Here is a 55,910-nt window from a genome sequence, read left to right on the forward strand (position 1 = left end):
CAACAACCGCCGCTACTATCGGGCCGAAGTGCACTTGAGTGAGGGCAGCCAGGACTATGACCTGGTGGGCTACACCAAGGAGCAGATCATCAATGACATCCTCGACCAGTACGAGCGCCATCTGCAGTTCTTGCACATGGTGCGCTGATAGCGTTCCTCTCAAGTAGGTCTTTGCTGTAAAAGGAAGAGGCAGACTTAAGCGATTCAGCTGCTTAAAAGGCCCGGGAATATGCCTATTCCCGGGCCTTATTTGCCCTAGATCAAGAGAGGATTCGATGACGTACATTGCTGCCGAAAACCGCTATGAATCTATTCCTTATCGCCGCGTAGGCCGCAGTGGATTGGTGCTACCAGCCCTGTCCCTGGGGTTGTGGCACAACTTTGGTGACAGCACCCCGATCGACACCCAGCGCGCATTGCTGCGCACGGCGTTCGACCTGGGTATCAACCACTTCGACCTGGCCAACAACTACGGCCCGCCTTACGGCAGCGCCGAGATCAACTTCGGCCGGTTGCTGCGTGAAGACTTCAAGCACTACCGCGACGAATTGATCATTTCCAGCAAAGCCGGTTGGGACATGTGGCCCGGTCCTTACGGCCAGGGTGGCGGTTCGCGTAAATACGTATTGGCGAGCCTGGACCAGAGCCTGCAACGCCTTGGCGTCGATTATGTGGATATTTTCTACTCGCACCGTTTCGACCCCGACACGCCCCTGGAAGAGACCGCCAGCGCCCTGGCCACCGCCGTGCAGCAAGGCAAGGCGTTGTACATCGGTATCTCGTCTTACTCCGGGGTTAAAACCCGCGAAATCGCAGCGTTGCTCAACGAGTGGAAAGTGCCGTTGTTGATCCACCAGCCGGCCTACAACCTGCTCAACCGTTGGGTGGAAAAAGACCTGCTGGACACCACTGAAGAACTCGGCGCCGGGGTGATCGCCTTCACGCCGCTGGCCCAGGGTTTGTTGACCGATAAATACCTCAACGGGGTACCGGCCGATGCGCGGGTCAATCGTCCGGGTGGTGGCTCGTTGCAGGCCCAGCACCTGTCCGAAGCCAACATCGCCCATGTACGCGGCCTGAACGAAATCGCCAAGCGCCGTGGCCAGAGCCTGGCCCAGTTGGCGCTGGCGTGGACGTTACGTGATCCACGGGTAACCAGTGCGCTGATCGGCGCAAGCCGGCCGGAGCAGATTATCGAGAACGTCGGGGCGTTGAAGAACTTGAGCTTCAGTGCAGAAGAACTGGCGGAGATTGATCGGTTTGCGCAGGAAGGTGGGATCAACCTGTGGGAAAAGCCATCCACCGCTGAATAACCTTATACCACTGGGTGATCGTTCCCACGCTCTGCGTGGGAATGCTGCCCCGGACGCTCGGCGTCCGCTTTAAAGTCGTGACGCAGAGCGTCACAGGAGGCGTTCCCACGCAGAGCGTGGGAACGATCTGTCGCCAAGCGTCAGAACGGCACATCCCCAAGAATCGTCGCCCGGTGCATCACCCGCCGCTGCGGCCGGTAGTCATCCACAGCGTAATGCTGGGTGACGCGGTTATCCCAGAACGCCACATCATTTTCCTGCCAGCGCCAGCGGATGGTGAATTCCGGGCGGGTGGCGTGGGCGAACAGCAGCTTGAGAATGGCCTCGCTTTCGGCCGGTTCCAGTTCATTTATTCGGGTGGTGAAGCCGTCGCTGACGAACAGCGATTTACGTCCACTCACCGGATGCGTGCGCACGACTGGGTGCGATAGCGGCGGGTTTTTCTTGCGGGTTGCCTCCCAGCGCACCAGGTCCTCGGCGGTGTTGCCAAAGCGCTCCAGCGGGAACGACTTGGTGAAGTCGTGTGTGGCGGTGAGGCCATCGAGCAAGCGCTTTAGCGGTTCAGACAGTGCTTCATAAGCCGCAATCCCACTGGCCCACAAGGTATCGCCGCCGAACGCGGGCAACAGCTTGGCGCTGAGCACTGCGCCCAGAGCAGGCGTGGGCAGGAACGTCACGTCGGTATGCCACACCGCGTTATCACGCACATCCGTGACGGCGGTGTCGAGGATCAGCACTTCGGGCTGTTCCGGCACGTTGGGGTAGATCGGGTGGATGTGCAGGTCGCCAAAGTTTGCCGCGAACCGTGCCTGTTGCGCAGGGGTGATCGGCTGGTCACGGAAGAACAGCACCGAATAGTCGAGCAACGCCTGTTCAATGGCGTCGCGCTGTTCGGGATTCAGCGGCTGGGTGATATCGACGCCGCCGATCTGGGCGCCCAGGGCGGAGCTTAATGGGGTAACGGTCAGGCTGCTCATTGTGGGTTCTTCACTCAGTGTGCCTGGCCATGCCAGGGCACTAATTTACGCTGCAGGGCGCGCAGGCCCATTTCCATGGCGAAGGCGATCAGGGCGATGACCAGGATGCCCAGCACCACCACATCAGTGACCAGAAACTGCGCCGCCGACTGCACCATGAACCCCAGGCCGCTGGTGGCGGCAATCAACTCGGCCGCCACCAAGGTCGACCAGCCCACGCCCAGGCCGATGCGCACACCGGTGAGGATATCGGGCAGGGCGCTGGGCAGGATCACATGGCGAATCAGTTGCGCGCGGGTGGCGCCCAATGACTGCGCCGCGCGCAATTTGGCCGGGTCGACGGTGCGCACCCCAGTGGCGGTGGCGATGGCAATCGGGGCGAAGATAGCGAGGTAGATCAGCAGCACCTTGGACAGCTCGCCAATGCCGCACCAGATCACGATCAACGGCAGGTAGGCCAGGGGCGGAATCGGCCGGTAGAACTCGATCAGCGGATCGAGAATGCCACGGGCGATACGGTTGGCACCGATGGCGATCCCCACCGGCACGGCGGTCAGTACTGCAAAGCCCAGGCCCAGGCCGATGCGACTGAGGCTCGCGCCCAGGTGCTGCCACAAAGTGGAATCCATGTAGCCGGTGGTTGCCAGCAGCCAGCCTTTTTGCAACACGGCGGACGGTGGCGGCAGGAACAAAGGTTCGATCAAACCGGTGGCGGTCACCGCCCACCACAGGGCCAGCAAGGCCGCCAGGGTCAGCAGGCTGATCCAGCGCGTGCTCAGGCGACGGCGCAGCGGGATCACGGGATGTGTCGCAGGCTCGGTGGCCGTGGCGGGAAGTTCGTAGCTGCTCATGCGTACACCTGCCGTTGGGAGAACACTTTGCCCAGCACATGTTCACGGGTTTCGATAAAGCGCGGGTCGGACTTGATTGCGCGGGCTGATTCGCCGGCGGCGTAACGTTGGCCGAAATCCAGCTGCAAGCGTTCGACGATCTGGCCGGGGTTGGGCGCCAGCAAGATCAAGTCGGTGGCCAGAAACACCGCTTCTTCGATGTCGTGGGTAATCAGGAATACCGGCTTGGCCGTGCGCCGCCACACTTGCAGCAGCAACTCCTGCATCTGTTCACGGGTGAAGGCATCCAGGGCGCCGAAGGGTTCGTCCATCAGCAGTACACGCGGGTCGGCCGCCAGCGCACGCGCCAGGCCGACGCGTTGCTTCTGGCCACCGGAGAGTTGCCAGATGCGGCGGTTGTCGAAACCGGCCAGGTCCACCAGCGCGAGCATTTCACGCGCCCGCACGTCGCGCTGCGCCTTGGGCACGCCGGCCAGTTCCAGGCCGAAAGCCACATTGGCCAGCACGTCCTGCCAGGGCAGCAGGGCATCGTCCTGGAACACCACGCCGCGCTCGGCGCTGGGGCCTTTGACCGGCACGCCATCGAGGGTGATACGCCCGGCAGACGGTTCGACGAAGCCGGCAATCAGGTTCAACAACGAGGTCTTGCCGCTGCCGGACGGGCCCAGGGCGACCAGCAATTGCTGGGGCCCAAGCTCCAGTGAAATATCGGACAGTACCGGTTCCGGGGCGCCTGGGTACTGTGCGCTGATGCGCTCCAGTTGTAGCAAGGCCATCGCAGTGAACTCCTGGGTCAGTTGGTAATGAACTTGGCGCTGACATAAGGGGCGTAGTCGGGCAGCACGGCCTCGACCTTGCCTTGCTCCTTGAGGAACGCAGCGGTGTCGGTGACGGCCTTGGTGGTCGGTGCGCCCAGCAGGGTGACTTGGTCGGCGGCCAACGGGTAGACGTTGCCTTGCAGCAGCAAGGGGATGTCGCTGGCCTTGGCGCCGGAGAGTTTCACCAGTTTGTCGACGTTGCCGGAATCGGCGAGCCAGGCTTGTGGGTCTTTGCGGTAGGCGGCGTAGGCATCCAGAGTGACCTTGGCGAAGGCGGTGACGATCTCTGGGTGCTTCTCGGCGAAGTCCTTGCGCACGATCCAGGCATCGAACGTCGGCGCGCCGAACTTGGCCAGCTCCCCGGAGGTGATCAGCACCTTGCCGGTTTCCTTGGCCACGCCCAGGGCTGGGTCCCAGACATAGGTGGCGTCGATATCACCGCGCTTCCAGGCGGCAATGATGGCCGGCGGGGCGAGGTTGAGAATGGTGACTTTGGCCGGGTCGATGTTCCAGTGTTTAAGGGCGGCGAGCAGGCTGTAGTGGCCGGTGGAAACGAAGGGCACGGCGATTTTTTTGCCGACCAGGTCCTGAGGGCTGTTGATCCCCGAACCGTTACGCGCCACCAGGGCTTCGGCGCCGCCGATCTGGGTGGCGACGAGGAAGGTTTGCACCGGGACTTTACGGGTTATCGCGGCGGTGAGCGGGCTGGAACCGAGGTAGCCGATCTGCACGTCGCCGGACGCGATGGCGGCGATGATGTCGGCGCCATTGTCGAATTTGCGCCAGTCGATCTTGGCGTTGGTGGCTTTTTCATAGGCGCCGTCGGCTTGGGCGACTTTGGCCGGGTCCACGGTGGTCTGATACGCAATGGTCACGTCCGCCGCCTGGGCAAACAGGCTGGCACCGGCCAGGGACAATGCGGCCAACAGGCGCAGAGGGGTCAGCAGTTTCAAAGGGAAGCTCCTCAATCAGGCGGCCGAGGGTCGGCGTGAGAGGAGACTAAATGATCTAAGAATTCGAAAATAAATAACTTTTTCGAATTAGCTTATGAGAGTAAATGGCGAAGCCTGTTTTCAGGCTGGCAGAATAATGTGGGAGCTGGCTTGCCTGCGATAGCGGTGTATCAGTCAACAGGTGGGTTGCTGACCCACCGCTATCGCAGGCAAGCCAGCTCCCACAGGGGGAGCGAGCCTTAGGTTAGTTGCTGATGGCGAGGATGCTTGCCTGGTACGAACCGACAAACACATCGAAATCGCCTACTTCGTTCTGCTCCAGCTCTGCCTGTTGCGCCAGCGACGCACGGGCCAGTTCTTCAAAGTGCGCTTGTTCCTCAGGCGCCAAAGGTTCTTTGCGGAAGTATTCGGCATGGACTTCGCTTTGATGCAGGGAGAACTGCGCAAAGCTTTCCTTGCGCTCAGCCATGGCTGCCAATACCTGAGCCGACGGCGTCAGGGATGGGTCCTTGACCTTGGCCAACTGGGCGTCCAATGCCTCGCTGTGCTCGGTGATGTCATGGCTCTGATCGAGCAGGGCGGCCAGCGGGGCAATCTTCTCCAGCAACTCGGCCGCCCACTCCTTCATGTCCACCGGCTGGCCGTCACGCTGCAATTGCAGGCCCGGACGGCGGCCTTCCTTGACCACGCTGAGGAAGTTGGAGGTGGCGTTGCCGCACTCGTTGTTGGCGAACAGTGGGCTGTCGTTCAGCGCGCAGTACAGCAGGAATGCGTCGAGGAACCGCGACTCTGGCAGGTCGATACCCATCGGCAGGAACGGGTTGATGTCCAGGCAGCGTACTTCGATGTACTGGATGCCGCGCGCCATCAACGCCTGGATCGGCCGCTCGCCGGTGTAGGTCACGCGCTTGGGACGGATGTTGGAGTAGTACTCGTTTTCGATTTGCAGGATGTTGGTATTGAGCTGCACCCACTCGCCATCCTTGTGCGTGCCGACTTCTACATAGGGCGCGTAGGGTGTTGCCACCGCTTCGCGCAGGCTGTCGGTGTAGCTGGCCAAATCGTTGTAGCACGGCGTCAGGCCGGCCTGGGCGTTGCTCTGGTACCCCAGGTCGCTCATGCGCAGGCTGGTGGCGTAGGGCAGGTACAGCGTGTCGGCGTCGAGGACTTCAAGCTGATGCGAGCGTCCGCGCAGGAAGCCGGCATCCAGGGCTGGCGAGGCACCGAACAGGTACATCAACAGCCAGCTGTAACGACGGAAATTACGGATCAGCGCGATGTAGGCCGTGGATTGATAGTCACGGTCGGTGCCGACAAACCCTTCTGTTTCCTTGAGCAACGGCCACAACGCTTCCGGCAGGGAAAAATTGTAGTGGATGCCGGCGATGCACTGCATGGTCTTGCCGTAACGCAGGGCCAGGCCCTTGCGGTACACGTACTTGAGCTGGCCGATGTTGGAGGTGCCGTAGTAGGCAATCGGAATATCTTCCTCGGCCGGCAACGGGCACGGCATCGAGGGGCTCCACAGGTATTCGCTGCCCAGCTTGGTGTAGGCAAAGCGATGGATCTTGTCCAGGCTGCTCAGAGTATCGGCCGGGTTCGGCAGGGCAGGGGTGATGAACTCCAGCAGCGATTCCGAGTAGTCGGTGGTGATCTGTTCATTGGTCAGCGCGGCGCCCAGGGCTTCGGGGTGCGGCGTTTGCGCCAGTCGACCTTCGTTGGTGACGCGCAGGCATTCGCGCTCGATGCCGTGCAAGCATTGCTCTAGCAGGGAGAGGTGTTCGCGCTTGCCGAGCAGGGCCAGGCGGCGGTTGAGAAGTTCGCTCAAGTTGGATTCCTTCACGCGTCAGTCGCCCCAATATGGGGGTGGGCAGGACGGTCTACAAGGGTGAAGTTGAAACTGGCGTGATCGCCTGGTTTTGAGTCGATTTGACCCGCTCTGAATCTGCCGACTTCACTCCATGAATTGGGCTACAGCGCAGCGAGAAAATTCCGACGCTGTTATCGCAGCGCCGAAATTAACTCAAATCGGGGGTGGGGAGCTATAGGACAGCGAACGTGCCCTGTGCTTTTGCGACAAGTCTTTCGCTCTGATACACGTCGGCCTCGACCACCAGGGTGCGGCGACCGGCGTGGATCACCCGGCTGGTGCACAGCACCTCACCGTCTTCCACAGCGCGAATATAGTTGATCTTGCATTCGATGGTGGCGCTCTGCTGGTCGAAACCATGGGCGCTGGAACAGGCCAGGCCCATGGTTATATCCACCAGGCTGAAAATCGCCCCGCCATGGAGCTTGCCCGCGCGGTTGCGCAGGTGCGGCTCCAGGGTCAGGGCCACCTCGGCAACGCCCTCTTCCAGGCGTTGCAGGCGGCAGCCGATCAGTTCGCTGAATGCGCTCTGGGTCAAACCGGCCGGAATTTCCATCAGCGCTTCTTCAACTGTTTAGCGTTGGCAAACAGCGACGCCATGGCGTTGTTGCTTGGCGCGGCGGTGGTGGTTTCCTTGCGCGGGGCGTTGTTCTGCGACTGGCGCGGCGCCGAACCGGGGCGAGCGCCACGGGCACCATCGATTTTCTCGCCGGGGGTATCGCTCATGCGCATCGACAGGCCGACGCGTTTGCGTGGGATGTCGACTTCCATGACCTTGACCTTGACCACGTCACCGGCTTTCACCGCTTCACGTGGGTCCTTGATGAACTTCTCCGAAAGCGCGGAGATATGCACCAAACCGTCCTGATGCACGCCGATGTCCACGAACGCGCCGAAGTTGGTCACGTTGGTCACCACGCCTTCTAGGATCATGCCCGGTTGCAGGTCCTTGAGGTCTTCGACACCGTCCTGGAACTCGGCGGTCTTGAACTCCGGGCGCGGGTCGCGACCCGGTTTCTCCAGTTCTTGCAGGATATCGGTGATGGTCGGCACACCGAAGGTTTCGTCGGTGTACTTCTTCGGGTCCAGGCGCTTGAGGAACGCGGCATCACCAATCAACGAACGGATATCGCGGTCGGTTTCGGCGGCAATGCGTTGCACCAGCGGGTAGGCCTCCGGGTGAACTGCCGAGGCGTCCAGGGGGTTATCGCCGTTCATGACGCGCAGGAAGCCGGCCGCTTGTTCAAAGGTTTTTTCACCCAGGCGTGCGACTTTTTTCAGCGCAGCACGGGTTTTGAACGCGCCATTTTCGTCGCGATGGCTGACGATGTTCTGCGCCAGGGTCGCGTTAAGGCCCGAGATTCGCGCCAGCAGTGCCACCGAAGCGGTGTTCACGTCTACGCCCACGGCGTTTACGCAGTCTTCCACCACCGCATCCAGGCCGCGTGCCAGCTTCAGTTGCGACACGTCGTGCTGGTACTGGCCGACGCCGATGGATTTAGGGTCGATCTTCACCAGTTCGGCCAGCGGGTCTTGCAGGCGACGAGCGATGGACACTGCGCCACGGATCGACACGTCGAGGTCCGGGAATTCCTTGGAGGCCAGCTCCGACGCCGAGTACACCGAAGCGCCTGCTTCGGAGACCATGACCTTGGTCATCTTCATGGCTGGGTATTTTTTGATCAGCTCGGCGGCCAGCTTGTCGGTTTCGCGGCTGGCGGTGCCGTTGCCGATGGCGATCAGGTCCACCGCGTGCTTGGCGCACAAGGCGGCCAGGATCGCCAGGGTCTGGTCCCACTTGTTGTGCGGTACGTGTGGGTACACGGTAGCGTGGTCCAGCAACTTGCCGGTGGCGTCGACCACCGCGACCTTGCAACCGGTGCGCAGGCCCGGGTCGAGGCCCAGGGTGGCACGCGGGCCAGCCGGTGCGGCCAACAGCAGGTCGTGCAGGTTATGGGCGAACACGTTGATCGCTTCGGTTTCGGCGCCGTCGCGCAATTCGCCCAGCAGGTCGGTTTCCAGGTGGGTGTAGAGCTTGACCTTCCAGGTCCAGCGCACCACTTCGCCCAGCCACTTGTCTGCGGGGCGGTTCTGGTTCTGGATGCCGAATTGTTGACCGATCATGCCTTCGCACGGGTGCATGGTGCCCGGCAGCTCGTCACCGACTTTCAGCGCGGAGCTGAGAATGCCTTCGTTACGGCCGCGGAAAATCGCCAGGGCGCGGTGGGACGGCATGCTTTTGAGCGGCTCGTCGTGTTCGAAGTAGTCGCGGAACTTGGCGCCTTCTTCCTCTTTGCCGGCGATGACGCGGGCGCTGAGGATGGCTTCCTGCTTGAGGTAGGTACGCAGTTTTTCCAGGAGGCTGGCGTTTTCGGCGAAGCGCTCCATCAGGATGTACTTGGCGCCTTCGAGGGCGGCCTTGACGTCGGCGACGCCTTTTTCCGCGTCGATGAAGCGCGCGGCTTCGGTTTCCGGGGTCAACGATGGGTCGTTGAACAAGCCATCGGCCAAATCACCCAGGCCGGCTTCCAGGGCGATCTGGCCCTTTGTACGACGTTTCTGTTTGTACGGCAGGTAAAGGTCTTCGAGGCGGGTCTTGGTGTCCGCGAGTTTGATGTCGCGTTCCAGTTGCGGGGTCAACTTGCCCTGTTCCTCGATGCTGGCGAGGATGCTGATACGCCGTTCGTCGAGTTCTCGCAGGTAGCGCAGGCGCTCTTCCAGGTGCCGCAGCTGGGTGTCGTCGAGGCTGCCGGTTACTTCTTTTCGGTAACGGGCGATGAAGGGCACCGTGGAGCCTTCATCCAGTAGAGCGACGGCCGCTTCGACCTGTTGTGGGCGTACGCCGAGTTCCTCGGCGATGCGGCTGTTGATGCTGTCCATAAAACCACCTGAAATTCTTAAAATCAGCGCGCCGGCCCGTAAAAACAAGGCTCGGCGAGGCTGGTTGAGCGGCCCGACTGGCGCCGCTGCCTGGGTCAAGAGGCTGGCTATTGACCCTCGAAATCGAAAAAGTCACGACAAGCGGGTAAAAAAAGCCCGGCAGCAAACGGTAACGATCTGACGTTGCCCTGCACGGAGGCGCCGCATTATAACCAGCGTTCCGCCCTTGGGGGCTACTGCGCCGCAGCTTGTAGGGCGCGGGTTCGCTGGCAGTAGATGAAAAATCTGCTAACAATGCACACGGTGCGTATAACGGCAGCTACGCCATAATGCGCGCCGAGATAAGAGGAGCATCCAATGAGCAGCACCGCACAAACTGCTGAAGGCGAAAAAATTCTCATCGTTGATGACGATCCGGGGCTGAGCAGCCTGCTGGAGCGTTTTTTCAACTCCAAGGGCTATCGTGCCCGCGCGGTGCCGAACACCGAACAGATGGATCGTCTGTTAGGGCGTGAAGTTTTCAACCTGGTCGTACTCGACCTGATGTTGCCCGGTGAAGACGGCCTCACCGCCTGCAAGCGCCTGCGCGGTGCGAACAATCAGATCCCGATCATCATGCTCACCGCCAAGGGCGATGAACTGAGCCGCATCAAGGGGCTGGAGCTGGGCGCTGATGACTATCTGGCCAAGCCGTTCAACCCCGATGAGCTGATGGCGCGGGTCAAGGCCGTGTTGCGTCGCCAGGCACCGGCGGTACCGGGTGCACCGGGCAGCGAAGACGAAAGCGTCACCTTTGGCGATTACGAATTGTCGCTGGCCACCCGTGAGCTCAAGCGCGGTGAAGAAGTGCACATGCTCACCACCGGCGAATTCGCAGTGCTCAAGGCCCTGGTGATGAACGCTCGCCAGCCGCTGACCCGTGACAAGCTGATGAACCTGGCCCGTGGCCGGGAATGGGACGCCCTCGAGCGCTCCATCGACGTGCAGATTTCCCGATTGCGCCGGATGATCGAGCCAGACCCGTCCAAGCCGCGGTATATCCAGACGGTGTGGGGTGTGGGTTATGTGTTTGTGCCGGATGGCACCGCAACCAAGTGACCGATGATTTGCAGGGGCGGGTATCCTGGCGTTTGACTCCATGAGGGTCGACGGGATGCCCGGCGTCTGCAATTCTGCGAGCGCCGCTCGTTCCTGCAAGGTGTGCAGCTTTCATCTATGAAAACCCCGCTGTGGTTCCCACAAAGTTTCTTCTCCCGCACCCTCTGGCTGGTGCTTATTGTCGTTCTGTTTTCCAAGGCGCTCACGCTGGTTTATCTGTTGATGAACGAAGACGTGCTGGTGGACCGGCAGTACAGCCATGGTGTCGCCCTGACGTTGCGTGGTTATTGGGCGGTAGACCCTGAGAACCGCGAAAAAGTAGCCAAGGCGTCGACGCTGACGCGGGTTGACGGCGCAGGTGTGCCTGAAGGCGAGCAGCATTGGCCTTACAGCGAGATCTACCAGCGCCAGATGCAGGCCGAGTTGGGTGCCGACACCGAGGTGCGGCTGCGTATGCATGTTTCGCCTGCGCTGTGGGTGCGAGCGCCAAGCCTGGGGGATGCCTGGATCAAGGTTCCGCTTTATCCGCACCCGCTGAGGGGGCAAAAAATCTGGAACGTGTTGGGCTGGTTCCTGGCCATTGGCTTGCTTTCAACGGCGTCCGCGTGGATTTTCGTCCGCCAGCTCAACCAACCCCTCAAGCGCCTGGTGTTTGCCGCTCGCCAACTGGGCCAGGGGCGCAGTGTGCGCTTGCCGGTCAGCGACACGCCCAGTGAGATGACCGAGGTGTACGGCGCCTTCAACCAGATGGCAGAAGATGTCGAACAGGCCGGGCGCGAACGCGAGTTGATGCTGGCGGGGGTGTCCCATGACTTGCGCACGCCACTGACGCGATTACGGTTGTCCCTGGAGTTGATGGGGGACCATACCGACCTCACCGATGACATGGTGCGCGACATCGAGGACATGGACGCTATTCTGGACCAGTTCCTGGCGTTCATCCGTGACGGGCGGGATGAAGTGGTCGAGGAGGTCGACCTCACCGACCTCGTGCGTGAGGTGGTTGCGCCCTATAACCAGAATGGTGAGCAGGTGCGCACGCGCCTGGAGCCGATCCAGCCGTTCGCATTACGCCGGGTGTCGATGAAGCGCCTGCTGAACAACTTGATTGGCAACGCCTTGCACCATGCCGGTTCCGATGTGGAAGTGGCGGCGTACGTTTCTGGCGACAGTGCCGCGCCTTACGTGGTGCTGAGCGTGATGGACCGTGGCACAGGAATCGACCCGGCTGAGCTGGAGGGTATCTTCAACCCCTTCACCCGTGGTGACCGCGCCCGAGGAGGCAAGGGCACCGGGTTGGGGTTGGCGATTGTGCGGCGGATTGCGTCGATGCATGGCGGCAATGTCGAGTTGCGCAACCGTGAAGGCGGCGGGTTGGAAGCGCGGGTGCGGCTGCCGCTGGGGTTGATGCTGCCTCGAGACGCTGTCTAACAAGCAATATGAATGCAAATGTGGGAGCTGGCTTGCCTGCGATAGCGGTAGTTCATTCAACGACGATGTTGAATGTACCGGCGTCATCGTAGGCAAGCCAGCTCCCACAGTGGTTTGCGGCGTGTGGCAGGTGTGGGTATTCAGCCCTTTCCCTTGGTCCGAGTCATATTCGGCCCGCCATTCTTTTCCAGATGCTGAATGATGATCCCCGCCACATCCTTACCGGTGGTGGTTTCGATCCCTTCCAGGCCAGGCGATGAGTTTACTTCCATCACCAGGGGGCCATGGTTGGAGCGCAGGATGTCCACACCCGCCACGCTCAGCCCCATCACCTTGGCCGCCCGTAGCGCGGTCATGCGCTCTTCCGGGGTGATCTTGATCAGGCTGGCGCTGCCGCCACGGTGCAGGTTGGAGCGGAACTCACCGGGCTTGGCCTGGCGCTTCATGGCTGCGATCACCTTGTCGCCCACCACGAAGCAGCGAATGTCCGCGCCGCCCGCTTCCTTGATGTACTCCTGCACCATGATGTTCTGCTTGAGGCCCATGAACGCCTCAATCACCGACTCCGCCGCCGTTGCTGTTTCACACAGCACCACCCCGATGCCCTGGGTGCCTTCCAGTACCTTGATCACCAGCGGTGCGCCATTGACCATCTCGATCAGGTCGGGAATGTCGTCCGGAGAGTGGGCAAAACCGGTGACCGGCAAACCGATACCCCGGCGCGACAGCAGTTGCAGGGAGCGCAGCTTGTCCCGCGAGCGCGCAATGGCCACGGATTCATTCAGCGGAAACACCCCCATCATTTCAAACTGGCGCAATACCGCGCAGCCATAGAACGTCACCGAAGCGCCGATACGCGGGATTACCGCATCAAAGCCTTCCAGGGGTTTGCCCCGGTAGTGGATCTGCGGCTTGTGGCTGGCAATGTTCATGTAGGCACGCAACGTGTCGATCACCACCATTTCATGGCCACGTTCAGTGCCGGCCTCGACCAGGCGACGGGTGGAATACAGACGCGGGTTTCGCGACAGCACAGCAATCTTCATGCAGCACCTGGGGCAGAAATAGTGGAGACCGGGAACACCGGCTTGTCTTGAACGTACTTGAGGCCTGGATTGACCACCAACTGGCCGTCAATCAGCGCCTTGGAGCCCAGCAGCAGGCGGTAACGCATGGCTTTGCGACAGGCGAGGGTGAACTCCACCCGCCATACCCGATCACCCAGGGCCAGGGTAGTGCTGATCACGTAGCGCACCTGTGCATGGCCGTTGGAGCTCTTGATGGTTTTCATCGTCACCAGGGGCGCTTCACAGCGGCGGTGACGTAGTTGCACCACGCTGCCCAGGTGCGCGGTAAAACGCACCCACTTTTCACCGTCGCGCTCAAAGGGCTCGATATCGGTGGCGTGCAGGCTTGAGGTACTGGCACCGGTGTCGATCTTCGCCCGCAGGCCCGCCACTCCCAAGTCGGGAAGTGCCACCCACTCACGCAGACCCACAACGGTCAAATGGTCAAATGTCTTCAATATGGTTAACCGGTCAATTCGCCCAGGCTTGAGGAGATACCTCAGCCAACGCTTTGAATGCAGGCTTGGCGAACCAGAAGCCCTGCATCAGAAATATTCCGCAGTCGGACAGGAAGTCGCGCTCGCCGGCACTTTCGATGCCCTCGGCGATGACAGTAACCCCCAACTGCTCACAGATTGTGACAATCCCCCGGACGATCACCTGACGGACACGATCCTGGTCGACATCGCGAATCAGCGCCATGTCGAGCTTGATCAAGTCAGGTTGGAAATCGGCCAGCAGGTTCAGCCCCGAATAGCCCGCGCCGAAATCGTCGATGGCGGTCTTGAAGCCGAATTCGCGGTATTCACGCAGAATATTCGTCAAATGGCGATAGTTATCTACGTGCTCGCTTTCCAGGGTCTCGAAAATCAGCCGGTCCAGCGGGAAATTGTGCGCCCGGGCGGCCTCCAGAGTGCTGCGGATACACAGTTCCGGACGATATACAGCATTGGGCATGAAGTTGATGGAAAGGTGAGTCTGCATGCCCAGGGCTGCGGCACCGGCGATGGCCTTGGTCCGGCAGCGCTGGTCGAAGCGGTAGCGATTGGTTTCGTTGACCTGAGCCAGCACCGACAGCGCGCCTTCTCCCTGGGGACCGCGCACCAAGGCTTCGTTGGCGAAGATCGAATGGTCACGCAGGTCTACGATAGGCTGGTAGGCGAACGCGAAATCGAACCCCAGAGGCTCGCTTTGCTGGCAACCCACGCACCGCTGGTTGGGCGAGGTGAGTGAGAGGGGAAAGTCGGTCACGGCGTATCCTCGCGAAAACAGGGTGCTACCTGGCGTATCTTAGGTGAGCCTTGGGGTTTATGCGTCGAAGGGTTTCAACGGTAAAGTTGCGACATTTTTCAGAGCGAGGAATTCAAGTGGCTCAAAAGCAGGAAGAGGAAGAGAAGGTCCGGCTGGACAAGTGGTTGTGGGCAGCGCGGTTCTACAAGACCCGCGCTCTGGCCAAGGCCGCTATCGAGAGCGGCAAGGTGCATCATCGCGGCGAGCGCTGCAAGCCGGGAAAGGAGCCGCGCGTCGGCGACGAGTTTCAGATTCGTACAGGCTTTGATGAAAAAACCATCGTAGTACAGGCGCTTTCCATCGTCCGCCGGGGCGCGCCTGAAGCGCAGGCACTGTATGCCGAGACCGAAGCCAGCATCGCCAAGCGCGAAAACGCTGCGGCCATGCGCAAGGCAGGGGCTTCAGGCCTGACCACTGACGGCAAGCCGAGCAAGAAGCAGCGCCGCGATCTGTTCAAGTTTCGCGGCAGCGGCAATGACGATTGATTGCACGAGTCGCCCATGCAAACTCGATCAAATGTGGAAGCGGGCTTGCCCGCGAATACGGTGGGTCAGGCACAGATGCATTGATTGACACCCCGCGTTCGCGAGCAAGCCCGCTCCCACTTTTAGCCCTGGGGGGTTACGGAGTTGTGCGCATGACACTCAACCGCCCAATAACGGGCAACTTGCTCAGTAGCCCGAAAAGCGGCGCCGTCATTCGCAACAAAGCGCCCGACACCTTCGCCGCAAACGGCGTGTAATACCCCCACCCCAGCGCCAACAGCGCCAGCAGTACGCCACCGATATAATCGTCCTGGCCCCAGTGCGCGCCGGCTACCAGCCGCGGCATCATGAACAGCAGCGCCAGGCCCCAGATCACCAGCACCTGGCCGATGCGCCGGGCGAACACGCTCATGAACATCGCCCAGATCAATAGCACCGAAGCATGGTCGCCGGGGAAGCTCTGGCTCGAGCGGTCCTTCAATTCCCAGGTTTTCTCCAGCCCTGGGAAAAAGTCGCTCATTTGAATCGCGCCGCTGATGACCATCGACGGGCTACTGTGCTGCCAGCCCATGTGCGCCGCGAGTTTGGAGAACAGCATGCGGATAAAAAGCAATAGCAGCAGAATGCCGAGGAAGCCAAAAAACGCCTGGCGCACCTGTACGGCCTTGAACACCCAGTCGCCGCGGATCAACAGCGCCAGCAAAATCACGCCGACCACTGCATCAAACGGCCGCAGGCTGGCCACGGCCCACACATGTAGCCAGGTCGAGTTCGTGGCCAATGGGCCATTGAGCAGATGAAACAGCCACTCGTCGAAAATCACACAGAGCATCTGGCCCGTGGGCCACAGCCAAAAACACAGCAGTCCGATAGCGAGTAGATTGCAAAGAGCCCATCGCCGGAGGTTCCAGTTGGCTTGGAACAAACCCGGATTGTTCATAAACTGTCCCTCATCGCTCTATTCAGCTCCTTGAATTCAGGAGAAGTCGCACCAAGATGGTGCTAAAGCGTTTAATTTTATAAACCTTGTAATCATTTTGTCATCACTTCAGATACCCAGACCTATGACTGATCTACCGGATACCGACTTCACCCAACGCTTCATCTTCGATGAGAGCGATGCCCGCGGCGAGATGGTTTCGTTGGAGCTCAGCTATGCCGAAGTCCTTGCCAAACATGCCTATCCGGAGCCGGTCGCGCAATTGCTCGGCGAGTTGATGGCCGCCGCGGCGCTGCTGGTGGGCACCATGAAGTTCGACGGTTTGCTGATCTTGCAGGCTCGTTCCGAAGGGCCAGTGCCCATGTTGATGATCGAGTGCTCGAGCGAGCGCGAGATCCGTGGCCTGGCCCGTTACGAGGCTGACCAGATTGCCGCAGATGCCACCTTGGCCGACCTGATGCCCAACGGCGTCCTGGCACTGACTGTCGACCCGACTGAAGGCCAGCGGTACCAGGGTATTGTCGACCTCGACGGCCAGACCCTGTCGGAATGCTTCACCAACTACTTCGTTATGTCCCAGCAAGTGGGCACCAAGTTCTGGCTTAACGCCGACGGCAAGCGCGCCCGTGGTTTGCTGGTGCAACAACTGCCGGCCGATCGCATCAAGGATGAGGATGATCGTGCCGAAAGCTGGCGGCATATCATCGCCTTGGCCGACACCTTGAAGGCCGAAGAACTGCTGGGCCTGGACAACGAAACCATCCTGCACCGCCTCTACCACGAAGAGGCCGTGCGCCTGTTCGACGCACAGGGCCTGCATTTTCACTGCAGTTGCTCGCGCGAGCGTTCCGGTAACGCGCTGGTCAGCCTGGGCCTGGAAGATGCGCAAAATCTGGTGGTGGAACATGGCGGCCATATCGAGATCGACTGCCAGTTCTGCAACCAGCGCTACCTGTTCGACGCGGCTGATGTAGCGCAATTGTTCGCCGGCGCAGGCAGCGACACCCCTTCCGACACCCGCCACTAAAACGTTTAAGCACAGGTAAATCACCTGACAAACGCCGGATTAGAGGTGTTCTGACGGGAGGGCCCTACTCTTTTTGGGCTTTTCTGGCATAATCCGGCCCACTTTTTTCGCGGTAGTAGTGCGCAACTTTCTACTACAAAACGTTTGGAGCACTCGGCCATAGGCCGACGGGGAACCTCATGACGCAAGCCAATAACGCCGTATACACCGATCTGAGTGTTGACGATCTGGTCAAAGAAGCCCTGCAGCGCGGTGAAGGCGTGCTTGCCGATACTGGCGCGCTGGTCGTAGAAACCGGTCACCGCACCGGTCGTTCGCCGGTTGACCGTTTCATCGTTGAAGAGCCTTCCACCCAGGACGCCATCGCCTGGGGCCCGATCAACCGCAAGTTCCCGGCCGACAAGTTCGATGCCCTGTGGGCTCGCGTCGAGGCGTTCAATAACGCGCAAGAGCATTTCGTTTCCCATGTTCACGTAGGGGCTGCAGAAGACCACTACCTGGCCGTGAAAATGACCACCCAGACTGCCTGGCAGAACCTGTTCGGTCGTTGCCTGTTCATCAACCCGGCCCAGTACAACCCGGCCGGTCGTGAAGAGTGGCAAGTGCTCAACGTGGCCAACTTCGAGTGCGTACCAGAGCGTGACGGTACCAACTCCGACGGTTGCGTGATCCTCAACTTCGCTCAGAAAAAAGTACTGATTGCCGGCATGCGTTACGCCGGTGAAATGAAAAAAGCCATGTTCTCGGTGCAGAACTTCCTGCTGCCGGCTGCCGACGTGCTGCCGATGCACTGCGCCGCCAACATTGGCGAAGCAGGCGATGTGACCCTGTTCTTCGGCCTGTCCGGCACTGGCAAGACCACCCTGTCCGCCGACGAAAGCCGTTACCTGATCGGTGACGACGAGCACGGCTGGGGCGAAGGCGTGGTGTTCAATATCGAAGGCGGTTGCTATGCCAAGTGCATCGACCTGTCCGAGAAGAACGAGCCGGTTATCTGGAAAGCTATCAAGCACGGCGCTGTGCTGGAAAACGTCGTGATCGACGAGGCCAAGCACGCCGACTACGCCGACGTCAGCCTGACCCAGAACAGCCGTGCCGCCTACCCGCTGGAGCACGTTGCCAAGCGTTCCGAGAAGAACCTGGGCGGCGAGCCAAACGCGGTGATCTTCCTGACCTGCGACCTGACCGGCGTACTGCCGCCTGTGTCGATCCTCAGCGAAGAACAAGCGGCCTACCACTTCCTGTCCGGCTACACCGCTCTGGTGGGCTCGACCGAAATGGGTTCGGGCAGCGGCATCAAGTCGACCTTCTCCACCTGCTTCGGCGCGCCGTTCTTCCCACGCCCGGCTGGCGAATACGCAGAGCTTCTGATCAAGCGTATCCGTGGTTTCGGCTCAAAGGTCTACCTGGTCAACACCGGCTGGACCGGCGGCGGCTACGGCGTCGGCAAACGCTTCAACATCCCGACCACTCGCGGCGTGATTGCAGCGATCCAGAGCGGTGCGTTGATCGGTGCGCAAACCGAACACCTGGACACCATCAACCTCGACGTGCCATTGGCCGTACCGGGCGTTGAAACCGGCCTGTTGAACCCACGCAACACCTGGGCTGACAAGGCTGCCTACGACGAAGCAGCGAAAGCTCTGGCTGGCCTGTTCATCGAAAACTTCAAGAAGTTTGAAGTCAGCGATGCGATCAAGGCGGCGGGTCCTAAGTTGTAAGATTCGCCGTTGTAAAAAAGCCGCCTCTTAGGCGGCTTTTTTATGGGCGAACGATTAGTCGGCGATGTGCAGTACCACTGCACCGACCAGCACCAGTACAACGCCTGCCACCTGCACCGCTGACAAGCGCTCTTTGAAAAATACGAACCCCAGGATCGCCGCGATCCCTCCAGAGAGCGTACTGATCACCGTCACCACCGACACCGAGCCGGCCATTGCGCCCCACGAAAACGCCGAAAAACCGCCGAGGTTCATCAAGCTCGCACCGGTCAAAGTCGCGCAGTTTTTCAGTGGCGGGATCTTCAAGCCATCCTTGATCTTCAGCACCATCACCACCAGCACGCACAAGCCCACCAGGTAACCCAGCCACAACATGGTGATTGGCCCCAGCGCTGGCAGTGTGTAGCGACCTTGCAGCCAGAAACTGGTGCCATACAAGGTTGCGGCGAACATGGCGTAGGCAATGGACAGGCGCGGGTTGTTGTGAAGCGTGCCGTTGTCCTTGTGAATGCTGGACAGCAAAACGCCGATCACGCACAGGGCGATGCAGCCCAGTTGTATCAGGCTGATGTGTTCACCGCTGGCCCAGGACAGCAGGGTGGTCACCACGCCATAGGACGTCACCAGCGGCGCGACGATGGCTGCTTTGCCCATGGCAAAGGCTTTGGATAGCGCAAGGGCGCCGGACACCGTCAGCAGAGCGGCGGCGACGCCCAGGAGCCAAACGCTTAAAGTTGCATCAAGGGCTTTGAAAAGGAAGGCTGGGAAAATGACCAGCAGGAGGGTCATGATCAAAAAACCGAGGGCTTGGCCGAAATACACCGCGCGTTTTACGCCAACGGCTCGGGCGTTGAAGCCCACCAGAAAGTCCGTGCCGCCCCAGAGCAGGGCGGCCAGCAGGCCCATTGTTACGTCCATGTAAGGTCCTTGTTATTTATACGGCTCGCCAGATTAGCGCAGATCCAGTGTGGGAGCAGGCTTGCCCTAATACTGTAGGAGCGAGCTTGCTCGCGAAAAACGTCAACGATAACGCGTGCTTGCTGAATGAACGCGGCGCCTGTGAGTTTTTCGCGAGCAAGCTCGCTCCTACAAAAAATCCTTCATTGGATTCAGCTCAGGTTTTCCAGCGTCTGCGTGTCCCAGCGGTGGGTCTTGATCGCCAGGTAGAGCATGCCGATGGTCAGCGGAATCTTGTCACCACGGCCTTTGGCGCGACGCTTCAGGAACACGTCGAACACCGGCGGCTGGAAGTAACGATAAGCGTCGTAGTCGCTCAGGTCGACACCAAAATCCTGCTCCAGCGCCTCCATGAATTGCTTGGCCTCAGCACCATCGCACCCGAGGTCGAAGTTCAGTGAGGTGTGCAAGCCAATGGTCTTGTGTGTTGGCAAGCCGATTTCTTCATGCAGCAATTGCACAAGTTGCTGCATGGCAGGGTCTTCTGGGAAGTTGGGGGCCAGGTTCATGGTGGGGGCACGCAGGCGTGGGTGAGGGGGCCTGTCACGTTGCAGGCGGTATTTGTTTCGCGTGGCGAAGAGAGCCAAGCCTATCAAGAACAAGGCCAGGGGAAGAAGTTGAATGTTCAGGACAATGGCGATGTAGGGTAGCCAGAACAACAGAAGCAGTCCCGTTACGATGAAGGTAACGGCGAAACGCGTTCTTAACGTGCCGTCAGTGATTTTGTAATACAGCAGCAGATGGAGAGCGAACAATAGCGCTGTTTGTAGGTAAAGCCATTGACTAAAGTTCATCTGGAGTGCACATGCATTGAGACACTTGAGCGCTGCGGGCCTATGCCACCGCTGACCTGAGCATCCAGGCCAATGACGATGTCTGCGCTGTGAAAGTTACGGATCCTGCGAGAAATCAAATCGCTGGTAGCGTTCTCGACTATCGATTCTGCTTTGCTGGATATGATCCCGACAGGGGCTGTAACTGCGCCAGAAATGATTTCTTTTATGAGGTTGTTCCGATTGTTCAAGCTATCTGCCTGCTTCCTGGTCAGTGGCTTTGAGACGCCCACTGTCATGACGCAGGATAGATCTCGGGCGAGCATCCTTTCGTACAACTTCTGAAGCCGCAAGCGGACCTCTATCACTGAAGCTTTTGCTTCCAGCAAGCAAAGTGTGGCTAGCTCTTGTCGATTGTTTGGCATCACGGTGAGTCGAACTACCGTGAAAGTGATGCCATAGTGGCCGATATATTGAGTCCTTTCGATGTTCACGGTTTTTTCCGAGACAGTTGATAGGAGGTTATGTTCAGTCGGCTACGCGTAACTGGTATAGAGGGTTGAACGGGTATTTGAAGCAGTTTGGGAAACGGATGGCGTGACGTTTGGCGGTGTCTTACAAAAGCCTCCGGCATTTATGGCTTGCAACGATGTAATGGGTAAAGCTGATCAGTTGTAGGAGCGAGCTTGCTCGCGAAAAACTCAAGGGCGCCGCGTTTTTTCTGATTTACCGCGTCATCGTTGGCGATTTTCGCGAGCAAGTTCGCTCCTACACAGGTGTTGCTTAGACTTGCGCTTGTTCAGGTTGCAGCTGAACGTGTTGCGCGGCTTCCAACAAATCACGGCCGTCCTGAACGAGCAGGTACAGCGCATTAATGATGTGGGTAATGTCTTTGAGGTCAGCGTGTTCGAAGGTCAGGCAAGAGAAAGTTTCCAATCAGTCGCTGGCGGCGCGGATACGCTGGTGGGCGGCGGATTGGATGTCTATGGCTGATGCTTGAGTGTCGATGAGAAGCGGGTAACAGGCGATCAAGGTCGTAGGGCGACGGAAAGAGTGGAAGGTTGCCTACGGCGATTTCGGATAATTCCCGCTCGGCCTGGTGCAGGCGTGCCTCATCGAGCAAATGGAGGCGGTTGCGCAGAGTGCTGCTACCGGGGTAGCAGTATGGGGCCTGGCCCACCCCGTATTTGTCGAGCATCAGCTAGAGGTGTTGCGGTACTTGGCAAGGACGGCTTCGCGTGTCGGCAGGGGTTTGTCGACGTCGGTCGGTTGGGTATCGAACCCTTCCAGGCGCAGGCTGGCCAAGTAATTGGAACGCCGGATCTTGTGATAGTGATCCTGTTTTTGCTCAAACGTCAGTTCGCTCATTGCTGCGTCCTCTTGGAAAGCAAGGCTTGAATGTAGCGCAATGCGTAGCTCGGTAGGCGGGATAAAACGCCCGTCACAACTTGTATAAAAATCTGCCAGCGAGCTCATTTCAGCGTATGTTTCACCGCAAAATCTTGTAGGGCGATTCCGCCCACTACTTAAAGGGAGTTAAGCATGGGTTTGCTTCGTGTCGCCTCGGCGATGTCTTTGTGTGCGGTGGCGTTTTCTGCCCAGGCCGAGCAGTTGCCGATTGAAGTGCTGAGCGCGGTGGTCAAGGACCAGAAAATCGCCGATGCCGAGGTGCTGCTGCAACGTAATGGCGCGCAGAACGTGGTGGGCCGTACCAACGCGCAAGGCCAGGTGACGCTGACCAGTGAAGTGGCTGACGATGCCAGCAACCTGCTGATCATCAAGAAGCCTGGCTATTCCAACCTGGTGGTGAAGTGCCCGTGCAAAGGCATGACCTATGCCATCAGCCCGGTGATGGAAAATCTCGACGGCCTGCGTGTGGTGTTGACCTGGGGCAAGGCTCCGCGCGACCTCGACTCCCATATGATCTTCCCCGGCAATAACATCTTCTTCAACAATAAAAAGGGCACCGACGCCGAACTGGACGTGGATGACACCGATAGCTATGGCCCGGAGACCATCACCCTGCAGAAAAAGCATTACGGCGAAAGCTACGTCTATGCCGTGCACGACTATTCCAACAGCGGCTCTCCCACCTCCAGCGAGTTGTCCAACAGTGAGGCCAAGGTGTTCGTGTACATGGGGCAATCCCTGGTACGCACCTACTATGTGCCGCAGAACCGCACGGGCAACCTGTGGACTGTGTTCCGCATGACCGGCAGTGGCGACTTCCAGGACATCAACACCTTCACCGGCGTGAGAGTTGGCGCCGAAGATGTACTCAACGAGGTCAAGCCGTTGCTGGACGACAGTGTGGCCGTCACTGCCGTGACGGCGAGCACGTCGGCACAGGCCGATGCGAAGAAGCTGAACCTCAAGGGCGAAGCGGCCTACCAGGCCGGTAACCTGGACCAGGCCATCGACTTCTTCCGTCAAGCCATCGAGCTGGATAACAGCTTCGGCAAGGCTTACGGCAACCTGGGCCTGGCGTATCAGAAAGCCGGCAATACCGCGGAGTCGATCTGGGCCAACCGCAAGGCTATCGCCCTGGCCACCGGTACCAATGCCGCGACTGTGCGCGCCGGTGCTTACTACAACATTGCACGCATCTACGAAGCGGCCGAGCAGTTCCCGGATGCGCTGCGTCATTACCAGTTGGCCAAGGAGCAAAAGGCCAACCCGGTGTATGACACGGCGATCGAGCGGGTGCAAAACCGCTGATTCAGCAGTAGCACGGTTTTAAAATGTGGGAGAGGGCTAGCCAGCTCCCACATTTGTATCTGCTGCGTCTTGTTACTTTCTCGGAAAAGTCCCACTTCGGCCCTGAGCCATCCTTCCCTCTGTGTATCATCCTGTCTCTTTTTTCCTCGCGACCTTTCTCGATTCGCTGAGAATCCCGGGCTATGTTTTTGAGCCAACTCAGCGGTCAATGGAGTGACAGCCTTATGCACGACACCCTCCAGCAGGTCTTTGGTTACCCACACTTTCGCTTGGGCCAGGAAGAGACGGTCAGCGCCGTGCTGGCTGGGCGATCTGCCGCCGCCATTTTCCCTACGGGGTCGGGCAAATCCTTGTGTTACCAGCTGTCGGCCGTGTTGCTGCCGCACCTGACGCTGGTGGTGTCGCCGTTGCTGGCGTTGATGCAGGACCAGTTGGGTTTCCTGCAGCGCCATGGCATTTCGGCGGGCAGTATCGACTCGGCCCAGAGCCGTGATGAGGCCAATGATGTAATGGCCCGTGCGCGATCGGGCGAGCTCAAGATTCTGATGATTTCCGTGGAGCGTTTGAAGAACGAGCGTTTCCGTAATTTCCTGAACAGCGTGCAGATCTCGTTGCTGGTGGTAGACGAGGCGCACTGTATCTCCGAATGGGGCCACAACTTCCGCCCGGATTATTTGAAGCTGCCGGACTACCAGCGCCAGTTCAACATCCCTCAGGCGCTGTTGCTGACGGCCACGGCCACGCCCCAGGTGATCGCCGACATGCAGGCCAAGTTCGCCATTGCTGCCGAAGATGTAGTGACCACGGGCTTCTATCGCCCCAACCTCAACCTGCTGGTGGAACCGGTCAGCGGCCACGACAAACGCCGCAGGCTGCTGGAATGGATGAAAGCGCGGGCCAACCAGCCGAGTATTGTCTACGTCACCTTGCAGAAAACCGCCGAACAGATTTCCGAGCATCTGAACCGCCACGGTATTCAGGCCGAGGCTTATCACGCGGGGCTGCCCCATGAAAAACGCGAAGGTATCCAGCAGCGTTTCATGGGCGGGCGTTCCAATTGCATTGTCGCAACTATCGCGTTTGGCATGGGCATCGACAAGAGTGACATCCGCAATGTCGTGCACTTCGACCTGCCCAAGTCAATCGAGAACTACAGCCAGGAAATCGGCCGCGCAGGGCGTGACGGGCAGCCGTCGGATTGCCTGGTGTTGGCCAACCGCGACAGCCTCAATGTGCTGGAAAACTTCGTGTACGGTGATACGCCGGAGCAGGACGGCATTTTGCGCGTACTGGAGGAATTGCAGGCCGCGCGTAGTGAAGGGCAGTGGGAGTTCCTGCTCAGGTCGCTGTCGGACCACAGCAATATTCGCGAGTTGCCGCTCAAGACGCTCCTGGTGCAGTTGGAGCTCAAGGGCGTGATCGCGCCGCGCTATGCGTTTTATGCGGAATACCGTTTCAAATACCTGATCGAGCCCGAGGCCTTGCTGGCGCGTTTTACCGGCGAGCGGCAGCAGTTTGTCGCGGCGATCATCCAGGTGTGCAAGCGCGCTAAAACCTGGGCGACGGTCGATTTCGATGCGCTTTATCAACAGCACAATGCCGAGCGTAGTCGGGTGGTGAAGGCACTGGATTATTTTCAGGAGCAGGGCCTGATCGAGCTCGAAAGCAAGCAGATGACTGAGGTCTACAGTTTGCTCGACACCCATTTCGGCCCCCACGCGTTAAGCGCCGAGTTATACACAGGCTTCAAGCAGCATGAGGTGACGGAGGTCGCGCGGATTCACGCCATGCTCGACCTGTTCGCCACCGACCACTGCCTGGGGCAACGTCTGGCGCACTACTTTGGTGATGATAATGCGCCCCGGCGTTGCGGGCATTGTTCGGTATGCCACGGCCAGGTCGCCCATCTGCCGGCGCCGCCGAGCCTGCCGCCGCTTGTGGATAAAAACTTCATGGGGCTGTGCGGTGATTTTATCCACAGGCATCATGAGCACACGGGGCACTTGCCGAATGCGGAGCGTTTGACGCGTTTCCTTGGCGGTATCAGCGTACCGTTGTTTACCAAGTTGAAGGCGCGAGGCATTCCCGGTTTTGCTGCGCTGGAAGACTACCCCTACGCCGAGGTGCGCGACTGGGCCCAGCTCAATTGGATCAACTTTGATGAGACTTGCCGATGCCTGACTCAACGCCTGTGCGCGACGATTACCGCCACTTCCAACCGATCACCACGCGTTGGCACGACAACGATGCCTACGGCCATGTGAATAACGTCACTTACTACAGCTTCTTCGATACAGCCGTTAATACCTACCTGATCGAACAGGGCGGGTTGGATATTCATGACGGTGAGGTGGTGGGGTTTGTGGTGAGTTCGGCCTGCGATTACTTCGCCTCGATCGCTTTTCCCGAGTGCATTGAGGTCGGCCTGCGGGTGGGCAAGCTGGGCAATAGCTCGGTGCAGTATGAGCTGGCGGTATTCAAGGCGGGCGAGGAGGAGGCGTGTGCGGCGGGGCGCTTTGTCCATGTGTTTGTGGACCGAGCCTCGAACCAGCCAGTGCCGATTCCGGGAATGTTGCGCGAAGCGATGCAGCGGCTGCTGGTTTGACGCACCTACAAGCAATACAGACCAAATGTGGGAGCCGGGCTTGCCCGCGATGGCGCAGTATCAGGCAGTACGTCTAAACCTGATTCACTGCTATCGCGGGCAAGCCCGGCTCCCACATCGGATGTGTTCGTCAGAGCGCGGGTTTATCAGTCGCGATAACGATGCTTGTTCTTGCGATGCCCATAGGCATGGCCGCGACCTGGGTGGCCATCGCGGTAGTAGCGACGATCATCACGGTCGCGATCGCGGTAATGGCGGCTGTCGCGATCACTTTCGTTACCCATGTAGTTGCCTAGCGCGCCGCCCGCGCCACCGCCGGCTGCGGAGCCGATCAGTGCACCGGTGCTGCCGCCAACGCTGCGCCCTACGACGTTACCGCCGGCTGCGCCCAGTGCGCCACCAATGGCGGCTTCGCCACGGCTACGTTTGTCGGCGCCGACTGCACTACCGCCTGCGCCGCCCAGGGCCGCGCCAATGGTCGAACCGGTGTTGCCGCCCAACTGCTGGCCGACAACAGAACCTAGTACCCCACCCAATGCGCCGCCTACACCGGCTTCGGTGGTGCCGCCTGCCATGGCTGCGCCACTGACCAGGCCAAGGGACAACAAGAGAATCGAGGAGAACTTCATTCAGGGAAACCTCAAGGGATGACGGCGCGATCCTGAGGTTGTATCGAGGCGCTGACAATCGAAATCCGACCGGCGGCAGAGGTTGTATACAATTTGCTAAGTTGCTGTTTTGTATGGGGAACTTAAGTCGTTTTTACGGGTCTTTAGCTACTTCGGAAGGGCCGCTTTTATGCAAAAGCGGCCTTTTTTTGTGCCTGCAGAATGTGTGGTGCTTGTGCTGGCCTCTCGCGGGCAAGCCCGCTCCCACATTCGATCGGTCCACACAGTCTCAATGGTGAACCCATCCCAGTGTGGGAGCGGGCTTGCCCGCGAAAGCGGTAGTTCAAGAAACACATATCTCGGATCAAGTCAGGCCGAGCGCGCCATGATCAACCCATTGTCACTCGCCGCTTCCAAGCGAATCGCAACAAACTTGGACGTTGGCGTATGGCTACCATCGCCAGTGCTTTCCAATGGCACCAATGGGTTCACTTCGGGGTAGTAAGCCGCCGCCTGCCCCGCCGGAATATCAAATGCCAGCAGCGTAAAGCCCTTCACGCGGCGCTCACGGCCGTCTTCCCACAGCGACACGATGTCTGCCTTCTGCCCCGGCTTGAAGCCCAGGCGGATGATGTCGGCTTCGTTGACGAACAGCACGTCACGCTGGCCTTTGACCCCGCGATAACGGTCGTCCAGGCCGTAGATGGTGGTGTTGTACTGATCATGGGAGCGCATTGACTGCATGATAAGGTCCGGCACTCGGCCCGTGGCGTGGGTGCGTTCGTGGATCAGGTCTTTGGGCAAGATGTTCGGGCGGAAGTTGGCGCGACCTGATGGAGTGTTCCAGCGGCGTGCGCCGGCGGAGTTGCCCAGATAGAAGCCGCCTGGATGTTTGATTTTCTCGTTGAAGTCCTTGAAGCCTGGGATGGTGTCGGCGATCAGGTCGCGGATGCGCCCGTAGTCGGCCACCAGCCAGTTCCAATCCACGGGCTTGCTGCCCAGGGTGGCGGCAGCAATGCCCGCCAGGATCGCCGGCTCGGACTTCATCAGTTTCGACAGCGGTTGCAGTTGGCCGTTGGAGCCGTGGACCATGCTGAACGAGTCTTCCACCGTCACCGCTTGCGGGCCGTCGGCCTGGATGTCTATGTCGGTGCGGCCCAGGCACGGCAGGATCAACGCATCTTTACCGTGCATCAGGTGGCTGCGGTTGAGCTTGGTGCTGATCTGCACGGTCAGGTCGCAATTTCGCAGCGCTTCAAAGGTACGCGTGCTGTCTGGCGTGGCTTGGGCAAAGTTGCCGCCCAGGCCGATAAAGACTTTGGAGCGGCCTTCAAGCATGGCGTGAATCGCTTCCACCACGTTATGGCCATTGTCGCGAGGCACCTGGAACTGGAAACGACGCTCCAGCGCGTCCAGAAACGCCACCGGTGGGCGTTCGTTGATGCCCATGGTGCGGTCGCCCTGTACGTTACTGTGGCCACGCACCGGGCACAGCCCGGCACCTGGGCGGCCGATATTGCCGCGCAGCAGCATCAGGTTGGCGATTTCCTGGATGGTCGGCACCGAGTGGCGGTGCTGGGTAATCCCCATCGCCCAGCACATGATTACATTCTTGCCTTTGGCGTACATGCGTGCCGCTTGCTCAATCTCCACCAGGGTCAGGCCGGACTGCTCGACGATCTCCTCCCACGAGGTGTCGTCGATCTGACCCAGGTATTCCAGGACGTTGGCAGTGTGCTCATTGAGGAAGTCGTGGTCGAACACCGCTTCCTTGCCTTCGGCCAGGGCTTGGCGTTCCCACAGCAGCAGGAACTTGGCCATGCCACGCAAGATAGCCATATCGCCACCCAGCGCCGGGCGGAAGTAGGCGGTGTTGGTCGGCTTGTCGCCGTTGGTGAGCATTTCCAGCGGATGTTGCGGGTGCTGGAAGCGCTCCAGGCCGCGCTCTTTCAGGGGGTTGATACACACCACCTGAGCGCCGCGTTTCACCGCTTCGCGCAGCGGCTCGAGCATGCGTGGGTGGTTGGTGCCGGGGTTCTGGCCCCAGACGAAAATGGCATCGGCATGTTCGAAGTCATCAAAGGTCACAGTGCCTTTGCCCACGCCGACACTCTGCGCCAGGGCTACGCCGCTGGCTTCGTGGCACATGTTCGAGCAGTCCGGGAAGTTGTTGGTGCCAAAGGCGCGTACGAACAACTGGTACAGGTAGGCGGCTTCGTTGCTGGCGCGGCCCGAGGTGTAGAACTCGGCCATGTTCGGGCTGGGCAGCGCGTTGAGGTGCTTGCCGATCAGATCGAACGCTGCATCCCAACTGATGGGCAGGTAGCGATCGCTCTCGGCGTCATAGCGCATTGGCTCCGTCAGGCGGCCCTGATACTCCAGCCAGTAGTCACTTTGCTCCAGCAACGCCGTGACGCTGTGCTTGGCGAAGAAGGCCGCATCGACACGGCGCTTGGTGGCTTCCCAGTTGACCGCCTTGGCGCCGTTTTCGCAGAACTTGACCATGCCGCTTTCCGGCGAGTCGCCCCAGGCGCAGCCCGGGCAGTCGAAGCCGCCGTTCTGATTGGTCTTGAGCATCATGCGCAGGTTTTTGAGGGCGTTGTCACTGGTCAGCCAGGCTTGCGCCACACTGATCAGGGCGCCCCAGCCACCGGCTGGGCCTTTATAGGGCTTGTAGCGTGGGGTTGGGGTCTGGTCGGCTTGGTGGTGAAGGCTCATGGCTGGTGCTCCATCGCAGGGCTATAGACCCGTGGCGCGCTTTTTTGCGGCAGGTGGATGAGGTTGAGGTTGTGCCGGCGTGCCCATTGCAGGGCCAGGCCGGTGGGCGACGACAGGCTGACCAGGGTCTGGATGCCCGCGCGCAAGACTTTCTGAATCAATTCGAGGCTGCAGCGGCTGGTAACAATCGCCAGGCCGCCGTCGGTCGGAATCTTTTGGCGGATCAACGCGCCAATCAATTTATCCAGGGCGTTATGCCGGCCGATGTCTTCGCGACCCATCAGCAATTCGCCCTGGCTGTTCATAAAAACCGCCGCATGCACGGCGCCGCTGTGCTGGCCCAGGGGTTGGAATGCACTGATACGCTGGCGCAGGCCGTCGAGCCACTGCGCCGGCGGCAAGGGCGCGCCGGGCAGTACCTGGAGGTCGGGCAATGCTTGCTCTACCGCTTCCACGCCACACAGGCCGCAGCCGCTGGTGCCCGCCAATTGGCGGCGTTGCTGCTTGAGGTTCCAGAACGCACGGCTGGAAACCTGTACCTGGGCGTACTGGGCTGCGCCTGAACCGCTGATTTTCAGGTCATAAATGTCGTTAACGTCGGTGATAATGCCGCTGCCGAGGCTGAAACCTACAATGAAGTCTTCCAGGTCCGTAGGCGTCACCAGCATCACCGCCTGGCTGATATCGTTATAGGCAATTGCCAACGCCACTTCTTCGGCCAGCGCAGTGCTGGCGACTTCAGTGTGTTCAAGATTGCAATAGTGATAGCTCTGGCTGGCGACGGGCGCGGTCGATTCGAGAGCGGGCGCCGCGCAGTGAGGGCGCTTGGCGTTCATGGGGCAGTACCACCGGCGGATTGATCAGTGATTAGACTAGGCGCGACAAAGGGGCGCGTCTAATCGCCTGTATTGATCTATTGATAGAGGGCGTCGATCAAGGTTCACCCGCGTTTTCGTCGGGCTTATTCCAGGCAGGGGTGATTGCGATACTTTTGAGTCTTTAGCCAGTCTGGAACCCAAGTCGGCAGGACTGGTCTAGTCTTGGGCATCTGGAAATTAAATCCCAAGGAGAGCGCACCATGAGTATTTTTAGCTTTATCAAAGAAGCCGGCGAAAAGATTGTCGACCTGTTGACGCCGGGTAATGCGAACGCCAGTGAGCAGTTGAAGGAGCATGTGAGCAAGGTGGGCCTGGGTAATCCAAACGTGCAGACCACGGTGGATGGCGACAAGGTCACGGTGACCGGTGAAGTGGCCACGCAGGAAGAGAAAGAAAAGATCCTGTTGGCGCTGGGCAACATTGCCGGCGTGGCAAGTGTGGATGACCAGATTACTGTCAGTGGTCCTGCGGTTGCCGCTGCTCGTTTCGTCGTAGTGAAAAAGGGCGATACCCTCAGCGCGATTTCCCTGGCGGTGTACGGTAATGCCAACCAGTACAACAAGATCTTCGAGGCTAACAAGCCACTGTTGTCGCACCCGGACAAGATCTACCCGGGCCAGACACTGCGCATCCCTGAGTAATACGCAGGATAAAATGAGCAAGCTCGCCCTTTTGTAGGAGCGAGCTTGCTCGCGAAAAACTCACAGGCACCGCGTTTATCCAGGAAGCACGCGTTATCGTTGACGTTTTTCGCGAGCAAGCTCGCTCCTACATAAGCCCGGCGATGAGTTCTCGATAATCCCCGACGGCCGCAAATTCTGCGGTGTCCTTTGAGCCTTTTTTGCTATCAGGTTCTTTCACTGCCAGTAAATGTCCCACGCCGAAATCCCGGGCACTGCGCAGGATCGGCAAAGTGTCATCTATAAACAGGCTACGGGCCGGGTCAAAGTGGATATCCGCTTGTAAGGCCTCCCAGAATTGCGGGTTTTCCTTGGGGAAACCGTAGTCGTGAGAGCTGATCAATCGCTCGAAATACGGCGCCAGTTCAATGCGCTCCAACTTCAATGACAGCGAATCACGATGAGCGTTGGTGATCATGATCACGCGCTTGCCGGCCTGTTTGATCGCCGCCAGGAAGGTATCGGCATCCGGACGCAGGGCAATCAGGTGGGCGGTTTCCAACTTGAGTTCGCGCACCGGGATCTTGAGCTCGGCGCTCCAGAAATCCAGGCAATACCATTGCAACTGTCCGGCGTTACGCTCGAACAGTGGCTGCAACTCCATCTCGGCCATGGCTCGGCTTACGCCGTGCAGTTCGGCATAGCGTTGCGGCAGGTGTTCCATCCAGAAGTGGTTGTCGTAATGCAGGTCGAGCAGGGTGCCGTCCATGTCCAGCAGGACGGTGTCGATGGCGTGCCAGGGCAGAGAGGGCATGGTGGGGTCTCATGTAAGTAAAAATATCCGACACAGACAATCGGAAAAGCCACGGTATAGTAACCCGATCACGCCAAGGAGCCGTTTATGCGCCAGAAACCCACTGTCCTCGCCCGCGAAATAGTCGCCAGTAGCCGTTTGTTCCGCGTGGAGGAAGTGCAATTACGCTTTTCCAATGGCGTTGAGCGGACCTATGAGCGTCTTGTCGGGCGTGGCACGGGCTACGGCGCTGTGATGATTGTGGCGATGATCGATGAAGATCATGCAGTGCTGGTGGAAGAATACTGCGGCGGCACTGACGAATATGAATTGTCGTTGCCCAAAGGCCTGATCGAGCCCGGCGAAGACGTGCTTGCAGCGGCAGACCGCGAACTCAAGGAAGAGGCCGGCTACGGTGCACGGCAGTTGGAGCACATCACCGAGCTGTCATTGTCGCCCGGCTATATGAGCCAGAAGATCCAGGTGGTGTTGGCTACCGATCTCTACGAAGAGCGTCTTGAAGGTGATGAGCCCGAACCAATGCGGGTAGACCGGGTCAACCTGCGTGAGCTGTCGGCGCTGGCGCAAAACGAGCAGTTCAGCGAAGGTCGCGCCCTGGCTGCGCTGTATCTGGTAAGAGACCTGTTGACCCAGCGTGGAGCGTTCACCGCATGAGCGAACTGTTTTTAGGCCACCCGTTTATCGCACCGGTCATTGAATTGGCTCGGCAGGCGGGTGAAGCCATCCTGCCGTACTGGCGTGCCGAGGTAGCCGTGACGTCCAAAGCGGATGATTCTCCCGTGACGGCTGCCGACCTGGCTGCCCACCATCTGATTCTCGCAGGCCTCACCGCGCTGGACCCAAGCATTCCAGTGCTGTCTGAAGAGGACGCCGATATCGATCAGAGCGTGCGTGCCGGCTGGCAGCGCTGGTGGTTGGTGGACCCTCTGGATGGCACCAAGGAATTCATTTCTGGGAGTGAAGAGTTCACCGTCAATATTGCATTGATCGAACAGGGCCGCGTGGTGTTCGGCGTGGTGTCGATACCGACCACTGGCCGTTGCTACTTCGGCGGCGCGGGCCTGGGGGCTTGGCGGTCGGACGTCAATGCAGCGCCCAAGCAGATTCAAGTACGCCAGGCCCCGGCTTCGGGTGAGGCTTTTACGGTGGTGGCCAGCCGTCGTCATACCAGCCCTGAGCAGGAGCGCCTGCTCAATGGCCTCAGTGAAGGCTTGGGCGAGTTGAAACTGGCGAATATCGGCAGCTCCTTGAAGTTTTGCTTATTAGCCGAGGGCAGTGCCGATTGTTATCCGCGCCTGGCGCCGACCTCGCAGTGGGATACCGCAGCGGCCCAGGGTGTATTGGAAGGGGCTGGGGGCGAAGTGTTGGAGTTGAATGGCAAGCCGTTCAGTTACCCGGCGCGGGAGTCGTTGCTGAACCCGTTCTTTCTGGCGTTGCCGGCCAAGGCGGCGTGGCGTGAGCGGCTGTTGACCCTGGCCAGATCTTAAGGCCACTGCAGAGCAAAATGTGGGAGCGGGCTTGCCCGCGATGGCGCAGTGTCAGTCATACAGGTATTGGCTGATCCACCGCTATCGCAGGCAAGCCCGCTCCCACAGTTGTTTTGTGTCATGGCTGCTAGCGATGCAGGACGTATTGGCCGGTAAAGACGACGGCACGCTCTGCACTGCCCTCATTCACAATCCACGTCTCCAGCGCCAACCGCGCCCGCCCATAGCGCTGGTAGGTCGCCACGAAGCGCTTCCAAATCTTTTCATCCGGCGCCGCGCAAATGGCTGTCGCGTCCTGGGTCACCGGCAGCGGGTAGCTGATCTGACCTTCCTGAATCACGATGTGCCCGTCTTCAATCCCGGCTTCACGCAGCTTCAGGTGCAGCCAACCCCAACCCGCCAGCACCGCGCCGCAGTAGAGGCTGCCGCCGAACATGGTGCTCTTGTGGTTGATATTGGCTTGCAAGGGCAGGTGCAGTTGCAGTTGGTCGTGTTGCCAGTCGAGCACCCTGAGGCCCATTTCCCGGGTGAGTGGGATGTCGTGGTGGAGGATGGATTCCAGGTAACGGCTATCACGGCTCATGGCGGCCTCTTTGTAGGTGGACGATGTCATTCGTCATCGGCGCTCTGGCCGGCACTGTCGGCGAAGTTCAGGCCGTGTTTGCGCAGTTTGTCGTGCAAGGTTTTGCGCGGTACGCCCAGGGCTTCGGCGAGGCTGCGCACAGAGCTGTGGGGGCGGGTCAGTTCGGCGGCGATCAGGCTTTTTTCGAACTGTTCGACTTGCTCGCTCAGGCCTCCGGGTGTGGAGGTCAGCACACCGGCCGCGGGGTGGTCCTGGGTGTTATCCAGGGCCAACTCCAGGCCGAGGGCGAAACGCTCCGCGGCGTTTTGCAGTTCCCGCACATTGCCTGGCCAGCTGTGGCGCAGCAACAGCGCGCGCTGGCCCGGTTGCAGTTCGTGCAAGGGCAGGCCGTGGCGGCTGCTGGCCTCGTCGGCGAAGTGCTGGAACAGCATCAGCGCATCTTCACCCCGTTCCCGTAGCGGGGGAATGCGCAGCGGCGCCACATTGAGGCGGTAATACAAGTCGGCACGGAAACGGCCCTGGTCGGCGGCCTGGCGCAGGTCTTCCTTGGTGGCGGCGATAATGCGGATATCCAGCGGGATCAACTGATTGCCACCCAGGCGTTCCACGACGCGCTCCTGTAAAAGGCGCAGCAACTTGACCTGTACATCCAGGCTCATGCTTTCAATTTCATCCAGAAACAGCGTGCCGCCATTGGCAAACTCGAACTTGCCGATGCGGCGCTTTTGCGCGCCGGTAAACGCGCCGGGTTCATGGCCGAACAGTTCGCTTTCCACCACCGATTCCGCCAGCGCCCCGGCGTTGATCGCCACAAACGGGCCGCTGCGTCGGCTTGAGAGGTCGTGCAGGGCGCGGGCGACGACCTCCTTGCCTGCTCCGGTTTCGCCGAGGATCAGCACATCGGCCTTGGTCGCGGCCAGTGCACCGATTTGCTCGCGCAGGCGCAACATCTGTGGCGAGTGCCCTACCAGGCGCGTACTGAGTTGCTGGCGGTCGCTGAGAGCCAGGCGCAGGCTGCGGTTGTCCAGCACCAGCCGGCGCAGGGCCAGGGCACGGCGCACGCTGTCGAGCAGCGCGTCGCTGGCGAAGGGTTTTTCCAGGAAGTCATAGGCGCCGGCACGCATGGCTTGCACCGCCAGCGGTACGTCGCCGTGGCCGGTGATCAGCAGCACCGGCAGGTCGGGGTCCTGGCCGTGCAGTTCAGCCAGCAGTTCCAGGCCGTCCATGCCGGGCATGCGAATGTCGCTGACTACCACGCCCGGCCAGTCGCGGGACAGGCGTGCGGTGAGCCCGTTGGCTTCTCCCAGGGGCAGGACTTTCAGGCCGGCCAGGTCCAGGGTCTGGCACAGGGCCTGACGCAGGTGTGGATCGTCGTCGATCAATACCACCTGAATCGAGTTGTCGATACTCATACACTGCGGTCCTCGGACGGTTGCAGACTGACGCCCGGCGAGCCGGCGCGCAATTTCAAGGTTAACAGCGCGCCGCCCTCCTTGTGGTTGGCGAACAACAGTTCGCCGCCGAAGGCGCGCATCAGGGTGTCGCAGATCGCCAGGCCCAGGCCCAGGCCCTGGGTGCGCGTCTTGGTGGTGTAGAACGGCTCGCTGGCGCGGCCCAGGGCTTCCATGCAAAAGCCCGGGCCATTGTCGCGAATGTACAGGTTGACGCCCAGGGGCGTGGTTTCGGCACTCAGCCAGAGTCTGCGTGGCGGGCCTTTTTCGGTGAGGGCGTCCAGAGCATTGGCCAGCAAGTTACCCAGCACCTGGCGCAGACGGGTTTCACCGGCCTGCACCCACAAGGTCGCCTCTGGCAAGTCGCGAATCAACTCCACCTCCATCGAACGCCGACGCTTGGCCAGTAATGCCAGGGCGTCATCCAGTGCCGGTTGCAGGGCCACGCTCTCCGGCGCGTGACGGTCACGGCGGGCGAAGGCACGCAAGTGGGCGATGATCGAGGCCATGCGCCCGGTCAATTCACTGATCAGCTTGAGGTTGCCGCGGGCATCGTTGGTGCGCTCATGGTCGAGCAGGATCTCGGCGTTTTCGGCATAGCTGCGAATCGCCGCCAGTGGCTGATTCAGTTCATGGCTGATACTCGCCGACATGGTGCCCAGCGCCGAGAGTTTACCGGCCTGAACCAGATCATCCTGGGCGCGCACCAGTTCTTGCTGGGCATGCTCGCGCTCCAGCACTTCCTGTTTAAGGCGCCGGTTAAGGCCCTCCAGGTCGCTGGTACGCTCGGCCACGCGCATTTCCAACTCGCGGCGGGCCTTGGCTTCGAAGGCGATGCGTTCCAGATAGTGCCGGCGGCGCTGCATCAGCAACCCCAGCAACAGCATCAGCACCAACAACGTGGCACCGCCCACGGCGACGACCGTGCGCACCGGGCGGTTGATCAGCGAGCGCGGCGCGAGGATTTCCACGTTCCAGCCGGTCTCGGCGATAGCCGTGGACTGGCGCAGCCAAGCGCTGCTGCTGAGGCTCAACGGCTGCGGGTCGCGGGTGGGGTAGGGCTGGATAGCAATGATGGCCTGGCGTTCTTCGGCGGTCAGTGGCCGCGTGGCGCGGAATCGCCATTGCGGTCGCGAAGTGAGGATCACCACGCCGTTGTGGTCGGTGACCAGCAATTGTTCCGGGGTATTGCCCCACAGACTTTCGGTGTGGTCCAGGTCGACTTTCACCACCAGCACGCCGATGACGGTATCGCCGTCACGCACCGCGGCGGCGAAGAAGTAGCCGCGCTTGGCCGAGGTGGTGCCCAGGCCGAAGAACCGTCCGAGGCGCCCGGCCATGGCTTCGCTGAAATACGGACGGAAGGAAAAGTTGCGCCCCACAAAGCTGTCTTGCTTGTCCCAGTTGGACGCGGCGAGGGTCTTGCCGGTGGTGTCCATCAGATACATCACCTCTACCCCGGCCTGGGCGGCGACGTCCTTGAGCAACTGGTTGGCATTGACCAGGTGGGTGCTGACGTGGGGCGCGCCCAATGCAGTGCGCAGGGCCGGTAAGTCCCCGAGGATCTGCGGCAGTATTTCGTAGCGATGCAGGGTGCCCAGCAAGTTGGCGACGTAGAGGTCGAGGGTCTGGCGGTTTTGCCCGGCCAGCTCGCTGCGGTAATAGCGCTCGGCCAAATGCTCCAGCGGCCACAACAGCGGTGCCAGGCACAGAGCCAGCAGGGCGAGGCTGCGCCAGCGGGGTCTTCGCGGAAGGGGTGGGGTCATGGAAGTCGCGCCTGTGGGTACAGGCGCATTATGCCTAGTGCTGCTGTGCAAGACACTCGCGCAATGCGTCTTGCCACTGGGGCTGGCTGACGTGCCATTGCTGTTGCAGGCGGGTGCAGTCCAGGCGCGAGTTCAGCGGGCGCTTGGCGGGGGTCGGGTAGGCGCTGGAAGGGATCGGCTCCAGCTCGGCGCAGGCCTTGCCCTCGGCGCGCAGTTGCTCGCCAATGGCTTGGGCAAAGCCGAACCATGAAGTCTCACCCTGGGCAGTGAGGTGGTAAACACCCCAATCCCCTGCCTTACCGGCCTGCCACTGCTCGATCAGCACGCGGGTGCTGTTGGCGATAGTCCCGGCCCAGGTCGGCGCACCGATCTGGTCGGCCACGATGCGCATCTGCGGTTTTTCCTGCAGGAGGCGCTGCATGGTCAGCAGGAAGTTCTTGCCGTGGCTCGAATAGACCCAACTGGTGCGCAAGATCAGGTACTCGCCGCCTGCAGCCGCAATCGCCTGCTCGCCCGCCAGCTTGCTCTGGCCGTACACACCCAATGGGTTCGGCGTGTCGCTTTCGGTGTACGGGGCAGGTTTGGTGCCGTCGAACACGTAGTCGGTCGAGTAGTGAATCAGCGGGATACCCAACGCCTTGGCCTCTTCGGCGAGGATGCCGGGGGCGATGGCATTGATGGCGAACGCAGCGTCCGGCTCGCTCTCGGCCAGATCGACGGCGGTGTGGGCCGCCGCGTTGATGATCAGGTCAGGGCGATGGGTGCGTACTTGCTGGCGGATAAGGTCTGCGTCTGCCAGGTCAAGCTGGTCGCGGCCCAGGATGAGGAGTTCGCCCAGGCCCTTGAGCCGCTGTTGCAGCTCCTGGGAGACTTGGCCGTGTTGGCCGGTGATGAGGATTTTCATGGGAACAAGTCAGCTTCCATCAGCAGTTTGCCGACCTGATCCTTGGCGGAGAGTTGCGGCGGTTCGGCCAGCTCCCAGTCGATGGCCAGCGTCGGGTCATTCCAGAGAATGCTGCGCTCGGCGCTTGGCTGGTAGTAGTCGGTGGTTTTGTACAGGAACTCTGCGTACTCACTCAACACCACGAAACCATGGGCGAAGCCTTCCGGCACCCAGAGTTGGCGATGGTTCTGTGCCGACAAGCGGACACCCACCCACTGGCCAAAGTTGGGTGAGCTGCGACGGATGTCGACCGCTACGTCCAACACTTCACCGTAGGTAACACGTACCAGCTTGCCTTGAGTGTGTTCAAGCTGATAGTGCAAACCTCGCAGCACGCCTTTTTGCGAGCGTGAGTGATTGTCCTGTACGAAATTACGCTTGAGCCCGGTGGCTGCTTCAAAGGCGCGCGCATTGAAGCTTTCGTAGAAGAAACCGCGTTCGTCGCCGAATACCTTTGGCTCGAGGATCAGTACGCCGGGTAGTGTGGTTTCAACTACATTCACTGGGTCTCTCCGGCAAGCGAGTAGAGGTATTGGCCGTAGCCGGTCTTGCCAAAGTACTTGGCGCGCTCCAGCAGATAATCACGATCGATCCAGCCATTTTCATAGGCGATCTCTTCCAGGCATGCCACTTTCAAGCCCTGGCGGTGCTCGATGGTCTGAACGTAGGTCGAGGCTTCCAGCAGGCTGTCATGGGTGCCGGTGTCGAGCCAGGCGAACCCACGGCCGAAGCGTTCAACGTGAAGATCGCCACGCTGAAGGTAGGCATTGTTGACGTCGGTGATCTCCAGCTCGCCGCGTGGCGAAGGCTTGACCGCCTTGGCGATCTTGATCACGTCGTTGTCGTAGAAGTACAGGCCGGTCACGGCATACGGTGACTTGGGCTTTGCCGGTTTTTCTTCGATGGAAAGGGCGCGGCCCTCTTTATCGAAATCAATCACACCGAAGCGCTCCGGGTCTTTCACCCAATAGCCGAAAACAGTAGCGCCCGAGGAGCGCTCGGCTGCGGTGCGTAACTGATCGCCAAAATGCTGGCCGTGGAAGATGTTGTCCCCCAGAATCAGGCACACCGCGTCATCACCGATGAACTCTTCGCCAATGATAAATGCTTGAGCCAGCCCGTCCGGGGAAGGCTGTTCGGCATACGTGAAACGCACGCCAAACTGGCTGCCGTCTCCCAGCAGGTTTCGGTACTGCGGTAGGTCTACCGGAGTGGAGATCACCAGAATGTCCTTGATGCCTGCGAGCATCAGCACGGATATCGGGTAGTAGATCATCGGCTTGTCATACACCGGCAACAGCTGTTTGGACACTCCCAACGTAATGGGGTGTAGGCGAGTGCCGGAGCCGCCAGCCAATACAATTCCCTTCATCATGCGATTAGATCCTTCAAGTCGGTGTTGCCCAATCGTTCTCCCTGATAACTGCCGTCCTGGACCCTGCTGCACCATTCCAGATTATCGAGGTACCACTGTACGGTTTTGCGCAGGCCGGTCTCGAAGGTTTCTTCCGGGACCCAGCCCAGTTCGCGTTCGATCTTGCTGGCGTCGATGGCGTAGCGTTGGTCGTGGCCTGGGCGATCCTTGACGAAGGTGATCAGGTCAGTGAATTTCTCCACACCGGCTGGGCGTTGCGGCGCCAGTTCTTCCAGCAGGGCGCAGATGCCACGTACCACGTCGATGTTCTTCTGTTCGTTGTGGCCGCCGATATTGTAGGTTTCGCCCACAACCCCAGTGGTGACCACTGTGAGCAGCGCACGGGCATGATCCTCGACGAACAGCCAGTCACGCACCTGCAGACCATCGCCATACACCGGCAGTGGCTTGCCCGCCAGGGCGTTGAGAATCACCAGCGGGATCAATTTTTCGGGGAAATGGAACGGCCCGTAATTGTTCGAGCAGTTGGTCAACAGCACCGGCAGGCCATAGGTGCGCTGCCAGGCGCGTACCAGGTGGTCGGACGCTGCCTTGCTCGCGGAATACGGCGAGCTCGGTGCGTAAGGCGTGGTCTCGGTGAAGAGGTCGTCCACGCCGTGCAGGTCGCCATACACCTCATCAGTGGAGATGTGGTGGAAACGGAATGCGCTTTTTGCCGGCTCTGCCAGCTTCTGCCAATAGGCTCGCGTGGCTTCCAGCAGGCTGTAGGTGCCAACGATGTTGGTCTGGATAAAATCCGACGGGCCGTCAATGGAGCGGTCGACATGGGACTCGGCCGCCAAGTGCATGATCGCATCGGGTTCGAAGCGTGCGAGCAAGGCGCTGACGGTGGCCTGGTCGATGATATCGGCCTGGACAAACTCATAGCGGCTGTTGGACGCGATGCTGGTCAGCGACTCGAGGTTGCCGGCGTAAGTCAGCTTGTCCAGGTTGAGCACCTCGTGCTCGGTGTGCTGGATCAGGTGGCGGATCAGGGCTGAGCCGATAAAGCCAGCGCCGCCAGTAACGAGAATGCGCATATCGGAGGGCCCTTTCCTTAGATAGACATTATGCGGATGAAGCATAGCTTGAGTGGTGCGAGCCGGGTGGTGCAAGCGCTGTATTACTGGGGGGTTGCCTTGTGCCCCTGAACAATGGCGATATAGACGCCTGAAAAAACAAAGGTCGTCACAATGTCGTTAGCCACGTTGACCCACCGTGCCAGCTTGCCTTGCCCACAAGTAACCCCCGAGCAAGCAGCATGCCTGCTCGAGCGGCACTATGGTATGGCGGGCAAATTACACTCATTGGGCAGTCAGCAAGACCTCAACTATCGAATTGACAGCACGCGGGGCCGCTTCGTTTTGAAAATCTGCCGGGGTGACTACGCCGCGGTTGAACTTCAAGCCCAACACGCAGCGCTCAACAGCCTGGGCGCGCATGCCGGCCTGCGTGTTCCCAAGGTCATCCAGACCTTGGCGGGTGAGGAGTTGCTGACGGTCAACGTCGATGACCAAACCCTGCACCTGCGGCTACTGGACTACATCGACGGCCAGCCCCTGACGCATTTACCCCACCTGAGCCGCACCGTGATCGAAGGCTTTGGTGAGCTGTGCGGGCAGATGAGCCTCGCGCTGGCAGGTTTCGAGCACCCTGGCCTGGAGCGCACCCTGCAATGGGACCCGCGCCACGCGCAAGCATTGATCACCCACCTGCTGGCAACCTTGCCCGACCTGCCGCAGCGTGCTGCTTTGGAGCAGGTAGCCAGGCAGGTCGAGGCGCATGTCCAGCCGTTGGCGGCACACCTGCCTTGGCAAGCGGTGCACATGGACATCACCGACGACAACGTGATGTGGCAGCGTGATGCCCAGCGGCACTGGCGCATACAAGGCGTGATCGATTTCGGCGATCTGGTGCACACCTGGCGAATTGCCGATCTCTCGGTGACCTGCGCGGCGCTGTTGCACCATGCCGACGGTGATCCGTTTGCTCTCTTGCCGGCGATCCAGGCCTGCCACGCGGTCACGCCGTTGCAGCGCGAAGAGCTGGAGGTGTTGTGGCCGTTGATCGTCGCTCGCGCGGCGGTGTTGGTGCTCAGCAGTGAGCAGCAGCAACGCCTGGACCCGGACAACGTTTATCTAAAGAAAAACGCCGAACACGAGTGGGAAATCTTCCATATCGCCACGTCGGTGCCCTTCGAACTCATGCAAGCGGCTATTCTGCGCAGCGTCGGCAAAACATTACCGCCCGTCGCCAACCAAGACTTCGCGCCTTTATTGCCAGGCTTGGTGGGCCGCGAGTTTGCGCTGATCGACCTGGGCGTACTCAGCCCGCATTTCGAGGCTGGCAATTGGGAGACTCCCGGCATCGATCGGCGCTTGCTGGATCAAGCAGCGACGGTGCATGGGCTGGCGGCCAGTCGTTATGGGCAATACCGCTTGTCGCGCACCCGCCCCGACAGTGCGCTAGAGCCCGAGACCTTCCCCCTGCATGTCGAACTACATCTGCCCCACGGCACGGTGCTGGAAGCACCCTTTGCGGGAATGCTGCGCGAAGGTACCGACGGCTTGCTGTGTTTGCACGACAGCGGCCTGAGCCTGCGCTTGTGGGGCGTGCGCACATCACTCAAGCCGGGCGCAACCTTGGTCAAAGGGCAGGTGCTGGGCGAGGTTCATGCGCCGTTGACTGTGCAGTTGTGCCGCGCCGACCTTGAGCCACCGCTGTTCTGCACACCTTCCCGGGCGTTGGTGTGGCAGGCGTTGTGCCCGTCACCCGCAGCTCTATTGGGCCTGGCCTGTGATGCGGAGCCGGAACTGGACCCAGAAGCCCTGCTGGCCCGGCGTGATGCCAGCTTTGCCCGCTCCCAGAAGCACTACTACGCCGACCCACCGCGTATCGAGCGCGGCTGGCGTAACCACCTGATCGATATGCAGGGCCGATCGTACCTCGACATGCTCAACAACGTGGCCGTGCTGGGCCATGGCCACCCGCGCATGGCTGAAGTGGCGGCTCGGCAGTGGTCGTTGCTCAACACCAACTCGCGGTTTCACTACGCGGCGGTTGCCGAGTTCTCCGAGCGCCTGCTGGCGTTGGCGCCGGAGGGCATGGACCGGGTGTTCCTGGTCAACAGCGGCACCGAGGCCAATGACCTGGCGATTCGTTTGGCCTGGGCCTACAGCGGCGGGCGCGACATGCTCAGTGTGCTGGAGGCCTATCACGGCTGGTCGGTGGCGGCGGATGCCGTGTCCACGTCGATTGCCGATAACCCCCAGGCCTTGAGCAGCCGCCCGGATTGGGTACACCCGGTGACCGCGCCCAATACCTACCGCGGTGAATTCCGCGGGCCGGACAGCGCGCCGGACTATGTACGAAGCGTGGAGCATAACCTGGCGAAAATCGCCGCGAGCCAGCGTCAATTAGCCGGGTTCATCTGTGAGCCGGTGTACGGCAATGCCGGCGGCATCTCCCTGCCACCGGGTTACCTGCAACAGGTGTATGGCCTGGTCCGTGCCCAGGGAGGCGTGTGCATCGCCGATGAAGTGCAGGTGGGTTACGGCCGCATGGGGCATTTCTTCTGGGGGTTTGAACAGCAAGGTGTGGTGCCTGACATCATCACCATGGCCAAAGGCATGGGCAACGGCCAGCCGTTGGGTGCAGTGATCACCCGCCGAGAAATTGCCGAGGCGCTGGAAGCCGAGGGTTACTTCTTCTCCTCATCAGGAGGCAGTCCGGTCAGTTGCCGGATCGGCATGGCGGTGCTGGATGTGATGGAAGAGGAAAAGCTGTGGGAAAACGCCCAACTGGTAGGTGGGCATTTCAAGGCACGGTTGGAGGAATTGATCGATCGCCATCCGCTCGTCGGTGCCGTGCACGGTTCGGGCTTCTATCTGGGCCTTGAACTGGTGCGCGATCGCCAGACCCTCGAACCTGCGACTGCAGAAACCGCCTTGTTGTGTGACCGGCTGCGGGAACTGGGGATTTTCATGCAGCCTACCGGTGATTATCTGAATATCCTCAAAATCAAGCCGCCGATGGTGACGTCCAGACGCAGTGTGGACTTCTTTGTGGACATGCTGTCGAAAGTGCTGGATGAGCAACTGTGATTTATCGATTGTTATCGGCTATTTTTTGCAGACCCGAGCATCTATCATGTTTTTAGTCTGTTAAAGCCGATTTTTATCCATTATAAAGTTGCCCTTGACCCCATTCGGAGCCCTGATCGCCATGACCACCTTGCACAGCACACCTCGCGCCGATGGCTTTCACATGCCTGCCGAATGGGCGCCCCAGACCCAGACCTGGATGATCTGGCCCGAGCGCCCAGACAACTGGCGCCTGGGCGGTAAGCCTGCTCAGGCGGCCCATGTGACGGTGGCCAAGGCCATCGCACGTTTTGAGCCGGTGACCGTCGCGGTCTCCGCCAGCCAGTACGAAAACGCCCGTGCCCGCCTGGACGTACCCAATATCCGCCTGGTGGAAATGTCCAATGACGACGCCTGGGTTCGCGACACCGGCCCCACTTTCGTGATCAACGGCAGTGGAGAAGTACGGGGTGTGAACTGGGACTTCAACGCCTGGGGTGGTTTTGACGGCGGCCTGTATGCACCGTGGAACCGCGATTCCCAGGTGGGAGGCAAGATCCTCGAGATGGAGCGCGCACCGCGTTACCGCACTGAAGGCTTTGTGCTTGAAGGCGGTTCGATTCATGTCGACGGCGAAGGCACCCTGATCACCACCGAAGAATGCCTGTTGAACCGCAACCGCAACCCGCACCTTGATCGTGCGGCCATTGAGGCGGTGCTCAGCGATAACCTGGCGGTAGACAAGATCATCTGGTTGCCGGATGGCCTGTTCAACGACGAAACCGACGGCCATGTGGATAACTTCTGCTGCTACGTGCGCCCGGGCGAAGTGCTGTTGGCCTGGACCGATGACCCGCAAGACCCGAACTACCCACGCTGCCACGCAGCCATGGACGTGCTGCAACGCAGCACCGATGCCCAGGGCCGCTCGTTCATCGTGCATAAAATGCCGATCCCGGGTCCGCTGTATGCCACTGAGGAGGAATGCGCCGGGGTAGACCTGGTTGACGGTAGCCAGGAGCGTAATCCGACCGTGCGGTTGGCCGGTTCCTACGTCAACTTCCTGATCGTCAATGGCGGCATCATCGCGCCGAGTTTCGATGACCCGTTGGACGATCAGGCCAAGCAAATCCTGCAGAACCTGTTCCCACAACATGAAGTGGTGATGGTGCCGGGCCGCGAATTGTTACTGGGCGGGGGCAATATCCATTGCCTGACCCAACAGCAGCCAGCTCCGCAGCGAAAGTGAGTGCAGTTGTAACAGCGCCTTGATGGCGTACGAGCAACGCGCGTTTGCAGTGTTCCCCACAAGCCCGCGACCCAGCCCGGTCGCGGGCTTTTTCATGTCTGCATGCCGGTGAACAGGGCACATTGGCATAGCTCTTGTATCGCTGTGGTTACAGTGGCCCAAGGGGGATGACCGTGCAGTTCTGTCACAAACCTTGAGTAAGTTAGCCGCTCACGCAGCAGGAGAGAGCGCTGAAATGAATGCCGATGTCCACCTGATGAACACGCGTACGTTCCACCCTTTGCGGGTCGACGCAGACGCCATCCATGCGTTGGCCCTTTGGTTGAAGGCGAACGGCTCGCGACAGGCCAGACAAGCGTCTGACTTGCGCAGTGTGATGAGTGAGCGCTACCCGTTGGGGTTGTTCACGGAGGATGAAGTGCAGGCGTTGTGCGAGGTAATGAGCAACTAAAGAACACCTGAAACCAACTGTGGGAGCTGGCTTGCCTGCGATGGCGGTGGTTCAGTTAAACATTCAGTGACTGGCACACCGCTTTCGCGGGCAAGCCCGCTCCCACAGGGATCTGTGCCAGGCGCTGATGTTGTGGGCAATGCCTAACCAGTGTGGGAGCAGGCTTTGGTTCCCATGAGGCGTGTCAGAAGCTGTAGGTACCGGTGACCACCAGGCTTCGCGGCTCGCCTGGTTGAATCTGCGCCGCACTGGTCGCCGAGGCGTAGTAGTTTTTATCAGCGATATTGTTCAATGCTGCCCGCACGTCCCATTCTTTCTGACGGAACCCGGCCAGCGCGTCCCAGCGACCATAACCAGGCAACACCACGGTGTTGAGGTTGTCGGCGTAACGATCGCCCACCAGGGTCAAACCGGTTTCCGCGTACCAGCCCATCTCCGGCTTCCAGGTGATGAACAGGCTGGCGTTGCGCTTGGCCACGTCGCTGATCCGTTTGCCCTCAAACCCGTTGTTGTCCTTCTCGACCTTGGCATCTTGCAGGCCTACGCCGCCGCGCACATACCAGTTGTCGACGATCTTGCCGGTGGCGGTCAGCTCCACGCCGCGTGAGCGCTGTTCGCCGGTGAGCAGGGTAATGGTACGGTCCAGCGGGTCGCTGGTGCGGCGGTTGTAGAGTTCCAGCTCGTACACAGCCAGGGTGGTGCTCAGGCGCTCATCGAACCAGTCGCTCTTCACGCCGATTTCTTTTTGCTTGGTCAACTCCGGGCTCAGGTCGTTGACGTTGCCGGTGGCGTTCGGCGTGATGCCGATCAGGCCGCCGCCTGCTGGGGTGAAAGTCTTGCTCCACGAGGCGTAGAACGAGTGGTGCTCCAGGGGCGTCCACACCAGGCCGACGCGCGGGCTGGTGCTGTGGCTTTTCACGTTCTGTTGGATGTCGAGCAGCTTGTTGGTGGTGTCCACTTCGAAGCGGTCGTAACGCAGCCCGCCCAGCAGTTGCCACTGGTCATTCAGGCGCAGTTGGTCCTGTATGTAGAGGGCGCGGCTTTCGACTTCGGTGTGGTTGTTACTCGACAGTCGCATGCTCCCGGTGTGGCTCAGGCGGCGATTGGGTTGGTTGAGGTCCAGGCTCGGCACCGTCTTGCCATCGCGAGCGGAGTACAGCTTCGGATCACGGCGCTGGCTGCCCAGCTCAATACCGGTGAGCAGGCGGTGTTCCAGGCCAAAGGTGTCGAAACCGCCCTCCAGCTCCACGTTGTTGAACACGTTGCGGGTGGTCAGGTCCTGCTGCCAGTGTTGGCGGCTGACGGTGTTGGTTTTCGGGTCATAGCCGGTCTGGTAGGTATTGTCGAAATCGCTGTCGAGCTTGAACACGCCGAGGGTGTGGCGCAGTTGCCAGTCGGCGTTGAGCTCGTAGGCGAGTCTGGAACGCAGGGACTGGGACTTATCGTCGATGTAATCGCCGTGATCAAAGTAAGTGGTGCTGCGGCTCACATCCGCCGGGCGCCCGTTGACACCAGGAATGCCACGGTCTGGGGTGCGGTTGTAGCGGCTGTATTCGTATTGCACCAGCCAGTTCAGCTCTGGAGTGAGCTGCCAGCTCATCGACGGCGCGAACAACTGGCGGTTGCCGCTGACGCCATCGCGAAAGCTGTTGTTGTCCTGGTTGCCCATGTTCAGGCGCAGGCTGATGTTATCGGTGGGGTCGGTACTCAGGTCGGCATACAGGCTGCGCAAATCGTTGCTGCCGCCTTGGGCTTCGATGCTGGACTTTTGCCCTGGGCTTGGCAGTTTGCTCACCCGGTTGACGATCCCGCCCTGGCCGCCTCGCCCGTAAAGCACGGCGGCCGGTCCCTTGAGCACTTCGATACGCTCGATGTTATGCAGGTCACGTACGTACTGGCTGTCGTCGCGAATGCCATCCAGATAGAAGTCATTGCTGGCGTCGAAACCACGTATGCGCACGCTGTCGAAGCGTGTATCGGCGCCGCTGCTGACGTTGGGGATACCGCTCAATGCCTGGCCCAGCTCGTTGGTGCCATAGGAGCGCAGGCTTTCGGTTTTGACTGAGTCGATCGCCTGGGGCACGTAGCGAACAGCCGTCGCGGTGCGTGTGGCGGTGCTGGTCTCTTTGACCCGTGGGTCGTCTTCGTCTGCTTCCACGCTGATCGAGGTTTCGGGCAAGACCGTGGCCGCACCGGCAAAACCAGCAGACAGCAGGACAGAGAGCCCAAGGGAGAGGGGCGTCAGGCGAGGGGCAGGCATGAGAGTGTATCCAAATGACGTGGCAGGAAAATTGTGCGCGAATGGTAATGCTTTGCATTTGCGCGCGTTATCTATTCCCTAACGCATTGCATGCGGATTTGTTACTTAATGTGTTTCCAAAGGCTGATCAAGGTGTTTTCAACGCTTTCATCCCGCCGCTTTAGCCCGCCGCTTAGACGAATATCGCCTAAATACAGACGATTCACGAAATTGACACATAGTTCAACGCCCGCATAGGATTGCGCCCAACGCCTGTGGCTAACCACCATGACTAAATCCAATAAAAAAGGCCCGCGGCAGTTCAGTCGTCCGCGGGCCTTCTTTTTGCTGGCAAGGTCGACACCAGAAAAGCAACAGGAGCCTGGTGTCACAGCGCGTACTCAACCCGTAATAAGGAATATAAGAAAATGTTGAAGCAACGGATGAGTCTGATCGCTCTGGGGATTTTGAGCGCATCGACAGCAATGGCAAACGACCAGGAGCAATCCAAGGGTTTCGTTGAAGACAGCCACCTGAACATCGCAGCACGTAACGCCTACATCAGCCGTGACTACAAAAACGGCAAGCAGGACAAAGCTGAATGGGGCCAAGGCTTCATCGGCAAGTTCGAGTCCGGCTTCACCCAAGGCACCGTCGGTGTGGGTGTGGATGTGATTGGCCAATACGCTATCCGCCTGGATGGTGGTAAAGGTCGCAGCGGCGCTGGCGGTATCGACTTCTTCAAGCAAGGTGACAGCGGAGAAGCCGCCAACGACCTGGCCAAAGGCGGCGCAGCCGTCAAGGCGCGTATCTCCAACACCGTGATCAAATACGGTCAGCAGATGCCGGCCGTGCCGGTCCTGCAATACGACAACTCGCGTCTGCTGTCGGAAACCTACGAGGGCACCTCGATCGTTTCCAAAGAGATCGCCGGCCTGCAACTGGATGCTGGTCACTTCACCAAGGAAGCTCGCAAGAGCGCCGAGGGCAGCGACAGCGGCCGTTTGAAGAGCATCAACTACATCGGTGGTAGCTACAAATTCACCGAAAGCCTGTCGGCTGCTTTGTACGCCTCCGACATGCAGGACGTGCTGAAGAAGCAATACGTCAACGTCAACTACGTGCTGGCCCTGCCAGAACAACAGTCGCTGACGTTTGACTTCAACGGTTACAAAACCAAGCTGGACCGCAGCTTCGCCCTGGAAAACCAAGGTGATGCGGACGCTCGCGACAACAAGATCTGGAGCCTGGGCGCTACCTGGGCCGTTGGCGCGCACAGCTTCACCCTCGCTCACCAGCGCAGCACCGGTGACACCGGCTACCTGTACGGTGGCTACCGCAACGCTGGCGGCATTGGCGACGGCGGCAATACCATCCTGCTGGCCAACTCCTACTGGTCCGACTTCAACGGCAAGGACGAGCGCTCCTGGCAAGCAGGTTATGGCATCGACTTCGCCACCTTCGGCGTACCGGGCCTGACCTACAACATTGCCTACGTGCGCGGCACCAACATCGACGACGGCACTGGCCGTGGCGATGGCACCGAGCGTGAAATCTGGAACCAGTTCAAGTACGTGGTACAGAGCGGCCCAGCCAAAGACCTGAGCCTGCGTGCCCGTGCCTCGTGGTTGCGCGTTTCCAACAACGCCAGCAACTACAACGTAGGCGGTAACGAAATCCGTCTGTTCGCCGACTACCCGATCAACGTTTTCTAATTGATCAAATGTCGTGCCTGATGCCAGGCGATAAAAAACCCCGACTGGTTCGGGGTTTTTTATTGTCCGCTCGCGGGGGCGTCAGGCTTTGACCGGTGCGAGCTTTTTGCAGTTCTCTTTGCGCGTCGGGTACTGCTCGCATTTGCGCAGCACGCTTTGCACCTGCTGCGCATTCTGCAGTTGCTGGTTGGCCAACAGCTTCTCGGTAATAAACAGTTCCTCCGAGCCCAGGTTGCGTTCCGCCTTGTCGATCATCGCCAGGGCCGATTGCCCGTCACCGCGCTTGAGGTGGTAGCTGATCATCAAGTCATAGGTGGAAGGTCCTGCCAGGGACCAGTCCTTGATCGCCTGCAACTCTTTCACCGCTTCGCTGTTTTTGCCCTGGGCCAGGCGCACGGTATAGGCGGTGCGCCGAATGCTCGGCTGGTCTTTTACCGGCGAGGCCAGGGCCTTGCGGATGAAAGCGTCAGCCTGCGGCACCTTGTTTTTTTCCAGGGCATCAATTGCGAAGTACGCGTCTTTATAGCCCTGCAAAGCCTTCGCCACCTGGGGCGTATTCTTCATTTTCGACCAGCTTTGCGGGTTGACCCGGGCGCGGCGTTCCTGGCGATACTCGCGTTGCAAGTACTGGCGCAGCTCGGTGTCGCGGTCCATCGCCGACATATGTGAGCGGTTGAAGTATTGGCTGGTCGCGGTGATGCCGGTGGTCAAGCCATCCTTGACCAGCACGTCCAGCTCTTTGGTGAACTGGTTGAGATTGAACTGCTGCAGCGAATCCTGCATGGCATTCTTGCGCGCCGTGAGGAACCCCGTGAGCAAGGGCTTCTGCTTGCCCTGGAAGTCGTTGAGGCGCTCCAGACTATGGGTGGCGGCTCGCGGCGCGTAACCGGCACGGATCATCAAGTCGGTGCCCAGCAAGTCGGCCTGGTCTTCCTGGCTGCGGCCCCAGGCGGTGCTCCATACCTGATCGGAAAAGGTATTGGCCAGGGCGGTATACAGCACGGTGTTGCCGATGGTCTTCTGGGTGCCGGCTGGGTCTTTACTGAACAGTTTCATCGTACCGGAGCTGCGGTCCACGCCCGTATCGGCAGCCATGGTGGCCAAGGCGACCGTGGAGGCGACGGTGGTAAACATGTCTTTCTGCTGCTGGAAAGCGGCCATGCGGTCATGGTGATGCAGCAATACGTGGCTCATTTCATGGCCCAGCATCGCGGCGATTTCGTCTTCGCTGGCGACGTTGTCCAGCATGCCCAGCGGCACGAACAGGTTGCCGTAGGGGTCTGCCGACGGCCCGAAGCCATAGCTGTCGGTGATCTTCACCTGCAGCGGCGGCAACTCCCCCGGCCAGCCCTTGGACAAGCGCGTGACGATGCCCTGCAAGTAGCCTTGCAGCATCGGGATATCCACCAGGTTCTGCTGGCGCGCTTCAGCGGCCGGTACCGCACGCCCGTCGTAGCTCAAACGCTGCTGGCTCTGGCGCTGTGGGTCGAGCTTGTAATACTGGCGTACGTCGCTGTTATCCACGTAATGGCCCTGAACCCGGGACTGGGTCGAGGGCCCCACCAGGTTCATAAACGCCTGGTCTGCGCCTTTCAAGGTGGCGCAACCGCTGAGCACCGAACTGGCCAACAGGCTGGCTGCTACTAGATATCCCTTCACCGCAACGCTCCTTTTTATTGATTGCAGCCGGCACCAAAACCGATGGTGGAGTTGTTGCGGCTGTCCTTGGCCTGGCTTTTGGTCAGGCCCTGGCAGGGCAGGTCGACGACGTTCAGCGGGGGCTCGATGCGCAAATCCATGGTGTCCAGCCACACCTTCTGGCCTGCCAGTTCTACCTGCACCAGATCCAGTGCCTGGTTGTACTGCAACACCGGCAGGGGCTGGGTGGGCGCGTCCTTTTTCGCCAGCTCACGTTGTTGCTTGCCCTGCTCGTCCAGCACTGTCACTGGGTCGGCGAGGAACGCCTTGATACTGTGGGTTTCTGCCCAGGCGCCCTGGGTGAAGAGGGCGGCGAGCAAGACGATGAGGCTTCTGTTCATCCTTGGTTTCCTTGAGTCAGATAGCAGAGCGGTGCACTCAGCGATCGCGGTCGAAGAAGGCTTCGATCCGCTCGCTGAACAGCACCAACGACAGCAACACAATGCCCAGTACGTTGACCGGGGTGATGTCATTGAGGCTCAGCAACACACTGACCCCCGCCAACATCGACATCACCAACAGCCACGACGGGCACGGCGAGGTAAAAAACCAGATTTCCTGGCGCCGCCACCGGCTCCAGGGGCGATGGCCCGCCAGGCGACGTGCGTGCAGCGCCTTGAGCACGGCGATCAACGCCAGCAGCCCGAGCTCCAGCAGGTCCAGCCAATTGAACGGCAGGTGGGGGAAATTGGCCGGTTCATGGTCGTAGTCCATGCCCGCATTGATCAGGTTGTCCAGCGCCATGGCGTGCAGGTAAACGCCAGGGAGTTGGCCGTGTACCGGCGACTCCACCAAGTCCCCGGTGGAAGCGATATTGGCGCCCACCAACACCAGGCGGTCGCGCAGTAAGTCGGCGACCAGTGCCTGGTCATCGGGGTCGCTGACCTCCAGGTCACTGGCCGACAACGTCAGCGTATAAGGGCAGCGCGCCTGGGCCGAGTCGTCGAGCTTCCAGAACACCGCCTGAAATAACTGCGCCACCCCATCCAGCAAAAAATGCCGTGCCGGCGCGCAGTGGCGGATATCGGCAATACGTGCCTGCTCGGGCGCCAGCTTCAGCCCCCACTGCACCGCGATGGGCTGGCGCTGCGCAGCGGCTTGCACATCCACCGGCGGCTGCTTGCAGTGCTGCGTGGCACAGAACACTCGATACAGCGACAGGGCGGGAGTTTCCATCAGCCCTGCATGTGTGCGCATCGCCAGTGGATACTTGTCATCCACCCCTTCCCATACAACCAGCGCCGGCTGGCTCACCTGCATGAACGGCGCCAGCGTATTCGCCTGGCCCGCCTCTGCCCGAGTCAACCCAGTATTGGCCAGCCACAATGGGATGCGTTGGCGTTGATAACGCTCAAACACATTCGCCAGCAACTGGCTGCCCCGCGTCGGGTCGCCAAACGAGTGGTCGTGGCTATAAAGCAAATCCACAAACACCGCCTGGGGCTTGTACGCCAGCAAGCGCTTGAACAACTTGCTCTGCTCGCCATAGGGCATGGGCCACGAACTGTTATTGCGCATCAGGTAGGCATCATCGATCAACACCACCGCCACCCGCTGCTGCCCAAGGCTCGGGTAGTGACTGGCGAACATACGATTGAGCCACTGCGCCGACGCCTTGTCGCTGGAACTGGCCAGGCCGAAAGGATCAAGAATCGCCAGCAACACGATGATGACCGCCAGCCAATAGCGGCGGTATTTGAACAGCGGGGGTTTGGACAACATCCATGTCTCGATAAAAACGCAAGCAAGGCGGGGTTTTTAACGGAGTGGGGAGGGGGTGTCAATTGGAAAAGTGGCTAAGTGCCATATCGCTATGGGCGCATGGGTTGTCATTCGTAAAAAGCCCTGGCCTATCCTGGCCAGGGCTTTGCGCTGTGGGCGCCGGGCTTGCCCGCGATGAAATCAGCCCGCGTCCCGCACGAGTTCTTGCCGATGACTCGTCGCATCTCCCCTGAGCGCTCGCGGGAGTGGCACCGGGTTCTCTGACTCAGGCATGATGTGAACCTGAGCCAACGGAGAGGCGCTATGGGCAGTCACGATAACCCAGCGGTTTCACTGGCCCTTCGTTCGTATTCGGGCCAAGTCGAATTGCACGATCACGACTTTCATCAGCTCGTGCTGCCGCAGTCCGGCTCCATGGACATCGAAGTCGACGGTCGGGCCGGCAAGGTCGACTGGAGTCAGGGCGTGGTAATTCCTGCCGGTGCTCGCCATGCGTTTCTGGCGCAAAAGGCCAATATCTTTCTGGTACTCGACGTGCCGGCCACGACGTTCGGCGGGCCCAAGAATCTCGACCTGTCGACCAGACTCCAGGCCGACAAACGCTTTTTCCCAGTAGGCCCGGAAATCCGCCATTTACTCGAATACGCCAGCCGCAGCGCGCCCTTGCTGACCAGTTCACCTCAGGTGGCAGAGTCCTGGAGTACTTTGCTGCTGTCTTCGCTGACGCTGCCGCCCGGAATCATCCCTGAGCATGGTCAGTTCACCCTGGCACGGGCACTCGCTTACATTGAAAGCCATCTGGACAGCCGGCTTAGCGCCACCGAGATTGCACGGGTGGCAGGCACCAGCGAGCGGCAACTCTACGTGCTGTTCGCTCGGCATTTGAATAGCACGCCTTTTGCGCATATCGCCACCTTGCGTCTCAACCGTGCCATCGACTTGCTGTGCGAAACCGCGCTGTCGATCACCGAGATCGCCCACCGCGTCGGTTATGCCGATCAAAGTGCACTCACCCACGCCCTGAAAAAGAACCGCGACCTGACCCCGGCCACGGTGCGACGAAGTTCGCGGGTAAGGTGAATCCGGCAGGCCTGAACAAATCTTCAGCAGTGCTCATCAATACCCGCCCGGCCGGACCTTTCTATGATTGCCCCACCGACAAGGATAAATCAGACGGGGCGTAGATGACCGAAGTGACGCACACTGCCAAAACACAGGTGTCTGTCAGAGCCGCAGCCTCGGCCACCGCCATCGGCGTGATCGCGGTGTTTCTGTGGTCATGCCTGGCGTTGCTGACCAGCCTCACCGAAGGCATTCCACCCTTCCAACTGCTGACCCTGAGTTTTGCCGTCGCGTTTGTAGCGAGCCTGTGCATCCTTGGCCGCAACGGCATGGCGGGGTTTCGCAGCTGGCGTCAGCCCTGGTCGGTATGGGCGGTCGGTTTTCTAGGGATATTCGCCTACCACGCGCTGTATTTTTTCGCCCTCAAGGCTGCCCCGGTTGCCGAGGCGAGCCTGATCGCCTACCTGTGGCCACTGTTGATTGTGCTGCTCTCGGCCTTCAGCGCGGGGGAACGGCTGCGCAAACGCCAGTTACTCGGCGCGCTGCTGGGGTTGGCCGGTACGGCGTTCATCATGCAACAGCGCGCCTCGGATGAAGCCGCCGCCATGCCGGTAGCCGGCTACCTGGCCGCCTTCGCCTGCGCGCTGGTCTGGTCGTCCTATTCGGTGATCAACCGCCGTTTCAGTGACGTGCCAAGCAGCATCATTGGTGGCATCTGTGGCCTCGTCGCAGTGGCCGGCCTGGTCTGCCATCTGGCGTTTGAAACCGCGGTCATTCCAAGCGCCGGGCAATGGGCGGCCATCGTCGGCCTTGGCCTGGGGCCGGTGGGCCTGGCGTTTTTCGCCTGGGACCACGCCACCAAGCACGGCAGCCTGGCGATGCTCGGCGCTCTCTCCTATCTGGCCCCCCTGATCTCGACCCTGCTGCTGGTGGCCATAGGGCAAAGCCATGCCAGCCCGATCCTGATTATTCCCACACTGCTGATTATCGTTGGCGCTGTTATCGCCACCTCGAAAACAGGCCAGCCCAACGCCGACATCACTGTTGTAAAGGAGCTTTGAGATGGACCTGATTGCCTCTGAAGGCGCCACAAGAATTGAACGCGACCTGCCACGATTCAGCGTGGCGCCCACTCGTCCTGCCCTCCAGCATCTGGGACTACCGTCATTGAAGTCCAGCCGCAGCGGCATTCGCCGCCGCGCAAATGGCGAAGCGCCACGTGTGTTGCTGTTCGTGCCGCCTTACACGCGGCTGATTGAGCCGGTACCGCTGGGCAGCGCATTTGCCGACATCGGCATCGACACGTTCGAAGTAATGAAACGCGCCGGCACGCCCATTGGCCTGTTGCGCATCGCCACGGTGGCCAAGCGCGCCGGCTACGAGGTGCAGATCGTCGACGCGCCATTCGCCGGCTGGTCCCAGGAAAACACTCTGGTGAACGTCGATCAGGGCCATTTGGTCCGCTATGGCCTCACCGATGTGCAAATGCGCAAGATCATCGAAGATGCACAACCGGACATCGTCGGCATCCAGTGCAACTACACCGTGCAATGGGGCAACGCCCGGGCGCTGGCCGACCTGGTGAAATCCATCGATCCAAATTTGCTGCTGGTGACGGGCGGTGCCCATTCCAGCGGTGACTGGCAGAATGCCTTGCTGGACTCGCCTTTCGATTTCACCCTGATCAACGAAGCGGATCGCGCCTTCACGCTGCTGCTCGACGCGGTCACCCATGAAGGCGGCAATGTCGACGCGGTGCCGGGCATTGCCTATCGCAGCTACAGTGGCCAACTAGTTCGACCGACGCGCAAATCCAGCTACTTGAGCATTGTCCCGGCCCGGCAGGATCTGGATGAGCGGCTGGGCGTCATGCCGTTGCCGGATTTCAGTTTCCTGAACATGAACAACTACTTGCAGCCCTATCATTCCTCCGGTGCGCGGGTGCGCAAGACCGGCGCCTGGGCGCAGATCTTTTCCACCATAGGCTGCAACGTCAATTGCAACTTCTGCTATATCCCCAAAATCAACGGCCCCTGGCGGGCATTGGGGCTGGACTGGTTCGACCTGCATCTGGCGGATTTGGTCAAACAAGGCGTGACCGAAGTGTTGATCGAAGACGATCACTTGATGCATGACCCGCTGTACGCTATGGAGGTCGGCAAGCTGTTGAAGAAACACCATTTGCCGTGGGTCGAGGAAGGTGGGCTGAGCCTGTTCAATCTGGTGCTGCTGCACAAGGGCGAGCGATTTCTGACGGAACTTGATGAGCAGGAACTCAAAAGCCCGCACTACCGCAACGTCATCGCTGCCATTCGCGGCGGTCTCACGGCGAAGACGTTTATCCGTTCAATCGCCGACAACGGTTGCTACAACATTTACCTTGCGGTGGAGAGCGCCAACGAAGAGAGCCTGGTGAACTCCAACAAGTCGCGTTTCAACGCGATTCAGCAGGCAACCTTTGAGATCATCCAGATGTTTACCGAGTGCGGAATTCAGGTGACGGGCGGCTTCATGCTCGGCTTCGTCAACCCGCCGGCCTCGGCTGCCGAACAGCCGTTCATCGAAAGCCTGGGGCAAATCGGTAATACCATTGATTATGCCGTCAGCCTTATGGGCGCAGGCATGGCCTACGCCAA

The 55,910-nt window shown here is 60.1% G+C and carries 51 protein-coding genes and 1 pseudogene (2 of these 52 cut by a window edge); 21 read left to right on the forward strand and 31 right to left on the reverse strand.

Annotation, left to right across the window (positions count from 1 at the left end):
* Positions 1-148, forward strand: partial view of a choline transporter BetT gene (betT, locus tag ACP7CZ_RS08275; protein WP_167514232.1) — the final stretch only. 1,814 nt of this gene lie to the left of the window's left edge; only the last 148 of its 1,962 coding nucleotides appear in the window; its start codon lies off the left edge, out of view; it ends in the stop codon at positions 146-148.
* A gap of 127 nt (positions 149-275) precedes the next feature.
* Positions 276-1,313 (forward strand): L-glyceraldehyde 3-phosphate reductase, encoded by a 1,038-nt coding sequence (gene mgrA / locus ACP7CZ_RS08280; protein ID WP_034125489.1) that lies wholly within the window; start codon positions 276-278, stop codon positions 1,311-1,313.
* 140 nt (positions 1,314-1,453) lie between these two features.
* On the opposite strand, the gene tauD is transcribed toward mgrA, so the two are convergent.
* The 7 genes from tauD to ACP7CZ_RS08315 form a co-directional block, all read right to left on the reverse strand.
* A complete protein-coding gene (gene tauD, locus ACP7CZ_RS08285) occupies positions 1,454-2,290 on the reverse strand; it encodes a taurine dioxygenase (protein WP_105225401.1) in 837 nt (278 codons plus the stop codon).
* 14 nt (positions 2,291-2,304) lie between these two features.
* Positions 2,305-3,141 carry a taurine ABC transporter permease TauC gene (gene tauC, locus ACP7CZ_RS08290; RefSeq protein WP_054896656.1) on the reverse strand — a complete coding sequence of 279 codons (837 nt, stop codon included), beginning with the start codon at positions 3,139-3,141 and terminating at the stop codon, positions 2,305-2,307.
* Positions 3,138-3,917, reverse strand: coding sequence for a taurine ABC transporter ATP-binding subunit (gene tauB / locus ACP7CZ_RS08295; RefSeq protein ID WP_054896655.1), 780 nt, complete (start codon positions 3,915-3,917; stop codon positions 3,138-3,140). The genes tauC and tauB overlap by 4 nt, the downstream gene beginning before the upstream one ends.
* Before the next feature lie 17 nt (positions 3,918-3,934).
* The gene (gene tauA / locus ACP7CZ_RS08300; protein ID WP_034125493.1) at positions 3,935-4,912 is read right to left on the reverse strand and encodes a taurine ABC transporter substrate-binding protein; all 978 of its coding nucleotides are present in this window, start codon (positions 4,910-4,912) and stop codon (positions 3,935-3,937) included.
* A gap of 244 nt (positions 4,913-5,156) precedes the next feature.
* Positions 5,157-6,740, reverse strand: coding sequence for a glutamate--cysteine ligase (gshA, locus tag ACP7CZ_RS08305; RefSeq protein ID WP_054896654.1), 1,584 nt, complete (start codon positions 6,738-6,740; stop codon positions 5,157-5,159).
* Between the two features lie 214 nt (positions 6,741-6,954).
* Positions 6,955-7,338 carry a PaaI family thioesterase gene (locus ACP7CZ_RS08310; protein ID WP_052199927.1) on the reverse strand — a complete coding sequence of 128 codons (384 nt, stop codon included), beginning with the start codon at positions 7,336-7,338 and terminating at the stop codon, positions 6,955-6,957.
* The gene (locus ACP7CZ_RS08315) at positions 7,338-9,662 is read right to left on the reverse strand and encodes a Tex family protein (RefSeq protein ID WP_054896653.1); all 2,325 of its coding nucleotides are present in this window, start codon (positions 9,660-9,662) and stop codon (positions 7,338-7,340) included. Before ACP7CZ_RS08315 ends, ACP7CZ_RS08310 begins: the two co-directional genes overlap by 1 nt.
* Before the next feature lie 357 nt (positions 9,663-10,019).
* On the opposite strand from ACP7CZ_RS08315, the gene ompR reads away from it, so the two are divergent.
* Both ompR and ACP7CZ_RS08325 read left to right on the forward strand, forming a co-directional pair.
* Positions 10,020-10,760, forward strand: coding sequence for a two-component system response regulator OmpR (ompR, locus tag ACP7CZ_RS08320; protein WP_003187669.1), 741 nt, complete (start codon positions 10,020-10,022; stop codon positions 10,758-10,760).
* A 117-nt stretch (positions 10,761-10,877) separates the two neighbouring features.
* The gene (locus ACP7CZ_RS08325; protein ID WP_003187671.1) at positions 10,878-12,191 is read left to right on the forward strand and encodes an ATP-binding protein; all 1,314 of its coding nucleotides are present in this window, start codon (positions 10,878-10,880) and stop codon (positions 12,189-12,191) included.
* Between the two features lie 140 nt (positions 12,192-12,331).
* Here ACP7CZ_RS08325 and rimK read toward each other — a convergent pair whose 3' ends face one another.
* Genes rimK through ACP7CZ_RS08340 form a run of 3 tightly spaced genes read right to left on the reverse strand, consistent with a single transcriptional unit; the run spans position 12,332 to position 14,509 of the window.
* A complete protein-coding gene (gene rimK, locus ACP7CZ_RS08330) occupies positions 12,332-13,237 on the reverse strand; it encodes a 30S ribosomal protein S6--L-glutamate ligase (protein ID WP_003187674.1) in 906 nt (301 codons plus the stop codon).
* The gene (locus tag ACP7CZ_RS08335; RefSeq protein WP_169856571.1) at positions 13,234-13,683 is read right to left on the reverse strand and encodes an ATP-dependent zinc protease family protein; all 450 of its coding nucleotides are present in this window, start codon (positions 13,681-13,683) and stop codon (positions 13,234-13,236) included. The genes rimK and ACP7CZ_RS08335 overlap by 4 nt, the downstream gene beginning before the upstream one ends.
* Positions 13,684-13,729: 46 nt before the next feature.
* Entirely contained in the window at positions 13,730-14,509 is a 780-nt protein-coding gene (locus tag ACP7CZ_RS08340) for an EAL domain-containing protein (RefSeq protein ID WP_054896652.1), read from the reverse strand.
* A gap of 116 nt (positions 14,510-14,625) precedes the next feature.
* Between ACP7CZ_RS08340 and ACP7CZ_RS08345 the strand changes: the two genes are divergently transcribed.
* Positions 14,626-15,033 (forward strand): RNA-binding S4 domain-containing protein, encoded by a 408-nt coding sequence (locus tag ACP7CZ_RS08345; RefSeq protein ID WP_003236026.1) that lies wholly within the window; start codon positions 14,626-14,628, stop codon positions 15,031-15,033.
* Between the two features lie 136 nt (positions 15,034-15,169).
* Here ACP7CZ_RS08345 and ACP7CZ_RS08350 read toward each other — a convergent pair whose 3' ends face one another.
* Positions 15,170-15,973 carry a phosphatase PAP2 family protein gene (locus tag ACP7CZ_RS08350; RefSeq protein ID WP_034125497.1) on the reverse strand — a complete coding sequence of 268 codons (804 nt, stop codon included), beginning with the start codon at positions 15,971-15,973 and terminating at the stop codon, positions 15,170-15,172.
* A gap of 124 nt (positions 15,974-16,097) precedes the next feature.
* Between ACP7CZ_RS08350 and hslO the strand changes: the two genes are divergently transcribed.
* The gene (hslO, locus tag ACP7CZ_RS08355) at positions 16,098-17,000 is read left to right on the forward strand and encodes an Hsp33 family molecular chaperone HslO (protein WP_054920269.1); all 903 of its coding nucleotides are present in this window, start codon (positions 16,098-16,100) and stop codon (positions 16,998-17,000) included.
* Positions 17,001-17,179: 179 nt separating this feature from the next.
* Positions 17,180-18,721 (forward strand): phosphoenolpyruvate carboxykinase, encoded by a 1,542-nt coding sequence (locus ACP7CZ_RS08360; protein WP_005783824.1) that lies wholly within the window; start codon positions 17,180-17,182, stop codon positions 18,719-18,721.
* Between the two features lie 54 nt (positions 18,722-18,775).
* Here ACP7CZ_RS08360 and ACP7CZ_RS08365 read toward each other — a convergent pair whose 3' ends face one another.
* From ACP7CZ_RS08365 to ACP7CZ_RS08375, 3 genes are all read right to left on the reverse strand, one after another.
* Positions 18,776-19,639 carry a DMT family transporter gene (locus ACP7CZ_RS08365; RefSeq protein WP_294172905.1) on the reverse strand — a complete coding sequence of 288 codons (864 nt, stop codon included), beginning with the start codon at positions 19,637-19,639 and terminating at the stop codon, positions 18,776-18,778.
* Positions 19,640-19,830: 191 nt separating this feature from the next.
* The gene (locus ACP7CZ_RS08370; RefSeq protein WP_034125858.1) at positions 19,831-20,187 is read right to left on the reverse strand and encodes a DUF1493 family protein; all 357 of its coding nucleotides are present in this window, start codon (positions 20,185-20,187) and stop codon (positions 19,831-19,833) included.
* Between the two features lie 281 nt (positions 20,188-20,468).
* Positions 20,469-20,945: a hypothetical protein gene (locus tag ACP7CZ_RS08375; RefSeq protein ID WP_294172899.1), complete on the reverse strand. Its 477-nt coding sequence runs from the start codon at positions 20,943-20,945 to the stop codon at positions 20,469-20,471.
* Between the two features lie 301 nt (positions 20,946-21,246).
* Between ACP7CZ_RS08375 and ACP7CZ_RS08380 the strand changes: the two genes are divergently transcribed.
* Entirely contained in the window at positions 21,247-21,444 is a 198-nt protein-coding gene (locus tag ACP7CZ_RS08380; RefSeq protein WP_202616647.1) for a hypothetical protein, read from the forward strand.
* A gap of 13 nt (positions 21,445-21,457) precedes the next feature.
* Here the strand turns inward: ACP7CZ_RS08380 and ACP7CZ_RS08385 are convergent.
* Together ACP7CZ_RS08385 and ACP7CZ_RS08390 are read right to left on the reverse strand one after the other, a co-directional pair.
* Positions 21,458-21,649 (reverse strand): annotated as a pseudogene (locus ACP7CZ_RS08385) (cell filamentation protein Fic); the annotation flags it as partial.
* Entirely contained in the window at positions 21,649-21,819 is a 171-nt protein-coding gene (locus ACP7CZ_RS08390; protein WP_087149535.1) for a YhfG family protein, read from the reverse strand. The pseudogene ACP7CZ_RS08385 and the gene ACP7CZ_RS08390, both read right to left, overlap by 1 nt.
* 174 nt (positions 21,820-21,993) lie before the next feature.
* Between ACP7CZ_RS08390 and ACP7CZ_RS08395 the strand changes: the two genes are divergently transcribed.
* From ACP7CZ_RS08395 to ACP7CZ_RS08405, 3 genes are all read left to right on the forward strand, one after another.
* Positions 21,994-23,169 (forward strand): tetratricopeptide repeat protein, encoded by a 1,176-nt coding sequence (locus tag ACP7CZ_RS08395; protein WP_294172895.1) that lies wholly within the window; start codon positions 21,994-21,996, stop codon positions 23,167-23,169.
* Positions 23,170-23,393: 224 nt separating this feature from the next.
* Positions 23,394-25,433, forward strand: a complete 2,040-nt coding sequence (locus tag ACP7CZ_RS08400; protein ID WP_294172892.1) for a RecQ family ATP-dependent DNA helicase — start codon at positions 23,394-23,396, stop codon at positions 25,431-25,433.
* Positions 25,343-25,774 (forward strand): acyl-CoA thioesterase, encoded by a 432-nt coding sequence (locus ACP7CZ_RS08405; RefSeq protein WP_294172890.1) that lies wholly within the window; start codon positions 25,343-25,345, stop codon positions 25,772-25,774. Before ACP7CZ_RS08400 ends, ACP7CZ_RS08405 begins: the two co-directional genes overlap by 91 nt.
* A gap of 146 nt (positions 25,775-25,920) precedes the next feature.
* Here ACP7CZ_RS08405 and ACP7CZ_RS08410 read toward each other — a convergent pair whose 3' ends face one another.
* The 3 genes from ACP7CZ_RS08410 to fdhD all read right to left on the reverse strand — a co-directional run bounded on the left by ACP7CZ_RS08410 (position 25,921) and on the right by fdhD (position 29,936).
* Complete coding sequence (locus ACP7CZ_RS08410; RefSeq protein ID WP_034125502.1) at positions 25,921-26,403, reverse strand: glycine zipper domain-containing protein; 483 nt, start codon at positions 26,401-26,403, stop codon at positions 25,921-25,923.
* Between the two features lie 348 nt (positions 26,404-26,751).
* Complete coding sequence (locus ACP7CZ_RS08415; RefSeq protein WP_186526723.1) at positions 26,752-29,100, reverse strand: FdhF/YdeP family oxidoreductase; 2,349 nt, start codon at positions 29,098-29,100, stop codon at positions 26,752-26,754.
* Complete coding sequence (fdhD, locus tag ACP7CZ_RS08420; RefSeq protein ID WP_003187702.1) at positions 29,097-29,936, reverse strand: formate dehydrogenase accessory sulfurtransferase FdhD; 840 nt, start codon at positions 29,934-29,936, stop codon at positions 29,097-29,099. Before fdhD ends, ACP7CZ_RS08415 begins: the two co-directional genes overlap by 4 nt.
* A gap of 242 nt (positions 29,937-30,178) precedes the next feature.
* Between fdhD and lysM the strand changes: the two genes are divergently transcribed.
* Positions 30,179-30,619, forward strand: coding sequence for a peptidoglycan-binding protein LysM (gene lysM / locus ACP7CZ_RS08425; RefSeq protein WP_043047371.1), 441 nt, complete (start codon positions 30,179-30,181; stop codon positions 30,617-30,619).
* Between the two features lie 127 nt (positions 30,620-30,746).
* Here lysM and yrfG read toward each other — a convergent pair whose 3' ends face one another.
* A complete protein-coding gene (yrfG, locus tag ACP7CZ_RS08430; protein WP_034125505.1) occupies positions 30,747-31,412 on the reverse strand; it encodes a GMP/IMP nucleotidase in 666 nt (221 codons plus the stop codon).
* 87 nt (positions 31,413-31,499) lie between these two features.
* Here yrfG and nudE point away from each other — a divergent pair, with 87 nt between their 5' ends.
* Complete coding sequence (gene nudE, locus ACP7CZ_RS08435) at positions 31,500-32,066, forward strand: ADP compounds hydrolase NudE (protein WP_014716485.1); 567 nt, start codon at positions 31,500-31,502, stop codon at positions 32,064-32,066.
* A complete protein-coding gene (cysQ, locus tag ACP7CZ_RS08440) occupies positions 32,063-32,899 on the forward strand; it encodes a 3'(2'),5'-bisphosphate nucleotidase CysQ (protein WP_034125507.1) in 837 nt (278 codons plus the stop codon). Before nudE ends, cysQ begins: the two co-directional genes overlap by 4 nt.
* Positions 32,900-33,026: 127 nt before the next feature.
* On the opposite strand, the gene ACP7CZ_RS08445 is transcribed toward cysQ, so the two are convergent.
* The 7 genes from ACP7CZ_RS08445 to rfbB are packed head-to-tail and all read right to left on the reverse strand — an operon-like array spanning position 33,027 to position 40,096.
* Positions 33,027-33,482, reverse strand: coding sequence for a thioesterase domain-containing protein (locus ACP7CZ_RS08445; protein ID WP_034125508.1), 456 nt, complete (start codon positions 33,480-33,482; stop codon positions 33,027-33,029).
* Positions 33,483-33,508: 26 nt separating this feature from the next.
* Complete coding sequence (locus ACP7CZ_RS08450; protein WP_034125509.1) at positions 33,509-34,894, reverse strand: sigma-54-dependent transcriptional regulator; 1,386 nt, start codon at positions 34,892-34,894, stop codon at positions 33,509-33,511.
* Entirely contained in the window at positions 34,891-36,699 is a 1,809-nt protein-coding gene (locus ACP7CZ_RS08455; RefSeq protein ID WP_259038105.1) for a sensor histidine kinase, read from the reverse strand. The genes ACP7CZ_RS08450 and ACP7CZ_RS08455 overlap by 4 nt, the downstream gene beginning before the upstream one ends.
* A 34-nt stretch (positions 36,700-36,733) precedes the next feature.
* Positions 36,734-37,603, reverse strand: a complete 870-nt coding sequence (gene rfbD / locus ACP7CZ_RS08460; RefSeq protein WP_259038106.1) for a dTDP-4-dehydrorhamnose reductase — start codon at positions 37,601-37,603, stop codon at positions 36,734-36,736.
* Positions 37,600-38,145: a dTDP-4-dehydrorhamnose 3,5-epimerase gene (gene rfbC / locus ACP7CZ_RS08465; protein ID WP_047712353.1), complete on the reverse strand. Its 546-nt coding sequence runs from the start codon at positions 38,143-38,145 to the stop codon at positions 37,600-37,602. Before rfbC ends, rfbD begins: the two co-directional genes overlap by 4 nt.
* Positions 38,142-39,017: a glucose-1-phosphate thymidylyltransferase RfbA gene (gene rfbA / locus ACP7CZ_RS08470; RefSeq protein WP_003187717.1), complete on the reverse strand. Its 876-nt coding sequence runs from the start codon at positions 39,015-39,017 to the stop codon at positions 38,142-38,144. Before rfbA ends, rfbC begins: the two co-directional genes overlap by 4 nt.
* Positions 39,014-40,096, reverse strand: coding sequence for a dTDP-glucose 4,6-dehydratase (gene rfbB, locus ACP7CZ_RS08475; RefSeq protein ID WP_054896641.1), 1,083 nt, complete (start codon positions 40,094-40,096; stop codon positions 39,014-39,016). Before rfbB ends, rfbA begins: the two co-directional genes overlap by 4 nt.
* Positions 40,097-40,249: 153 nt before the next feature.
* On the opposite strand from rfbB, the gene ACP7CZ_RS08480 reads away from it, so the two are divergent.
* The 3 genes from ACP7CZ_RS08480 to ACP7CZ_RS08490 all read left to right on the forward strand — a co-directional run bounded on the left by ACP7CZ_RS08480 (position 40,250) and on the right by ACP7CZ_RS08490 (position 44,838).
* A complete protein-coding gene (locus ACP7CZ_RS08480) occupies positions 40,250-43,159 on the forward strand; it encodes an aminotransferase (protein WP_259038107.1) in 2,910 nt (969 codons plus the stop codon).
* A gap of 121 nt (positions 43,160-43,280) precedes the next feature.
* Positions 43,281-44,387, forward strand: coding sequence for an agmatine deiminase (gene aguA, locus ACP7CZ_RS08485; RefSeq protein WP_054896639.1), 1,107 nt, complete (start codon positions 43,281-43,283; stop codon positions 44,385-44,387).
* A 235-nt stretch (positions 44,388-44,622) separates the two neighbouring features.
* A complete protein-coding gene (locus ACP7CZ_RS08490) occupies positions 44,623-44,838 on the forward strand; it encodes a hypothetical protein (RefSeq protein WP_054896638.1) in 216 nt (71 codons plus the stop codon).
* Between the two features lie 184 nt (positions 44,839-45,022).
* On the opposite strand, the gene ACP7CZ_RS08495 is transcribed toward ACP7CZ_RS08490, so the two are convergent.
* Positions 45,023-47,098 (reverse strand): TonB-dependent receptor, encoded by a 2,076-nt coding sequence (locus tag ACP7CZ_RS08495; RefSeq protein ID WP_054896637.1) that lies wholly within the window; start codon positions 47,096-47,098, stop codon positions 45,023-45,025.
* Between the two features lie 407 nt (positions 47,099-47,505).
* Between ACP7CZ_RS08495 and ACP7CZ_RS08500 the strand changes: the two genes are divergently transcribed.
* Positions 47,506-48,792: an OprD family porin gene (locus ACP7CZ_RS08500; RefSeq protein WP_034125518.1), complete on the forward strand. Its 1,287-nt coding sequence runs from the start codon at positions 47,506-47,508 to the stop codon at positions 48,790-48,792.
* 81 nt (positions 48,793-48,873) lie between these two features.
* On the opposite strand, the gene ACP7CZ_RS08505 is transcribed toward ACP7CZ_RS08500, so the two are convergent.
* The 3 genes from ACP7CZ_RS08505 to ACP7CZ_RS08515 are packed head-to-tail and all read right to left on the reverse strand — an operon-like array spanning position 48,874 to position 52,212.
* Positions 48,874-50,451, reverse strand: a complete 1,578-nt coding sequence (locus ACP7CZ_RS08505) for a M48 family metallopeptidase (RefSeq protein WP_034125519.1) — start codon at positions 50,449-50,451, stop codon at positions 48,874-48,876.
* Positions 50,452-50,465: 14 nt separating this feature from the next.
* On the reverse strand, positions 50,466-50,831 hold the full coding sequence (locus ACP7CZ_RS08510; RefSeq protein ID WP_014716500.1) for a hypothetical protein: 366 nt from the start codon (positions 50,829-50,831) through the stop codon (positions 50,466-50,468).
* Positions 50,832-50,868: 37 nt separating this feature from the next.
* On the reverse strand, positions 50,869-52,212 hold the full coding sequence (locus ACP7CZ_RS08515) for a CHASE2 domain-containing protein (protein WP_262020057.1): 1,344 nt from the start codon (positions 52,210-52,212) through the stop codon (positions 50,869-50,871).
* A gap of 303 nt (positions 52,213-52,515) precedes the next feature.
* On the opposite strand from ACP7CZ_RS08515, the gene ACP7CZ_RS08520 reads away from it, so the two are divergent.
* The 3 genes from ACP7CZ_RS08520 to ACP7CZ_RS08530 all read left to right on the forward strand — a co-directional run.
* A complete protein-coding gene (locus tag ACP7CZ_RS08520) occupies positions 52,516-53,292 on the forward strand; it encodes a helix-turn-helix domain-containing protein (protein ID WP_054896634.1) in 777 nt (258 codons plus the stop codon).
* Between the two features lie 104 nt (positions 53,293-53,396).
* A complete protein-coding gene (locus ACP7CZ_RS08525; RefSeq protein WP_181124541.1) occupies positions 53,397-54,335 on the forward strand; it encodes an aromatic amino acid exporter YddG in 939 nt (312 codons plus the stop codon).
* Position 54,336: 1 nt separating this feature from the next.
* Positions 54,337-55,910: the 5' portion of a B12-binding domain-containing radical SAM protein gene (locus tag ACP7CZ_RS08530; protein WP_198790446.1), read on the forward strand. The gene runs 229 nt beyond the window's last position; 1,574 of the gene's 1,803 nt are visible here — the first part of the coding sequence; the start codon lies at positions 54,337-54,339; its stop codon lies off the right edge, out of view.

It is taken from the genome of Pseudomonas sp. DWP2-2 (assembly GCF_049897065.1).
Taxonomy (GTDB): Bacteria; Pseudomonadota; Gammaproteobacteria; order Pseudomonadales; family Pseudomonadaceae; genus Aquipseudomonas; species Aquipseudomonas paracarnis.

What these genes read in the sequence shown, in the direction of transcription:
- ACP7CZ_RS08510 (WP_014716500.1), bottom strand. Translation starts at nt 50,831, where the DNA reads ATGAACAGAAGCCTCATCGTCTTGCTCGCCGCCCTCTTCACCCAGGGC.
- ACP7CZ_RS08360 (WP_005783824.1), top strand. Translation starts at nt 17,180, where the DNA reads ATGACGCAAGCCAATAACGCCGTATACACCGATCTGAGTGTTGACGAT.
- ACP7CZ_RS08310 (WP_052199927.1), bottom strand. Translation starts at nt 7,338, where the DNA reads ATGGAAATTCCGGCCGGTTTGACCCAGAGCGCATTCAGCGAACTGATC.
- ACP7CZ_RS08445 (WP_034125508.1), bottom strand. Translation starts at nt 33,482, where the DNA reads ATGAGCCGTGATAGCCGTTACCTGGAATCCATCCTCCACCACGACATC.
- ACP7CZ_RS08525 (WP_181124541.1), top strand. Translation starts at nt 53,397, where the DNA reads ATGACCGAAGTGACGCACACTGCCAAAACACAGGTGTCTGTCAGAGCC.
- ACP7CZ_RS08480 (WP_259038107.1), top strand. Translation starts at nt 40,250, where the DNA reads ATGTCGTTAGCCACGTTGACCCACCGTGCCAGCTTGCCTTGCCCACAA.
- ACP7CZ_RS08500 (WP_034125518.1), top strand. Translation starts at nt 47,506, where the DNA reads ATGTTGAAGCAACGGATGAGTCTGATCGCTCTGGGGATTTTGAGCGCA.
- ACP7CZ_RS08315 (WP_054896653.1), bottom strand. Translation starts at nt 9,662, where the DNA reads ATGGACAGCATCAACAGCCGCATCGCCGAGGAACTCGGCGTACGCCCA.
- hslO (WP_054920269.1), top strand. Translation starts at nt 16,098, where the DNA reads ATGACTGATCTACCGGATACCGACTTCACCCAACGCTTCATCTTCGAT.
- rfbD (WP_259038106.1), bottom strand. Translation starts at nt 37,603, where the DNA reads ATGAAAATCCTCATCACCGGCCAACACGGCCAAGTCTCCCAGGAGCTG.
- ACP7CZ_RS08520 (WP_054896634.1), top strand. Translation starts at nt 52,516, where the DNA reads ATGGGCAGTCACGATAACCCAGCGGTTTCACTGGCCCTTCGTTCGTAT.
- ACP7CZ_RS08415 (WP_186526723.1), bottom strand. Translation starts at nt 29,100, where the DNA reads ATGAGCCTTCACCACCAAGCCGACCAGACCCCAACCCCACGCTACAAG.
- nudE (WP_014716485.1), top strand. Translation starts at nt 31,500, where the DNA reads ATGCGCCAGAAACCCACTGTCCTCGCCCGCGAAATAGTCGCCAGTAGC.
- aguA (WP_054896639.1), top strand. Translation starts at nt 43,281, where the DNA reads ATGACCACCTTGCACAGCACACCTCGCGCCGATGGCTTTCACATGCCT.
- ACP7CZ_RS08515 (WP_262020057.1), bottom strand. Translation starts at nt 52,212, where the DNA reads ATGTTGTCCAAACCCCCGCTGTTCAAATACCGCCGCTATTGGCTGGCG.
- mgrA (WP_034125489.1), top strand. Translation starts at nt 276, where the DNA reads ATGACGTACATTGCTGCCGAAAACCGCTATGAATCTATTCCTTATCGC.
- ACP7CZ_RS08365 (WP_294172905.1), bottom strand. Translation starts at nt 19,639, where the DNA reads ATGGACGTAACAATGGGCCTGCTGGCCGCCCTGCTCTGGGGCGGCACG.
- ACP7CZ_RS08410 (WP_034125502.1), bottom strand. Translation starts at nt 26,403, where the DNA reads ATGAAGTTCTCCTCGATTCTCTTGTTGTCCCTTGGCCTGGTCAGTGGC.
- ACP7CZ_RS08455 (WP_259038105.1), bottom strand. Translation starts at nt 36,699, where the DNA reads ATGACCCCACCCCTTCCGCGAAGACCCCGCTGGCGCAGCCTCGCCCTG.
- ACP7CZ_RS08495 (WP_054896637.1), bottom strand. Translation starts at nt 47,098, where the DNA reads ATGCCTGCCCCTCGCCTGACGCCCCTCTCCCTTGGGCTCTCTGTCCTG.
- tauD (WP_105225401.1), bottom strand. Translation starts at nt 2,290, where the DNA reads ATGAGCAGCCTGACCGTTACCCCATTAAGCTCCGCCCTGGGCGCCCAG.
- tauC (WP_054896656.1), bottom strand. Translation starts at nt 3,141, where the DNA reads ATGAGCAGCTACGAACTTCCCGCCACGGCCACCGAGCCTGCGACACAT.
- ACP7CZ_RS08395 (WP_294172895.1), top strand. Translation starts at nt 21,994, where the DNA reads ATGGGTTTGCTTCGTGTCGCCTCGGCGATGTCTTTGTGTGCGGTGGCG.
- ACP7CZ_RS08490 (WP_054896638.1), top strand. Translation starts at nt 44,623, where the DNA reads ATGAATGCCGATGTCCACCTGATGAACACGCGTACGTTCCACCCTTTG.
- rimK (WP_003187674.1), bottom strand. Translation starts at nt 13,237, where the DNA reads ATGAAGATTGCTGTGCTGTCGCGAAACCCGCGTCTGTATTCCACCCGT.
- ACP7CZ_RS08370 (WP_034125858.1), bottom strand. Translation starts at nt 20,187, where the DNA reads ATGAACCTGGCCCCCAACTTCCCAGAAGACCCTGCCATGCAGCAACTT.
- ACP7CZ_RS08405 (WP_294172890.1), top strand. Translation starts at nt 25,343, where the DNA reads ATGCCTGACTCAACGCCTGTGCGCGACGATTACCGCCACTTCCAACCG.
- yrfG (WP_034125505.1), bottom strand. Translation starts at nt 31,412, where the DNA reads ATGCCCTCTCTGCCCTGGCACGCCATCGACACCGTCCTGCTGGACATG.
- rfbA (WP_003187717.1), bottom strand. Translation starts at nt 39,017, where the DNA reads ATGATGAAGGGAATTGTATTGGCTGGCGGCTCCGGCACTCGCCTACAC.
- ACP7CZ_RS08325 (WP_003187671.1), top strand. Translation starts at nt 10,878, where the DNA reads ATGAAAACCCCGCTGTGGTTCCCACAAAGTTTCTTCTCCCGCACCCTC.
- lysM (WP_043047371.1), top strand. Translation starts at nt 30,179, where the DNA reads ATGAGTATTTTTAGCTTTATCAAAGAAGCCGGCGAAAAGATTGTCGAC.
- rfbB (WP_054896641.1), bottom strand. Translation starts at nt 40,096, where the DNA reads ATGCGCATTCTCGTTACTGGCGGCGCTGGCTTTATCGGCTCAGCCCTG.
- ACP7CZ_RS08450 (WP_034125509.1), bottom strand. Translation starts at nt 34,894, where the DNA reads ATGAGTATCGACAACTCGATTCAGGTGGTATTGATCGACGACGATCCA.
- ompR (WP_003187669.1), top strand. Translation starts at nt 10,020, where the DNA reads ATGAGCAGCACCGCACAAACTGCTGAAGGCGAAAAAATTCTCATCGTT.
- ACP7CZ_RS08400 (WP_294172892.1), top strand. Translation starts at nt 23,394, where the DNA reads ATGCACGACACCCTCCAGCAGGTCTTTGGTTACCCACACTTTCGCTTG.
- cysQ (WP_034125507.1), top strand. Translation starts at nt 32,063, where the DNA reads ATGAGCGAACTGTTTTTAGGCCACCCGTTTATCGCACCGGTCATTGAA.
- fdhD (WP_003187702.1), bottom strand. Translation starts at nt 29,936, where the DNA reads ATGAACGCCAAGCGCCCTCACTGCGCGGCGCCCGCTCTCGAATCGACC.
- ACP7CZ_RS08390 (WP_087149535.1), bottom strand. Translation starts at nt 21,819, where the DNA reads ATGAGCGAACTGACGTTTGAGCAAAAACAGGATCACTATCACAAGATC.
- ACP7CZ_RS08350 (WP_034125497.1), bottom strand. Translation starts at nt 15,973, where the DNA reads ATGAACAATCCGGGTTTGTTCCAAGCCAACTGGAACCTCCGGCGATGG.
- tauB (WP_054896655.1), bottom strand. Translation starts at nt 3,917, where the DNA reads ATGGCCTTGCTACAACTGGAGCGCATCAGCGCACAGTACCCAGGCGCC.